Here is a 48,304-nt window from a genome sequence, read left to right on the forward strand (position 1 = left end):
CTATAATAGACAGAGAATTCATTCTTTTCTTGACTATAAAAGTCCGGAAGAATATGAGTCATCTGATTCAATAATTAAATATGTTGCTTAACTATGTGTCCGTAATTGCGGGGCAAGCACAGTGCGTTAGTCCCGCAAGTCAAGCAGGAGGAGCTTGAGTATACTGGGCTGTCAGGATCTATATCGACTGAGGAACTTCCCTCATCATCATCATCTTCATCAATCTGTTCGCCACTCCCATCATCATCCTGGACAACTTCAGGATTGGTAAACATACCCAAGATATTCTTCCCTCCATCGTCACTGCATCTGCAGTTAGCAAGGAGGAATAGAGACGCTATGAGAAGCATAAATATTAACTTATTACTCGTTAGAGCCAATACTATTAGATATAAATTTATTGCAATACTACATATTTTAATCATTTCCCTTCCCACCTTTATTTCATTATTGTTACTCAGGATGTGTCAAGATGATTGTTTTAACGACTTATTCCTTGATTCTAATGCTTGAACAGATTTGTGCTAAGGTATTTTTCTCCTCTATCGGGAAATATGACCACGATTATTCCTGATTCGATCTTTTTCGCTACCTCTATTGCAGCCAGCAGCGCCGCTCCGCTGCTCATCCCGACAAATATCCCTTCGTTCCTCACTATTTGCCTGGACATCTCAAAGGCGTCTTCTGTTTCAACCATGATAGTTTCATCGATTTGAGAAGGATCATAAATCGAAGGGACAATCGCCTCGGCCATGTTTTTCAATCCTTGAATGTAGTGACCCTTTACCGGCTGAGCGCAGACAATCTTAATGTTGGGATTGTTCTCCCTGAGCGCTTGCCCCACACCCATGAGCGTCCCTGAGGTGCCTATTGAAGAGACAAAGTAGTCCATTCTCCCATTTGTCTGCTTCCATATTTCTTCTGAGGTGGTTTTGTAATGGGCCATTTTATTGTATTCATTTGAAAACTGATCAGGCATAAAATATTTCTCCGGATAGTCCCTCACCAGACTCCTTGCCTTTACAATCGCGCCATCTGTTCCAAGATCAGCCTCTGTAAGAGTTACTGTTGCGCTAAAGGCCTGAATCATATCCCTTCTCTCCTGAGACACTGCCTCGCTCATAACTATCTCAACGTCATAACCCTTTACCACTCCAATCATGGCTAAAGATATTCCAGTATTTCCGGACGTCGGCTCGATGATGGTCTTCCCCTTGGTCAACGTGCCTTCAAATTCAGCCTGCTCGATCATCTTCAATGCTATTCTATCTTTTATACTCCCGGTTGGATTATTCCCCTCGATCTTTGCATATATAGAAACCTTTATGTTGGGATTTAATCTATTGATCTTGATCAGTGGAGTATTGCCAATATCCTGTAATATATTCTCGTATATCATCGTTATTCCTTCAAAAAAGCTATTAGATCAGCAAAATAATATAATTGATCGAAAATAGGTTAAATTGAATTATCTAAAGGTCAATACAAAAATATCAAATAATATGAAATTTACTTATCCTTTTAAAGGACGGCTTATCAATGCAACTGTCGAGGATTAAGGAGCTTAACCCAGACAATATTTATGAATTTGCAACCTAACTGGGGGAACCTGAAAATCAATATTAGGGTGAACAAAGGGAATGAATTATCAAATTATTCAACTTGACCCGAAATCAGTTTCTACATAATTACTATTATCATATATAATGCTATCCTCCATGGTTAGATGTTGACAATAAATCTGTGCTTGATAGATTGGTTCATTATTGAACTAAGATTCATTTTTGATAAATGAATCTTAAAAGGGATATAACATATTCATCATTATTTAATAACAAATAAGTAAAATTATGAGGATATTATCATGAAACGCCAAACATATATAATAACAAACATCATATTAGCAGTATTATTTATTAGCAATAACATATTATCCTACGATAAAATTGATTATATGCGCGCTGTCAAACGAGACAGGAATCTCAATGGTGCGAACCTCAAGGGGGTGGATTTGATTGGGGCAGATCTATATTATGCTGATCTGCGTAAGGCAGATTTACGCGAGGCAATCCTTTATAGCGCGAATCTAAGAGGTGCTGACCTCCGAGGAGCGGACCTCACAAGGGCTGACCTTTATAAAGCGGATCTCTATAAAACAAAATTTTCGGGCGCAAAACTCCTAGAAGCCAATCTTTGTAAAGCGATTCTCTATAATTCAAACCTTAAGGATGTAAATTTTGCTGGAGCCAACTTCAATGGCACAGATCTATATAACGCAGATCTTCGGGGAGCGAACCTTAGTAACACAGATTTTAGCGAGGCAATACTTATTGGCGCTGACCTAACAGGCGCAGACCTGACCAATGCTGACTTTTACAAAGCAAACCTAATTGGCGCAAAATTGAGTAATACTAAGCTAAATAAAGCCAATTTTAGTAATGCAAACCTGACTGTGGCCAAGCTTAGCGGTGTAGACCTAACTGGCGCTAAAATCTCTAATTCTGATTCCTCTAATGCTAACCTCTCAAATTCCGATTTAAGCAGGGCTGATTTAGTAAACTCACGCTTTAATAATGCTAAGCTCATTAAATCCGCCCTGATTGGCGCTGATCTTAATAATGCTATTCTCATTGGGGTGAATCTCAGCAATACAAATTTAACCAATGCAATACTTACAAATACGAATCTTCTTACGGCAAATCTATATAAATCAAACATGAGTGAGGCAAATCTTCAAGGGGCGAATCTGAAAAATGCAAATCTTAGGATGGTCGATTTTACAGGCGCAAATCTGAACAAGGTAGACCTTCAAGGCGCGGATCTTACGGGAGCAACGCTTATTGGCGCTAATCTCGATGACGCGGACCTTGCCGGAGCTGATCTCAGAAGGGCTAAAATAAGCGCAGAATTAAAAAATAAAATCAATCAACACCAGGTAATCAATTATGATAGCATTAGCTGGGAGGATGTATATATTGAAAAAGAAAAAAGCAAGTAACAACCAGCCTTTAATTTAAGGAATTATATTATATTTAATCAATTATAATTTATAATATTAAGAAAGTAATTCTAATTGTGAATACGTAACCCTGAAATCCCAGGGGTTGTTTCCCTCTCGTCCCACACTATTCCAACAACTTGATTATATTCTTCATCATTAGCAAACTTTATGTGATAAACAAAATAAAGTATAATGCTCGCACAGCAAGGCTAATTCGATCCCTATAGGATTTCGCATGACTATGCCATTTGAGCTACACCAATGAGCAGGGAAGAATAATTATCTATATTCACAAAACAATTTCCAATCCGGCATTAACCGCAAAGCATTCTAGGTTTGAGGTATTGGTTATCTTTCTGCATGTTTTTACCATGTCATCAACAGCAGCATCAGTTCTATCCTGATTAATATGAAACAAGCCAAAGCGTTTAACGTTGGCATCCAACGCTAATTGCAGGGCATCATTGAAAACGCTATGCCCCCATCCTTTAGTTGTTGTGTATTCATCCATAGTGTATTCGGCATCATGTATTAAAACATCTGCATTAAGAGAAAAATTCAGGTAATCCTGATAAGCAAGGCCCCCTGGATGTTTATAGGTCAACTCGTTATCTGTAAGAAAGACAAAACACTTGCCATCTTCTTCAAACTTATATCCCAAACCCTGATTTGGATGATTTAAAAAGATTGGTGTTACTAAGATACTATCTATAATGAAACTCCCATCACAAATACCATTAAATTCAATGTTAGATTTTGCTTCTTCGAATTTTACAGGAAAGTATGGTGGAGACATTGTCTTTGAGAGCATCTCACTAATCGACTTCTGGGCAAAAGGACAACCATATATTTTTATATCTGTTTTACTTATGTAGATGGGTTTGAAAAATGGAAATCCTAATAGATGATCCCAGTGTGCATGGGTGAATATCATGAAATAATTATAACGATCTTCATTGATTAGTTTATTCCCTAATTTTCTAATGCCGGTTCCTGCATCAATAATAATTATTTTATCATTTTTTGTTCTTATTTCAATACAGGTTGTATCCCCTCCATACCTTAAATACTCACTTCCTGTAACAGGTATTGAGCCCCTGGAACCCCAACATTTAATAATCATTGTTTCCTCGCATTCCTATTTTGATCTTTAGGATTTACTAAAATATTGAATATGTCAAGGATATTGTCTCTATATTTAGAGACACCAATGGAAGATGAACAATGGAGATACTGTCTATCACTTTTTAGGAATGTTAGGTTTTCTTTTTGTCATAACAAGATTCAGGATATCATTTTTTAATGAATCATCAGCGACTTGTATCCACAACCATTTGCCATCATGGTATTGCTTTGTATTATGAAAGATATCAATAATTGCTTTACTGTATGTATTAATATCCCGCATAAATTTATCTACTTCGTTTTTCCCAAAAACAATAAGTACAGTAAATGAATTCTTCTCTGGAAATAATGCGCTTAGCGTTTTACCGCTTTTGCGATATTTAATTTGCCATCCATACTTATTGCCTCCAAATCGGATTTCCGGAAGAAATGAATAATTTGTATCAATATAATTAGTAATCTCTTTCCATACCTTCCCAGCCCCTTCTCCAATATGATCCAGCATCTCCTCTTGTGATGGCTGATAATCCTTATTCAACATCCGTTCATGATCCATATTGCTTATCCTCCAATTGCTGTTTGTTTGGTAAGCAAATATAGTAATATTTTATTAAGTAGTGGCAAAATGAGAACTTTTCAAGAAAAAAATGTAATACATTTTAAATAATGCTGAGAAGGGAATGTTTTATACTTGCATAGTATAGCGATCATATAATTTTTATATTGTAATAGAGGTTGATTTTAATTCATGGAAGTTATTATTATCTCTTCATTAGCATATATTTATAAAGTATGATTTTGTTATTATCTGGAGGTTTATACTATGAAGATAAAAGGTAAAACAGCAGTTATTACAGGCGCTGCAAGCGGATTAGGCGCTGCTACAGCAAGGCGGCTTCACAGTTTAGGGGCAAATGTACTGATTGCGGATATGAATGAAGCGAAGGGAGGGGAGGTCTCTTCTGAATTGGGATCAAATGCTGTATTCTCCAAAATGAATGTGACTGACACAAAGGAAATTCAGGCTGGGATTGAACTTGCTATGAATAAGTTTAAATCAATAGACATTCTGGTCAATTGTGCAGGCACAGGGTTTGCCATGAGAACAGTAGGCAAGGAAGGCCCTCATGATCTGGAAATATTCAAAACAGTTATAAATGTTAATCTAATTGGTACATTCGATGCCATTCGCCAGGCAGCCTTTCAGATGCAGAATAATGAGCCTGATATAGAGGGAGGAGAAAGAGGGGTGATCGTTAATACTGCATCAGTAGCGGCATTTGATGGACAGATCGGGCAGGTCTCCTATACCGCATCAAAGGCTGGCATTGTTGGTATGACCCTTCCAATCGCTAGAGATCTCTCTATCATTGGAGTGAGGATATGCACCATCGCTCCTGGCATTTTTGACACACCACTAATGCAGGCTTTTACTGAGGAGGGCAAGGCTTCCCTCCTTCATCAAACACAATTCCCAAAGAGATTTGGAAAACCGGATGAATTTGCCATGCTGGCACAGCAAATTATTGAAAATCCTGTATTAAACGGAGAAACGATTCGCTTAGATGGAGGCATTAGGATGGGGCCAAAGTGAAAGACTTGCTTTACTCCAGGATCTCGTGAACATATGATTAGAAGAATTGAATTGTGCTATGTGTGAACGCCTTCGCCATTGCCTTTCATATGCTTCGGCTCCGTATTCTTTAATGATTACAACACAATCCTTAACAAGGCCTCACTCATTTAAACGAATACATGCGACTAAAATAAGTACATTCACTGCTGGATTGTAGGGACGGACGTTTACTAAGCGCAAAGGAGTTGCTATAACTATTCCATAATATTAATAGTATAAGTATCTGATATGGATTGAGCATCAGGCTGACAGCTATCATAGATGATAATTTCCATATTAAATGATCCACTTTCAGTAGGAGTGCCACTGAGCTCGCCTGTATAATAATCGAGGGTTAATCCATTAGGGAAGCCGTTTATCTCCTGAAAATGAATTGGCACTTCCCCACCGGATACTGTTATTGTATGTGAGTATGGTACGCCTACAGTTCCATCAGGCGGATCGCCGCTGGTGATAGACATTGGAGCGCAGCCAGACTCAGAACCTACATTAACTAATTGAACCATTCGATTTGCCACGCCATCGTCATCAAAAACTCGCAGGAGAACAGAGTATGATCCCACCTCATTGTAGGTATGGGACACGCTTTGCCCGGTTGCATCTATTATTCCATCATTCTCGAAATCCCATTTATATGTAGTAATATCCCCATCCCAGTCCTCTCCGGTTGCGGAAAAGGTAACTGGCTGATTAACCTGAGGAGATGATGATACAGTAAAAGAGGTTGTTGGAGGAATCCAGTCATAGGATTTTATTACACCTTCATCCGACCACACTGCCACGGCTATTCCAGGTCCGCCTGTTGGGCTCCCGCCCATTGCGATCCATGGTCTTAATTCCTGATGAATAGGATTAGCGCTGAGATATATCTGCCTTGCTCCTAACCATCCATCATTTACATCATAGCGATTGCATTGTATGGCCAAACCATTGGCCGACCATATAGCAATAAAATTTCCCTCTCTATCAGACGCAATACGAGGATAGGGTTCATTCCCGACATCTCCTCCCAGCCATTGTGTCCCCTCCCAACCGCTAACAGCGTCATAACGTTTGGCATAAATATTTCCATCCTCCTCTGCCCATAGCAACATGCCATTCCCGTTTGCATCCATTGCAACCTGAGTATTCGATATGGCTGGCTCTTCAGTTTCAACCTCTACCTGACCAATCCAATCGATTCTATCCTCACTGTCAATATATGCCTGATTGTAATAGATTTTATTGTTGGATTTAAACGTCACAATGGCACTGAACTCATCTTCATAGCAGACTGAAATCTCCGGCGCGGCCTCATCATCAACATCGTTTCCTATTCTCCTTACACTTGACCAATCTTGATAATCATAAAAAATCAAAAAACTCGAATAAATATTGCTTTCTTCTTTCCATACAATTACTGTGCTGTTATAGTGTCTTTTGGGATACATGGCTATTTGAGGATTCGATGCATTTGAATAATTGCCGCTGTCTATATCAAAATTGTCAGCATAGGGTAGATACCATCCGTTATTCAAAGAATATCTGAAAGACCAAACTCCAATAAATGAAGCTCTCGTATCGGTCCAAACAATTACTGCTTTGCCATCGTCATCCATTTTAATCCCTGCTGATTCTGCTAAAATACCCCCGGATTCGCTATCCTCCATTATTCCACGCCAACCATTAGTATAATCGTATTGTGCCATTAAGTATTCATCATTACTCTTCCATATAAGCAATGCTTCTCTATAAGAGTTCATCGTTATATGAGGATCAGTGTTATTGATATAATTGGTTTCTATCTCCCCAGGCCCTGACCAGCTTGGATCAGGTCCAGGATAATAGAAATTCGTAACAATCTTTCCATCCTGCTCCCATACAGCAATAGCCTCGCCTGTTGCCTCTGCGCCGAATGGCATTGCGATCCTGGGATGACTGGCAAATTCCCCATCAGCAGGCCCGAAAAATAATGGATCGCTATCATCATCACTTTTGCAACCCAATGTTGATAAATATAATACAAATAACGTTATCATGATCATAGGTTTTAGCAATCCAATCAGCATTGAATTAATTATGATAATATTAATTCTAAAGATTTTTGTTGTATTTCGAAATTTAAAAATATCCATGTAATACTCCTATTTACAGTTTAATGATATTTTTGTTTTCTATAAGCTGCTATAATCACCAATACAGAATGTATTCAATTAAATGACTTAATTTCAGGAATGAGATTGCAGGTATATTCAAATGACTGAAATATTCTTCATTCTTCATTTCCAAATATAATACTGAGTTAGCATTATACTTGACTATTCTAAAGATAGAAAAAACTTTTCGTAAAGTCAAATTAGAGTGGGCAGTTTAATTTTTTAATAAATAATACTAAAAGGATTGGGCACTGTTTTTTAGCAGCCTGCATCTCTTCATCAGATGCTCATTAGATGTAGATTAAAAACATTTACACACTTGCCAAAAAAACATGGGGCTATAGCGATGAAGTCAGATAAGACTATAGGGAACTAATAATTAAAGTTTTCAGAAACCAGGGTCAGGAATATTCATAATATTGGATTTACATTATTATATTTAAGATGTTACTTGCGGGAACGAAGCGACATTAAAATACAAGAATAATATTCTCTATTACAACTACAACCTAAATCATAAAAATTGCGATTTATTTTTTGAAGACCTTCCACATTTATATATCAGTCCTCCCATGATAGCAGTAAATGGAGCAACTGTTACAGGCCCAAAGCTCCCAACCTGTGTATTGAGAAGCTCTGCTGAAACAAAATTGATATTAAAGATATTCATCAAGGATCGACCTTGGCTCTGAAAGAGCATTAGCATTGTCATATAACTGCTGGAATAGGCCAGTAAAAGGGTTGTTGTCATGGTTCCTTTAACAGCCCTTCCCACAGTGATTCCAGATAAGATATGATCACGTAATGAGATTCTCGGATTTTTTTTGAAAATCTCATCCATAGAAGCAGATATATTCATTGCTAAGTCCATTACTACTCCAGAGGATGCAATAAATATCCGTGTAGGCTAAGGTTAAAAAAAACCAGAATAGAGGAGCATCTCAGCAACCGGTCTGCCAGCACCATGTATTTGAAAGCCCTTATGGAAAAACTGCGCGGGGAAACAGGTGATAAGCAGTCCAAGAAAAGCCCCAGAAAACGCGACTAAACCCTTTTTGTTTAATCCTCCTACTAAAAAGCATATTGAACCTGTGATTAATGTCATTATCATTAATGCAATAATGATTGGATCTTCTCCCTTAAGGAAACGTGGAAACATTACCTTCCAAAGCATAAGTGCTGTAAAAAGAAACGATAAAAGGGCTTTAAATCCTGTCCATCCTCCAATAAGATTAAGAAGTAAAGAGACCGAAATAGCTAAAGTAACCTCTATCCTTATACGATATCTTCCACGGGCAAAAGCTGAGTGAATTATATCATTCTGTGCGGTGAATTCCAGCAGGATAATATCGCCTTTAGTATAAAATTCATCAAACTCTACTTTCCCTTGGAGTCTGTTTGTTGCTTTTGTCTTTTGTCCCTTGTTATGACCGCCTAAAATCTTTACTGATAACTCTTGGTTCCCTGTTCTTATTATGAGATGTTGATGCACATCTGAATTATCAACTGATATTACCTTAGCTCGCTCTCGATGATATTTTATTATCAAAACCTGTTGGTGTAAAAAAAAGGATTATACATAATATTGCGAATATAATAGAAAAGATTAAGTCTTTATTTATCAGATCAATTTTTAGATTCATATTTTTACTCCCTTAGCATGAAAAAAGTGGAAGATATCATTATCTTCCACATAAATTCATTAAAATAAGTTGTGAATTGTGATACTATTATTTTGAATACAGTTTGTTATAAATCATTAGCATATTTTAATTTTCAATAAATTCCCATTGATTTTGCAATCTTTTTCGTAACATCAGTATTGTCGTAAAATCCTTTAAACATCCATGCCCCCTTACCTTTTGCCATAACTGGAACAGGAACACCAGTATGATAGTATGAAGTAAATGCTATTCCTGCTTTTCTGTTAAGCACATGTGTGCATGTAACAGTAAGTGGTTTGTAGTTGCCATATAACAGGAATTCTTCCGGATAATCAGAATAATTTATGGAAATTCTATCACGTTGAAAATCATTGGCATCTTCTAAGAGGTCCTTTCATAATCTGTTAGATCATCGAATTCCATTCCAAAGCTATCAAGAATCATATTTTCAAGCGCTCCCCCATCAATATCAGGGGATGGGGAATCAGCCAAATAATCATATAGTGTTTTATTAAATTGTTTCTTCGAAATAGAAAAGAATTATTGATGGTTTTAGAAAAACAGGAGATACCTCTGAATATTAACATAAGTGAAAATGATATACGAGTATTCGAAGAAAAACGTAAGAGAAACATTACACGAAATAAATTAGGCAGACAATGTAGAGATACATTTATGTCTTGAAAGAAAACCTGTAGAAAATTGGATATATCTTGTTAGATAGATTTTCTGGTTTCGATAAAATATTTTCATTATCAATAATTATTCACGAACAAATTCCTGGTAGCACATAATATCGATGATTATAGTTGCATACTGAAGGGCAAAAAGGGGAACGGTAATTAATTTTATTTTACCTACCACTTCTTGAGAAGTTATAATGATAGCTGAAAAAATACAAAATACTGCTTGACAAACGTTTTTAAATAGTAATTATTCTTACATAAGAATAGGCTGCAATTGCTTCCTGATGAAAAAGAAAATAGCTGACATCCTTGATAAAATCGAGACCTTTAAGAAAATCTCTAAATATCTGGGTCTAAAAATTACTCATCAGCGTTTAGAGATATTCAAGATATTGGTTTCAATGGAATATCATCCCTCAGCAGAAGAGGTCTATGAGGCTATAAGAGAGAAGATACCGAGTATATCCTTTGACACAGTATACCGTACACTTGCTCTTTTTGAAAGTCATGGAGTGATTGCAAAGGTTCAATATCTGGATGATAGAACTCGCTATGACTCTAATATGGAACCACATTATCATCTGGTATGTAAGAAATGCAGAAATATCCAGGATTTTTACTGGCCTGATCTAGACCAGTTGAAACCACCTGAAAAAACAAAAGGGTGGGGAGAAATTGATAATAAATATTTAGAATTACGAGGTATATGCCGGAAATGCCTGGCAAGCAGGAATAATAAATAAAAACAGACAAACTATCAAAATTTTTCAATGCATATTTATCAGAAAATATTAGGTACATTGCAGTGTATTCAAATAAATATCAATAGGATGGTAAATATGCAAAATATTAAAGATCAAAGATTCAGTACTTTCTATTGAATGTTTTAGCTATACAAGAACAAAACGAAGACTAAAGGAGGACAGAGATGAAAGGAAATGATAAATGCCCGGTAACGGGTAGGACGAGCAAATCCATTGCCGGTAGTGGTACGTCGAATACGGATTGGTGGCCGAACCAGTTGAACCTTAGGATCCTTCACCAGCACTCTCGTATGAGCAATCCGATGGGTGAGGAGTTCAACTATGCTGAGGAATTCAAGAAACTCGACCTGAATGCTGTAAAAGAAGACCTTTATGCGTTGATGACAGACTCGCAGGACTGGTGGCCAGCGGATTACGGTCATTATGGGGGGCTCTTCATCCGGATGGCATGGCACAGCGCAGGCACATACCGTATAGGTGATGGCCGCGGTGGCGCGGGATCCGGATCCCAACGCTTGGCACCCCTTAACAGTTGGCCGGATAATGCCAACCTTGACAAGGCGCGGAGGCTGCTTTGGCCTATCAAACAGAAATACAGCAGCAGAATATCCTGGGCAGACCTCATGATACTTGCCGGCAACTGTGCGCTTGAGTCGATGGGTTTCAAAACCTTTGGCTTTGGTGGCGGGCGCGAAGACATATGGGAGCCGGAAGAGGACATCTACTGGGGAAGCGAAGACACCTGGCTCGGTGATAAGCGTTACTCCGGTGATCGGTACTTGGAGAACCCGCTTGCGGCTGTGCAGATGGGCCTCATCTACGTGAACCCTGAAGGGCCGAATGGGAATCCAGATCCGGTTGCTTCTGGCAGCGATGTTCGCGAGACCTTTGCGCGTATGGCTATGAACGCTGAGGAAACGGTTGCGCTCATTGCCGGCGGACATACCTTCGGCAAGTGCCATGGTGCGGGCGATGCGGCGCATGTGGGTTCTGAACCTGAGGGAGCCGGCATAGAAGAGCAGGGGCTCGGTTGGAAGAGTAGTTTTGGTAGCGGAAAGGGAGGCGATACGATCACAAGCGGCATAGAGGGCGCCTGGAAACCGAATCCGACTAAATGGGATATGGGCTATCTGAACGTGCTGTTCAATTACGAGTGGGAGTTGGTCAAAAGCCCGGCCGGCGCGCATCAATGGCTGGCCAAGGACGTGGCTGATGAGGACATGGTGGTTGACGCCCACAACCCATCAAAAAAGCATCGACCAATGATGACCACGGCTGACCTCTCTCTACGTTTTGATCCGATTCTCGAGCCGATCGCCCGGCGCTACCAGCAGAATCCCGAAGAATTCGCTGACGCTTTTGCCAGGGCATGGTTCAAGCTGACACACCGCGATATGGGTCCCCGCTCACGCTATCTCGGCTCGGAGGTTCCAGCAGAGGAGCTAATCTGGCAAGATCCAGTCCCCACAGTCGATCATGAACTGATCAATGCACAGGATATAGCAATCCTCAAGGGCAAGATACTTACTTCAGGATTGTCTGTATCACAGCTAGTCTCTACGGCTTGGGCATCTGCATCAACCTTCCGTGGCTCCGACAAGCGTGGCGGGGCGAACGGGGCGCGCATTCGTCTTGCACCGCAAAAGGATTGGGAAGTCAACCAGCCGGATCAACTTAAGACAGTGCTTGATGCCCTTGAAGGGATACAAGAGGAGTTCAACAACGTACAATCTGGCGGGAAGAAGGTATCACTTGCCGACCTGATCATCCTTGGTGGATGCTCAGGTGTAGAGCAAGCTGCGAAGAATGCAGGTCACAATGTGACCGTTCCCTTCACACCTGGACGCACAGATGCATCGCCGGAGCAAACCGACGAGGAATCATTCGCCGTACTCGAACCAGTTGCAGACGGATTCCGAAACTACATCAAAACCAAATACACCGTAACAGCAGAGGAACTCTTGCTTGATCGGGCGCAATTGCTGACGCTGACTGCTCCTGAGATGACGGTTCTCATTGGTGGTATGCGAGTCCTAAATGCCAACTTCGCACAGTCCCAGCATGGCGTCTTTACCAAGCGGCCCGAGACACTCACCAATGACTTCTTTGTTAATCTGCTCGACATGGGAACAGTATGGAAGGCAACCTCAGAAGACGATGACGTGTTCGAGGGTCGGGATCGCAAAAGCGGCGAACTCATATGGACAGGCACACGTATCGACCTTATCTTCGGTTCTAACTCCCAGCTCCGGGCATTGGCGGAAGTTTATGGATGTGAGGACTCTCAAGAGAAGTTCCTACACGACTTTGTAGCGGTGTGGTACAAAGTAATGGATCTCGACCGTTTCGACCTCGCCTAATATTAACAAAAAGCTCTTTTGAGGGTTTCTAAAAGGTCTGAGAAAAAGGTTAGCTATCAACCGGTTTCGGCGGACAGCATGCCTGTACTGCTGGAGCGATGGGTTGAGCCTATCGAGAAAGTTCAATATTTAACTATTAATAATTGATACGTTATTGTTTTATTGTAGACTTCGTTTATTAGCTTAAGGAGGAGTGTAGATCTAAGAAACGCCTAGACCAGAAACATTACACAGACAGATAAATCTTTTCTATATCGGGTTATTTGACAGGCTCGTTATCGTATCTGAAATTTATTTGGTTAAATGTTAATTTAAAGGAGGGATAAAGATGAGTAACCTTTCCCCTACACTGGCAGTGAGAGACATGAAAGAAACGATTGAATTTTATAAAGACACCTTAGGATTCAAGATAGGAATGACATTCCCCAATTCAGACAACCCGGAATATGCTGATCTTTCCAAGGACGGTATGATTCTGATGTTCATACCAGCTCAAAATGTTGGCATTAGCAGTGATGAAAAATTGGGCATCGGGATTAACCTTTACCTGCAGATCGAAGGTGATATAGATCAATATTACACCGAATTAAAGGATAAAGGTGTTCAAATCTCCGTTGAGATAAAGGATGAATCCTTTGGCATAAGGGACTTTACAATCAATGACCCTAACGGCTATCAGTTAACTTTTAATCAACCAACTAACACCACTTAACGGCTAAAGCGATATTACTCCGCTCTCCTGTTTTATTTAACGACCGTATCCTGCATCATGCAACGGTGTACAGTAGGTGATCCTGATAAGGCTCTTTCTGTATAATAATCATAGCTCATCTGAAGATATCCTTAATCCATTGAATCTCTTCACCTGTAATAGAGATTAAATCAAACCTGAAAATGTTCTCTTCTGTGTAGAGTGATGGATGGGTGGCTAAGTATTGCATGGCTGTCTTTCGAAGGGTTTCCATCTTTTTTTCTCCTATTGAATAGAGACCACCGCCATACAGGGGTATATTTCTGTATTTTACTTCAATGAATGCAATTAGATTCTGCTTTTTAACAATTATGTCAATCTCACCAATCCTTTGATATCTATAATTTCTCTGAAGGATTTGGAAGCCATGATTTTCCAAAAAGTGACAGGCCATCTCTTCACCCTGATCACCCGTTTCTTTTTTCTTCTTATTGTGGTTTCTCCACATTTCACAATATCAAAGAACATCAAGGATGTTTACAGCGCTCTCGGTTTCATCCAATGCCTTGACTATATATAGAGATGTCTCTTCCAGAAGATCAATTATTAAATTCTCAGTAATCCTCTTTTGCTTCCTATCAAAGATTAGTTTGATCAAAGGGCGAAGCGGTTTCTGTGATACTGAACCTATAACTAGACCGATGCTTCCGTCGTTCAGCTTAACAATTGAGCCAATCGGATATACGGACATGCTGGAGAGAAATATTCTAAGTATAACGGGATCAAACTGATTGATTCCGCTTGATAGCATATGCTTCATCGCATGGTAGAATAAACGCTTCTTTCGATAACTTCTGTTTACTATCTGTGCCTCATAACTATCAGCAATTCTCGAAATTCTGGCATACTCATCAATCATGTTTCCCTTAAATCCCCTTGGATAACCTTTCCCATCATATTGTTCATGATGCTGCAGGGATACAATCGCGACCTTTTCCCTTACACCCCCAAGCTGTCTAAGAGCCCTGAATCCAAGAAGGGGATGAGTCTTAACCAAATTAAATTCTTGTTCTGTGAGATTAGACTGCTTATGAGTTATATACACAGGCATCTTAGCCATACCAGCGTCTATCAGAAGTGTCCCAAGACCAAGCTCTCTTAATTTGTGAGGAGAGTATTTCATTGTTATCCCGATCAATAACGCATAAAAGGTAACATTAACCGAATGATACATAAGATAGTTCTTCCCCTCATCAAGACCATAAAGAAATAGAAATATATTGTTATTCTCCCTAATTAAATTAATAATATGCCCAAGACAAACCTCTAGCTCATCAGTAGTAAACTCTTCATCATTCTTAATAGCCTTATATATATCTCCCACAGCCTTACATGCCTCTTTGTGAACCTCAATTAGAGTTTTTCTCTTCTTCAGTAAATTATTGTAATTACTTAGGATCTTCTTAGTATCATTTGTAGCGGATACCGCGCTTCTCAGAGTAGCATGTTTTATCTCAGCTTCTGTTGATATTATCTTGCCCGCGGTCTCTATCTCTACTATTCCCCATTTCATTAGTTTCTTAATATCGCCTTCACTTATTGTGACGTTAGCTCCAACGAACATACTATTACTATCAATATAAACAGGTTTATCAAACCGCATCCCTGGCTTCAACTCTTCAACCATAAATTTCCTCATATACTTGTCCTCAATCCATGCTAATATTTATCTTATCCCTGAATTCTTCATTTATTTTGTAACAATATGCTAGTACCTCAGCAACTGCACGATAAAGATTTTCAGAGATATCGCTCCCTACATTCAATAAGGCCAGAGCATCTGCCAGATCAGGGTCTTTGTATATTGTAATATTATATTCTTCTGCTAGACTCAATAATCTATCGACCAATCGCCCCTGTGCTACAGCAAGGACCTTTGGCACTTCCCTTCCCGAATAACCAATGGCTATACCCTTTTGTTTGCCTTTCATCTCTATACCTAGCCCCCTTAGGGAGTATCCCTATACAACTGAGAGCGCTGGTTAAATCTGACAGAGACTAACTTTTTTTCTCTTTTTATCAGGCTAGAACCTAAATCCAATATTTTCCCCATATCAATAGAGATGGTTACTCTGCCTGCTACTCATTACCTGAGTCAATGGGGAATAGCAAAAAGCAAAACCATCAAATACAATATCTACGTAAGGCCTTGCCATAAAGTAGCTTTTTCAGCCCCTCCCTCCTGCATTAACATCATGTCCCAATCAGTAATTGTATAGTATACACAATAAATATAATACAATAAAATGGCAGTTACACTAAGGAAGAAATATTCCAGTTTATATTCTTATATCCATAAGACTATTTGAGATTCCAAGAGAATTAATTTCAATTATTTTTTCTACTGCTTTCTGGCTGTTATGTAAATAGATATGTACATCTCTATTTAATGAATTCTTCACTGTAGAATGAAAAGAATCAATCCTTTTTCTAAATTCATCAATAGTGCTATCTTTTTCACAGAATATAGCTATGCTCAAATCAGATTTATTCTCTTTTATCAAAATATCCATAACTCCAAGATAGGAGAAGTCAATAGAGAAGATAATAGCATTGTTATTAAAGATATACAGAATTGAAGTAAATTTGCTTCCATCATAATAGGGGATATCTCCGGAATGCACATCCTCTATTTTATTGCTGTTACTAAAGAGGATATCAATTAAAGCCTTAATCAATTCTCTTTTATCTTCCCTATTTGAAAATTCAGATATCCTCTCAATTATGTCGTCTATCCTTTCCCTTATTATATTTTCATCCTTCAATATTTTTTTTAACTCAGATAAATGATTATTCCCAAATCCTAAAATCTGTAATAATGAAAAGAGTTGGTCAACCTTAATGCCCCTTCCACTACAAAGCAGTAGAGATAGAAGTATGAGGTTCTCCTCCTTGATTTTTAATTTTAGTAGCGTATTGAAGAGAATGGCACTCCCCATTGACTGATGAGTTGTATCTCCAATAATCTTCATAAGAAGATTATTCAAGTCAAATACCTTTGATAGTCCTTCTTTTATTGATCTCGCAAGTTCAAAGACCCCCATCTTATGTATATCTTTTTTATCAAAAATGGAATACTCTAATATTTTCTCAATATTTGAATTATTTGCACTATCAATAAGCTTAAAAAAAAATACATCACTACTCTTTTTTTCAAGAATGAGATTTATTCTGCTGCTTTCAGGAATTCCTTTTAAAAATTCTGCTTTAATCCTCCTTCCAGCGATCTCTAATACTGCCAGTTGGTTATTTATCTTCTCAACGACACGGGCAGTTACCTTACTTCCCATTCTAAGGTCCTTGATAACATTAGATGAGGATATTCTACTTGTAACTTTAATAATGTTACTCTTCTCTATCATCGATCGCCCTATAATAATGGAATCTCACTCACTGGCTTATAACTCCTTCTATGGATTGGGGAAGGGCCAATGCTTTGTATTGCTCGTCTATGCTCTTTGGTACCATAGCCCTTATTCTTTTTGAAACCATAACCAGGGTAAATTGGATCAAATTCAACCATTAAATTATCTCTCCTAACCTTTGCGACTACTGAGGCTGAAGCAATTGAAATGGATTTAGTGTCGCCCTTGATTATAGCAATAACCGGTATTTTCAAATCAAAGGAAAAATTTCCATCAAGTAGAATTATATCAGGCGGGTATGGCATACTATGAAGCAATCTTTGTATTCCATATTCTGTTGCCCTATTGATATTTATGTTATCAATAATTTGGTGGGATACTATTTCAACGCAAGCGAACTCAGAGTATTCTTCAATAATTGACAATACCCGATTCCTTTCACAAGGGGTTAATCTCTTGGAATCGTTGACTCTATTTATAATTTGAGTATCAGGATTCATGATAAATGAATCCCTATATATAACAAGACCGACAACCAAAGGTCCAGCCAATGCCCCTCTTCCCGCTTCATCTATACCAGCGATTGTTTTATATCCCTTATCTAACAGGGCTCTCTCAATATTAAAAGAAGGGTTATCTTCGCTAATCCTTTGTTGTAGCAAATCCCCTATACGCTTGAATCCTTCGTCATACTCTCTTCTACTGGTGTTGAGTTAACCTCTCTTGGGACACTTTGAGTAGATGATTTTGTAATTCTTGCCTCTTTAAGTTTTGCTGATTTCCCTCTCCTGCCCCTGAGATAATATAGTTTAGCTCTCCTAACAACACCCTTCCTTGTTACTTCAATCTTTTCGATCCTTGGAGAATAGAATGGAAATATTCTCTCAACCCCGACATCATAGGATATCCTTCTAACTGTAAAAGTCTTCCTAATGCCTTTATTATCAATGGCAATCACTACACCCTCGTAGGCTTGTATTCTTTCTCTATTGCCTTCAACAATTTTATAATGAACCTTAACTGTATCTCCTATATTGAAGTTTAACTCTCTCTTTACAGGTATGATCTCTTTTTCAATCTGTTCTATTAAATTCATTTTTATTCACCCATTCTTAAATATCTATCATACAAGTCAGGCCTAACCCTTCTGGTTTTTTCAATACTCTTTTCAAGACGCCATTTGCGTATCCTTTCATGATCTCCACTTACAAGGATTTCGGGCACTCTCTGCCCTTCAAATTCTCTAGGTCTTGTATATTGAGGATATTCTAGCAAAGATCTTTGAAAGCTCTCTTCCTTAAGTGAATCAGGGTTTGACATAAAACCAGGAATAAGCCGTGAAATGGCATCCAATATTACCAGTGCAGCATATTCTCCGCCTGATAGTATATAATCTCCAATCGAAAGCTCATAATCTACAAACTTGTCAATAATCCTTTGATCAACTCCCTCATAGTGTCCACAAATAATACAGAGATTATCCTTTTCTGTTAGTTCCTTGATTAGGTTTTGATCAAGTGACACTCCCGATGGGGTTGTTAATATTACCTCAGTCTTCTCTATAGTATTTGATTTAATTGCCCTGAATAAGGGGCCTGGCATTAACACCATCCCACTCCCACCGCCATAAGGATAATCATCACAACGATGGAATCTATTCTCAGCGTAAGCCCTTAAATCTATTACTTCAACCTCAATAATCTTCGACTCAATAGCCTTTCCCAATAGACTTGAGCTTAAGGGACTTCTAAAAAAATCAGGAAAAAGTGTAATAATCTTAATTGACTTCAATGAAATCTCATATATCTCAAATCTCAAACAATCCATCGATTGGATTGATATCTATTCTTCCCTCAAAAATTCTTTCAGTATCAATCATGGACTCAACAAAGGGTATTAACAACTCTTTATTATCATTATTCTTTATCACAAGGACATCACCCTCTCCTGCCCTAATAATATCCACTACTTCAGCATAATGATTCCCTTTCCAGAAGACAGTGCATCCAATAATATCATAATAGTAATATAGCTCAGGGGCTAAATTCCCTCTTGTTCCTTCAGCCTCTTTCTTATCTATATATATTTCACAACCCTTAAGATTAAGGGCAGCGTCTCTATCAATAATTCCATCTAATTCCAATAGGGAGCTTTTTGTTTGAATTCCAACTAATCCAAGACTTTTATATGCCCTATATTCTCCATGAATATCTAAATAAATAATACTCTTCTCTTCAAATCGTTCCCGCAGATCAGAGATCACTATAATCCTAAGACGACCATGAAGTCCATGAGCGCCAATGATTTTACCTACTCTTAAGTACTCTTTACCTTTACTCAATCAATTATTTCTAATACCACCCTTTTACCTGATTTTGTGGCAGAAGCATTAAGAATTGTTCTAATGGCCTTAGCTATGCGACCATGCTTACCGATGACTTTTCCTATATCATCCTTCGCAACCTTTAGTTCTAGTATTGTAGATTTTTCTCCTTCAACCTCTTTTACCATTACCTCTTCGGGATGATCCACAAGAGATTTCACTAAGTATTCCACCAGTTCTTTAAAATCCATTTTCGCCTCCACAGAAATTATTTTACATGTTTAAACTTTTCCCAAATTCCTGACCTTTTCAAAAGTCTTTCCGTTGTCTCTGTTGGCACAGCCCCCTTTTGGAGCCAATTTATAACGTTCTCTTCCTTAACATCAAACTGATCTCCCTTTGAGATAGGATGATATTTACCAAGATATTCTATTACTTCTCCTCCTCTCTTCTTTCTACTATCAACAGCCACTATACGATAAAATGGCTTTTTCTTAGTACCAACTCTTTGTAACCGTATTTTAACCGACAATTACTATACCTCCTTATAGAATAGAAGATGATTATTAATAATTCATATTTTTGTCAATACAAAATATGATTTGAGATTAAAATTATGCACTCCTACAGGCAACTCAATTTATGAGACTAATGATTCAACTTATCCACTAACGATAGATAAAAATACTGATCAATGGATTAAAGTAAGGATAATGTCTATAACTGGTAGGGAAATATAGCCTTTTTAGAAAAGCTTTGTGTTAAATAATACTCTAAATTGTCTGATAAGTCAATAAGCAAATTGTAGTTCAGTACTGAATGTGGATTCACACAAATGTTATTGAATATCTCATCCTTCAATAATTATTGAAAGCATCTCTATTCAAAATTTTGCACCCTTATTCCAATAACCTCTATAATTTTTTTGTCGGATACTATGCTTATCCTAGCATTACCCCTCCGTTTAAACACAAAACTCATCGTTTCCCCACCATCCATTTGTCTGTAAAATCTAACCCTCTTTGAGCTGTCATCCTCAATATAGGCTTCATATATAGCCCTTTCCCTATTTGTAGGTACAGTGTAATCGATTTTTTCATAGGATATATAAGGATGCTCTTTGAGGGGATAATAATATATCTTCAGCTTAGCCTTATCGCCTTTAGATATTGGCGTGCCCTTCTTTGGCTCTTGGGATATTATAAGCCCGCTCATTTTTTTCGAACTAGTTATCTTTATCTCTTCATAAATTGAAAGCCCCTTTGAAAGCAATAGGTTAAAACATAAATCAATTGATTGTCCAATTAAATTAGGCATCTTCATGTCAATATCCGACTTCCCGGCTGATACAAGAAGATTGATCTTTCTATCAGGTGTGACCTCTTCACCGGCTATTGGATTTTGATCAATTACAATATTATTAGCACTCTTATCCGATTGAATATATGATATGACACCTATTCCAAGCGAGATGGATCTATTATAAACGTGAAGATTTTTCATCTTATTCATAGCAAATGGGAGCTGTAATCCGATTAGATTGGGGACGTCAACAAGGAGATTGCTTCTACTGACAATAAGTTTAAGTTTAGTACCCTCTGAAACAATACTTCCGCATTCAGGATGTTGATTAAGGATTACACCATTATCTATATCAAATACATCATAGAAACTTATCTCAGGCGATAGCCCGCTTCTCTCAAGACTGTTATAAACATCAATAAAGCGTTTGCCAACCACATATGGTATTTTTACCTCCTTTTCTGACTCTGTAAGGAATATTAAGATGATCGTTGAAATAAATAGATATAGAGAAATCCCAATAAGCAATAACAAGGCTGTTGGACCTACAACCTTTGATAAGATATTTTTCAGAGCTTCGCTATTCCAATATCCCTCTTTTCCTTTCAATTTACTCGTCCCCTCTTTATAAAATTTCACATCAATTATAATTAAGTTGTCGCCCCTTTTATACTTGCCTACACTTCTATCCAAGAGTAAATAATGGTAGAAGAATCTCCATCTATCCCACTAGCTATTCTATTATAGAAAGTATTATTCATGAAGATATGTTGAAGATATTCATAGACTATAAGGCTGGAATTACTGTTATAGCGGTACTAGTAATAATGGCATTACCCTTTAATTCGCTTTAACTCAATCTTAACTAGGTTCATTTTATCCATACACTCCATGTTAATTATGTCAGGATCACCCCATTCAGGTGGGAATCCACCTCCAAACTGGAGCATAATTATATATGGAAAAATATCATGATATAAAAATCCACACAAACCTCCGCTGCTATGACCGCTTAGCTCAATTTGATCACCTACCTTATGACCAGCGCTACAGTGCCCCTTCACTTCCATTATTGTACCAATGATCCGATATCCTAACCTCTCTTCACCCATTTTATCCTCCTCTTAAATAAAGAATAGGCAATGGACATAAATGACCTTTTTCTCAAGGCTACAAGCTTATTTGATATACATCAAATATGATAAATTATATCAGTCAAGTACTATTATCAATTATATCATCTATACGAAATCCTTTTTCATGCTTTCCTGCTCCAGTTATGAATAATTTACGATGCAGAGGAGTTAATGTCATTAACTCACATAATTATCGAGTAAAATCAATCCCTTTCATATCTTTGTAGGCCCAGGGATATACATTTATTTATTTATATTGACTCCTGCCATCCCTTATTCCTATCATCTTATTATACGAATAATAGGATGACTGATTATAATTCTTGTGCAAAGAAAAACACATTAGAAGAACAAATATTTTATCTTAAAGTTTTGCTTTAATCCCCTTAATTGCTGACCAAAGACTATGAACAAACCCTTTTCACAATCTTGCGAAAACAATAAGACACCCATTCTGAATGTACTCTCCAGATATCTCACTCAACCCGCAACTCTTCTGGAAGTGGGTAGCGGAACAGGTCAGCATGGCGTTCATATGGCCAACCACTTACCTCACATCACCTGGCAAACCAGCGACATCGATGAAAACCTTGCAGGCATCGATCTTTGGCGCAGGGAATTCCAGCTTGACAACTTACTTAAGCCGATATACTTCAATGTGTTGGAGCCAGAATCTGCACCCAGCATGCACGATCACCTCTTTTCAGCAAATACTCTACATATCATGAGTTGGCAAGCTGTGGAATCCTTCTTTAAAATTATCCCATCTCTGATGAGAAAGGGCGGATTGGCATTTTTCTATGGACCTTTCAAGTATCATGGAGAATACACTAGCCCTAACAATGCTGACTTTGACCTGTGGTTGAAGGAATGTGCAACCCATCAAGGCATTCGCGACTTCGAAGCGATCGAGGCGTTGGCTTATAATGCAGGTTTAATATTATTGGAGGATGTCAGCATGCCTGTCAACAACCAGACCCTGGTCTGGAAGCGGGGTTAACTCAAGTAATGTAGTGAATTATATAAACTTAAGTTTATGCTTTATTTTCGCTGAATACAGAGAGGTATTATTATACAAGCTATGATCCTTTATATAATAATTCTCACAATGGGGATCTTCTTTCCCTTGCCCTTTACATAAATTGGTGGAATCTCTTGAAACCTATATTTCTTCTTTGCATGCAAAAATAATTCTTTGGAAACAAGAATCTCGCTGGGTTTAGCCAAAGAACACAACCTCGCTGAAAGGTTTACTGCATCCCCAACGCAAGCATAGTCCATCCTGAAACTTGATCCTATGTTCCCAACAACCACATCACCACCATGTACGCCTATTCCTACTTCAAAAATTGGCAGATTCTTCTTTGTCCTTTCCATATTTGCCCTTTTTATTGATCTCATAATCTCAATTGCGGTTTCTATTGCAGTATCTGCCCTCTTCTCTCCACCAAAGTGGGCCATTACCTCGTCTCCAGTATAATCATCAATATCTCCCTTCTTGGATGTTATGATCTTTGCCTGTAATTCAAGATAAAAATTTAGCACCTCAATCACTGTCTCAGGATCATTTTTTTCAGAAAAAGATGTAAATCCTCGAACATCTGAAAAAATAAAGGCTAAATTCATTCTTTTAGTTGTACCAATAGCCACATCCCCCTTCTTCCTTCCGATCATACTTCTGGTGGATCTTGAGACAAATTTCTCAAGGTGATATTTCATCTTGAGTTCATCAAGCATATTATTGAATATATCACCAAGCCTACCAATCTCGTCATTGCTATCAATCTCAATCTTTGTCCCCAAATTCCCAGCGCTTACGATTAATGCCCATTTTTCTAACTTTTTCAAATTCTGTATCATATAATTTAACACAATGAGAAATGCTATACCACAGAGTATGATCATTACCAGGGCAATATTCATTACCTGGCTAATATTCTGACCTAACTCCTTCTTAATCATATCCACATTAAATATTATTGCCAGTGCGCCAAGACGCCTTACATTCTCAACTTGAGAGGATAGATAATTCAAACGTTTGATTATTAAATCATTGATCTCCTTTGCCCTCGCTGGCATATCATTTAAATAGGCATCAATCTTTTTCTTCTTTTGAAGGAATAGCCATTTGTCGCGCCATAACCACTTCTCTCCTTTCTTAATACGCTTATCCCTGTATGTCATAATATTGCTGAATAGCTTTAAGAATAGAAAGTCTATATCCGATGCCTTAACGATAATAGAGGGAAACCCATCCTGTTTTTTGAGCTTTTGATTATTAAACTCATCTCCAAGGGTTTTCCTATATTTCCTCCATAACGAACGATAAATCTGATTTCTTGCCTTTTTGTCCGAGTTGTGATATTTATTATAATATTTTTTGAAATCCTTCAGCAGGTTAACCACATTGCCCCTGTGTAGAAAAATTGGATAGGTGATAGCACGATATCTTTTGTTGATCACTTCCTTTGTCTTTTTATTCTTCTTTTTCTCAGTATAATCATAAAAATACAATTTCTCCTCTTTCTGCTTCAAACACCTCTTTATATAGGATTGAGTAGATTTCTGTTTGCGCATTGACTTTTGGGTACTGAATTGAATTATTCCCCTTTCATCAGTCAGAATAATGCTTACAATATCATCGTTATAGGTCTTGAAATTCGATGATTCCCTTACAATGGTCTCATACTTGATACGCAATTCCTCCTTTGTTGTCATAATGTTCTTATCAAGATAAAACTCAGCAGGGCCGCTTAATATTCGAGTAAGCGTTGACGCCTTCCTATACTTTTCATCCTCCAATAGCCTTCTCTGGTTCATATACATTATCAGGGTAAAAATACTAATTATAACAATCATCACAAGAGATAATAAGCCTAAAAATCTTATTCTTATTCCAAAATATACTTTTCTTATATTTGCCTGGTTTTTATAATCTCTATCAAGCGGTAAAAGCCCTTTAAGAAAAAGGGCAATCCTAGGATACAGCGTATATAAATATTTTCTAATCAAGATGATTACCTTTTTTGTTATTAAATCCTAAAAAAATAAATTCACATAACTCAGTAAAGAGGAATTCATCCCTGACCAATCTGAAGGGTAGGGATAATGAAATAGGCTAATCTACCATCATTCTATCTAATTTGAATCTAATGGATCACTAATGAGAGCGCAGATAAAACTATATTGGAATCTCAGACGCTTTAGGCTTGAAATTCCCAATACTATATTTATCGAATTGTATTCACTAAATAATATGATTATACATTTCGATAGATTAATTATAGCATGTAAAGCAAAATATCTATAATTTAATTTCCAAAGACAACATATTTGTGATTAAAATACTATTGACATCAGACATACACCTTGGACATAGAAATGATGATTTCTATGTATCAGAAGACGCTAGAATGAAAACCTTTAAAAGGATAACATCCCTTGCAAAGGAGCATGACCTATTATTAATTGGGGGAGATCTCTTTGATTATCCAAATATTGGTAAAGAACTTATTGATTTTGTTGCTGAAGAATTTCAAAATATCAGGGATAATGACGTAGAAATCGTATACACCCTTGGAGAAAATGAACTCTATGAAGATGGCTCTATTCCGAATTTTCTATTAAATCTGAATACAAATCATCTATTTTCAAGGATTGAGCACTCTCCCTATTGTTTCTCAAAGAAAAATCAACAGGTATTCATTTATGGATCACCATCTAGAAAAATTGATTTCTCTCAAATAAGAAGGAAGGCAGAAGGTGGATTTCATATAGGATTATTCCATGTAAATTTCGTCCTCAATGATGAATGTATAGATTCAAATATTTCCACACTACATAGGAGGGATATAAAATCTCTAGACCTCGATTTTTATGCCCTTGGGCACTATCATCACTTCAAGGTGTTCAAATCCATGGGCAGAATCATTGCAGCATATCCAGGTAGTCCGGAAGCTACCTCCTTCGGTGAGAAGGGGGATCGATCTGTTCTCTCAATTATTGTTGATGATAATGAAATATCCCAGATAAAGATGTTTACTGTAAATTCTACGATAGTTAATGAGACATTCATCGATTGCTGCAAGCCAGATGCTCACAACACCTTATGTGAGGTCTTAGAGAATAATAAATCTTTTCAGACAATTATAAAAATTATCCTGTTTGGGAAGAGAGATTTCAATATAGATTCTCAGATAATTGAGGGATATGAGAGGGAATACCTCAAAATCCTTGTTGAGGATAATTCATATCCTTCAATTGACCTTTTAATAAAAGAATTCGAAAATGAAAATTCATTAAGGGGAGAATTCTTTTCAATTTTAAAAGAGAGAATAGCCCAAAAAGAGATGCCTCCTGATATAGACCTAATGAATCTGTCTGAAATATTACATCATACTCTAAGGGAGGAGACCCTTGTTTAGGAGGAAGTGCTGTGCAAATAATCGAGTGCATAGCCTCAAAACCCGGACTTTTTGATAATACTATAATCGAATTGGACAATAGGGTTAATATTATCTATGGGGGAAATGACTCAGGGAAGAGCCTTTTAGCCAGAGCCATTATTGATACATTGTGGGGAATCTTCCCCAACTTATCATTATTGAATGGTGACGCTTGGGATAACCTATATTTAGATATCCTATTTTCCAATACTGATAGCCAATACAGGTTTATTAGAGATAGTAATAGAACATTTGAGATATTAGCAAAAGAGGGCTCTGTAGAAAAAAAAATTTATGAAAATACAAACAACAATAAGGAAATAGTCTCAGATGGGGACATCTATAAAAAGCTTCATTCCTTCAATAATGGTGTGAAAATAATAGATTTTTTCAATAGTATTGATATAACAACATTCTTGAATATCGCCTTCTTGCCATCTCCTCTTGAATCACATCGACATGAGACATCCTATTACACTAACCTTAAAAAAATATTAATTGAGGACAGCACTGATTCAAATTTATTTTATAGAAATATAAAAAATGCCTTCGGACAGGAGGAGACATTCAACTTTAATAATCCTATTCTAAATGAAATCCTAAAAACTGAAGGTATTATTAAAGATTGTGATAAGAAGATACAGATAATTGACATTCAGAATTCAAAGATAGATAAGCTATACAGGGAAAAAACACAAATTGAGGAAAAGATTGGTGGTTTAGAGAAGAAACTTGCAGAACTCAGAAATAGAAAGAGCACCCTTCTTGTTATACTGGAGAATGTTATTAGACTTCAGAGTATTGAGAAAAATATTACAGAAATAGCAGAAGAAATCCTATATGAGCATGATAAGACCAAAAGCGTCTTGCGAATGGTTGAGGAGATTGAGATCATGTTTCCTCAGTTTAAAGATTTTAATGAAATTAGCAGGAATAATATACAAAAAATTGAGGAAGCATACAACGATATACGAAGCGTTAATGAGGTTATAGATGATTTTATTTTCCAAAAAAAAGAAAAGAGGAATTGGATGACCAATAGACTCATAATAATTAACCTCTTTTCTATTATTGTAGCATTTGTCACTCTCAACATTGATGCCGTAATTATACCCAGTGGTGACAAAATAACCATACTAGTCCTATTATTGATTCTCTCCCTAAGCCTATCATTCTTATCCGTTTTACCTTATGTATTTTCATACAGATCCAAAGAACTTAAACAATTGATTACTAAAAAAAATTGTATGGGGAAAAGATTAAAATGCCTGCTAAATCAGAACAATATAGATTTAAATGATAATAGATTAGAATCGATATATGAACTTCTTGTCCAGTACTTTGAAGAATATGGCGAATATTCAATCAAACATTTTGAACTTAGTAATGCCAAGGAATCCCTGAAGGATAAAGAATACCTCAACAGAATTGAATGCAGATTAAATCGTCTTATTAAAGAAGAGGAAGCGTTAATAGAAGAGATAAATAAGGATATAATCTCGATGAAGGATGTTGGAAACCTAGAATTAAATCCAGACATAATTCAGGGTATGATATCCAATATAAATTTAAATATAAAAACAATAAAAGATAACATCAAATTAAATGAAACAATTATTATTAATATAAATAAGGATATTAAAGACAATAAAAACTTGTTTCAAAAAAGAGAACAACTGATTGAAGAGAAAGAGGAAGCAGAGAAAAGACTAAAGGATTTGAATACTGAAAAGAATTCTATTTTCTATATCATGGAACTCTTAACAGAGGCAGTTAATCAAAGGGAAAAGAAGCAACTTGATAAATTGGTTCTATCCTCACTAGATAAATTCCAAATACTCACAGATAATCACTACGATCATCTTATAGATTACAACCATATCAGTAATCTAATTACGAGGAATGAACATATTGAAAACACGAGTCCTGCAATTATTCATATATTATTACTCTCAATTATGCTCTCAATAACAGATTTTTTGGTTGATTATAAACTTGACCTCCCATTAATTATTGATGAGCCATTCCTATTCATGGATGATATACGGATTAACAGGTTGAAACAATTGCTTGATGATATTTCACATAAGAGACAGATAATAATTTTTACCTATAATCCAAATCTAAAGGCTTTAGGAAGTTGTGTTGAATTATAGCTATGGAACAAAATGGACAACTCAATTTTTCAGATGATCCCTTACTTGCTGGAAGTAATGAATCTTTCCAGTTCTTAGAAGAGGGGAAATTCTTAGAAGCAGTGACCAAGCTTGATGAACTTATGAGCATAAATCCAAATTATCCAGGATTAGGGGAGGGATACCGAACAGCAAGATTTTGGAACAACAGGGAAAAAGAGATCAACAACCTGGATCAGGGCAAACAAACAGCGGACTTCCTAATGATTCAGTGGATGGAATTTGAGAATTATGCGGAAGAGAATCATATGAAGTATTCTATGGCATACCATTCAGCAATGAAGTATATCTTTTTTACCGCCTCTGAGCATTACAAGATAGCCTTTAGGAGCCAGGATAGTTCTACAGATAATTTCGATCTCTTGCTCAATTTAGGCATCTGTTTTTTAATATTAGAAGAATATAATTCTGCAATAGAAACCCTTGAGTACGCCCGCAGTATTCATAAAAATAGCGCAAGATTACTGAGCATGCTTGGCGAAGCCTATTATCATACTGGAGAGATGTCTAAAGGGCTTCTATATCTGAAAGAGGCATTTTTGATAAATCCCTCTGAAATTGACATTAGCGCCCTGAAATCCAAACCTATTCTCGAACTAATAAAGATCGTGCACAGTAGCAAACCGGATTGTAATGATCCCAGGGAATGGATGCCGATATTTGGTTTTGTAAAAGAATTATTCAATGCTAGACGCCAGTTAAACAGAGACCAAGTTGAAGTGCTAAAGCGCGATATACGCAGCCTGGAAAAAAGCTTTCAAACCCTGAGTAAAGAGAGAATATACAACTCCAACATTATCCCCAGACTCGCAAATAAATATCTTTGGATGCTTGAATATTTCAGATATCAAGAGTATGATTCAACCAATATCAAAGAAATAAAGGAAAGGCTTATTCAGATTGATGGAGAAATATTTGAAATATATTTCATGGATACGCAGTAGTTGAATAAATAATCGGAATCCCCTCAATTTGTTACTAAAATGATTGAATGGCAATCATACCCTTAGGAATGAGTTGTTAAAGCAATAATTCCTAACTACAAGCGCACTCATGCTATTGGGAGATTGGCAACATTATGCTAAACTCCGCTCCACCGGTTTCTTTATTCCTTATCGTAATACGCCCATTATGATCACGTATTATTTTATTTACTATTGCAAGACCAAGCCCAATGCCCGTAACCTTTGTAGTGAAAAAGGGTTCGAAAATATTATCAATATTTTCACTGCCTATACCATGACCCGTATCTCCAATAGTTATCGTAACATGACCATCATCAACATCTGTGATAATCTCAATCTTGTCCTTAGGGCCAGTTGCCTCAATTGAATTCTGTAGCAGATTCAAGATCACTTGCTTAATCTGATTAAAATCTACACGAAGGAGTGGAATTTGTTTGTTTAACCTCAATGAAACCTCTATCCCCTTCTCCTTTAATTGATTCCATAATAGTTCCATCGTTTCATTTATCGCATCATTTACATTATTGTATTCTATTACAAAGGACGAGATCTTGGTAAAGTCCATAATATTAGAAAGGATATCCTCAAGCCTCTTTGACTCCTTTATTATTATATCAGCCGCCCTAAGCACCTCTACATCATTCTCAGCAAGCTTTTCTATTCGCCTAGCATATCCTCCCATCGTAACCAATGGATTTCTGATCTCATGAGCTAAATGAGTAGCAACACGTCCAACCGCTGCCAATCTCTCTGATTCAACCATGGATTTCTGTCTCCTTCTCATTGCCTCCATTTGCATTTCTAAGGAAAAGATAATGCGGTTGTTTTCGATATATAGCGCCACCTGAAGACTAAATGTAGAGAGTAGCTGAATATGATCATCTATAATGGGAATAGGAGTATCTAAATTATCAGCAATGATTAAACCTATTGCCCTATTATCAACAATAAGCGGTACCACAACAAATTCATCCACATTCATAAATTCTCTAACCTCATTGTCAACCCTATCATCACCATTGGAATCTTGAATGTGAATTATCTCTTGATTCTTTAATGATCTCACGAAGATATTATTACTATCCATATCAAATATAATGGATTCTGTCATATCTGGCATTCTCATACTTTTCACTATTGAAATAGTATGACCGTTATCAGGATTAGTGAAAGCAGCATAACCTCCGGAGCCAGATAAAATATTTTGTATCTTAAGGGTTGAATCTGAACCTACAATCATTTCCCATCTTAGTGATTTTTCCCTCTCATCCAGGAGAAAGAGCATCGCTCTTGCAAATCCAAGTCCATTTTTGGAGGTTATGCTTGAAAGTATAGTATATAGATTAGTATTATTCTTTTCATCTCTATAAGTCAGATCTGATAAACCTTCCAATACATTAATCTGATAATCCTTTTTGCATCTTGTTGTTATATCATCTATTATAAGAGAAATATGCTCCCATCCATGGGTTGCTATCTTTGATAATTTCATATCAGCTATAATGGATATTTTCTTTTTGGAGAAGAGATGTATTTTCTCTAATAGAATTGAATTATTGAATGACTTCACTTGAGTGATCGCTTCATTAATCTTATTTGTAACAAAAATGAATATTTCGTTTATGTTTCTACCAATTATTTCCTCCAAATCTACTTGAAACTTTTTACAGAAGCTATCATTGGCAAAGATGATTTCTCTCTTTTCATTAAGAATAACTAGATATGAATCAACTAAAAGGATTATGTCATTGTAAAACTCATAAAATTTTTCAATCTCAAACTTCTGGATTGTCAACACTTCATTAACATGCCTTCCAATAATTATAAGCTCATTAAATATTTTTGCCAATTCATCATTTTCATTTACATGTTCCTGTGAGACAATATACTTTCCCCTTTTCAGCTCATCTATTACTCCGATTATATTTTTTATTCTTCTAACAAATAAATATTTATAACCTATCTTTAATGTAATTGATTGTAGTAAGAGAAAGGATCCAATCCCCATAAGAGAATAACGTAAAATCTCAGATGAAAGATATTCCTTATAAATGTAAGCAAATATCATACCTAATAAAATGAAAACATCTGGCAGATACAGGATGAAGATTCTTACAAAAGAGTATTTACTCAAATATCCTCCTTGCTCCATTTGATTTTTATTGAGGAAGAAAGAGCAGTTATTCTTATCATTAATATAGATGATTCAAAGTAGTGTTTAATATAATAAGGGACTTTCATTTTTTGAGAAACAGTTGTAATTCCAAGATAAAAAGATAAGGATTTCTATAAATAATGGCAAAATACTGAGAATTAGGAATTACAGCTATAACACATTAAAATGTTTTATTACAAAAGATGCAACAACAAATTTCACCCCATGTTTTTGAAACATCATACAACATGAAATGAAAGATCATATATAAAGAAAATATACCCTACGAAACTAATTCAGCTATTTGTCATATTGTATATTGAACCATGTTAAATCGTTAAGAGATGGAATTGATATGTTTAACTATCAAGAGGGGTGATGAGGTTCAAAAAGAATATTCTTCAAAGGATTATTATGTCAAGGAAATTGGATAATGATAATATTTTCTTGTAAAGAAAATAATTCAATACATAGGAGAATATTCAGAAAAGTATTGCGAGTATGTTCGCACTTTAACGATATATGATTCATGTTCATGTGAAAATTTTAATGTAATAACCAAAAATTTTAAATTTACAGTGAAGGAGATGGAAGATATTTAGTAAACTGAAGGTATCCCTGCCGGATTGTCAATAAAAACTCTTTGAGGATAAATATATCGTATAAATCTAACATTAATGCATATGAGGAAAATAAAAAGAAATTCTTGACAGAATATTTATGTGTATGTGTATTTGACTATATTAAATTTTGCAGATTTTTGAATTTTATAAATAGGGTTTATTAGTTTCTATGTATATATATTGGGAAATAATAACCTCATTTCAACTTGAAAATCCCTGAATATCTGAATTGATTTAAGAATTCAGGAATTTTTCAAACAATAATGCCCAAAGAGTGACAAGCACTTATATTAAACGGGAGGGACATGAATTATACTGATCTAACGAAATGTACTATCCCCAAGTACATGTCACCTTAAAATGCGAGTAAATATATTATCAAGAAGGAACCATATATTTCGCAGGTTTTGATAAAAAAGTGGAACTAATCGTTGAAATTAGCGGTTTTGCCAGTTATCTGCTTGTAGTTGAATAATTTGAGGGAGAATAGGTTAGGTGTGACGTGCAGAATGCGGCAATCATGTTCTTCAAATCGTTTAGGGGCTTTCCGATAGTGAGTGGATCAATTAACTTGATTTATAAGCTATAAGGAGATATAAAAATAGTAAATATAGGAATTATTGGTAATTTGATTGTGTATAGCAACAAATATACAATCGTCTTAAGGGGTAGGTCAATTCAGATATGATTGCTATGCCGAAATGGAGGTCTAGGCGTCAATGTGAGCCAAGAAAGCTAATGATGGAGGAGCTTCAAACATGAAAGCTGAAAGTAATTTAGAAAAAATATTTAAGAAAGGTGAATTTGCTCTTACTGGAGAGCTTGGACCTCCGAAGGGAAATAATCTTGAGGTTGTCAAAAAGAAGGCAGAGATGCTAAAAGGCAATGTTGATGCTGTGAATATAACCGACAATCAGACTGCAGTTGTTAGAATGTCCAGCATCGCTACAGGGGCTCAGGTACTTCAGATGGGACTTGAACCTGTGATACAAATGGTCTGTAGAGATAGAAATCGTATTGCCATGCAGAGCGATATATTCGGCGCGACCTCTTTTGGCATTAAGAATATGCTCTGCCTCAGTGGCGATCATCAGAGCTTTGGTAATCAGATGTATTCAAAAAATGTCTTTGATATTGATTCAATACAAATGATAAGCATGGTTAAAAGGATGCGTGATGATAAAAAATTGCTCGATATTGATGATGAGGAGATTGACGGTGATGTGAAGGTGTTCATCGGCGCTGCCGCAAATCCCTTTGCAGAGCCCTTCGAGTTTAGACCCTATCGTTTGAAGAAAAAGGTCGAGGCAGGGGTTGATTTTATCCAGACCCAGTGTTTATATGATATGAAGATATTTAAGGAGTGGCTGAAGGTTGTTATGGATATGGGGCTTCATGAGAAGTGTTATATATTAGCTGGAGTAACTCCTCTAAAATCCGGAGGTATGACCAGGTATATGGCGAATAACGTTCCAGGCATCATTATACCTGATGAATATATTGAAAGGATGGTAAACGCCTCAAAGGATAAGAAAGGCGCAGAAGAAGGCATTAAAATATGTTGTGAACAGATACAGGAATTACGAGAAATGGAAGGGGTTCATGGCATACACCTTATGGCTATTGAGTGGGAGCATAGAGTAGCTGAAATTGTAGAGCGTGCAAATTTGCTACCACGTCCGGTAGTATAAAGCCGATGTAATAATCTTTGCCTGTATGATAATGCTGCATACTACCGCCATTTGGGCGGTAGTAAAATATAATAAAGCCGTCGCATTATTGTTGATTACCTGTCAGTGTATCTTTCCCACCATAATCCATACCCCCTAAGTATAATCTATTTGTTAGATGATTTTTTATGAACCTACAATTATATCCACTTCATGAAACATAAATTCTTGATGATTCCATGGTATACAGCGATAGATGAAATTGCGGTATTTCCCTCCTAATTATCGATACCCCATAGCTGGAGATAATAATCTTGAAAAATGCTTGATTCATTTCTACTATACAGTAAAAAATTGATCTATTGTCATTGATATATTCTAAAATAAAAGCATTTATATCTCTTGAGAGTGTAAGATAGGTTTTTATAATTCCTCTTGTTCACTCTTTTAGGATTGCGCGTTTTGTTTGAGCTTTTACTTTTTGGACCTTGAGAAGGGGAGTTCAATATAGATGGCGCTAGTAGTGTTAGGATATCGAGGTTGATGAAGGTTCAAGAGTTAAGAGTTGAGGAATACAGGATTAAGGAGAGGCCTTATTACCTGCCTATAAGGGACGAGGTAGAGGTGTTTTTGGCTGCCTTTCGTTCAAAGACGCCTGTGCTGCTTAAGGGCCCAACCGGTACTGGAAAGACCAGGTTTATAGAGTATATGGCGTACACGCTGAGTGGTAAGCATGGATTTTCAGATCAAGGGGATGAAGGGGTGCTCTCACTTATTACTGTAGCCTGCCATGAAGATTTGACTGCATCAGATCTTGTCGGGAAGTATTTATTAAAGGGTGATGAAACAGTGTGGCTTGACGGCCCGCTCACGAGGGCAGTTAGGAACGGCGCTATATGTTATCTTGATGAAATAGTAGAGGCAAGAAAGGATACTACAGTCATCATACATCCCCTTGCGGATCATAGGAGAATTCTTCCGATTGACAAGAAGGGTATGGTTCTCGAGGCTCATGAAAATTTTTTTCTGGTGATCTCCTATAATCCTGGCTATCAGAGTGTGATCAAAGACCTGAAGCAGAGCACCAGACAGCGCTTTGTATCCATTGATTTTGACTATCCTTCCCGTGAGCAGGAGGCAAAGATCATCCAGCATGAGAGTTCCGTAAGCGAAGAGATATCCTATGAACTCGCTAAGGTAGGGGAAAAGACGAGAAATCTGAAGGGTCATGCCTTGAGCGAGGGAGCCAGTACACGCCTTCTGGTTTATGCTGGCAGATTGATCAGGGAGGGGATAAACACAAAGAGGGCATGTGAGATTGCCATTACCGCTTCACTCTCTGATGAAGTTGAGGTTCAGAGGTCTATCTCAGAGATTATTTCCACGATCTTCCCCTAGAAATGAATCTTTTAGAAATAATAACGTGAGCTGATAAAACCCAATAGGGTATTTAAATAATAACCAGATAATGATTGATAGCGCACATATGATTGACTTTCTTACTGAAGAGAAACCACTTGCTGAAATTGAGTGGCCTAAGGGCATGTCCCGAGATTTGGTTATAGGTCTTGCTGAGCGCCTTTGGGAGGTCTCTCCTGAAAGCTCTATCGCCTTTCTCAATGATTTTCCATTAATTCTTCCACATTTAATAAGGGAAGAATTTACAGAATGGGATTTTCTTGGTAGAATGCCTTTCTCTGGCCCTTTTAATATTTCCGTTTCAGATACCGATTTGAATTCATCCTCCTCAGTGTCCTTATCGCGTATATCCTTTCATTACCTATATGATTGGGTCGAGTTGGGATTAGAAATGGCAAAGCGCTTTCCAAATGCATCTGCTCAATATTTTCAATCCCTATCAGCTTTTCTTGAAAATGGCGAACCCTTTTATGTGCGCAAATGGATTAAGATGGCCATGAAGATCCTTGTGATTGACAAAGCATATGAGGTGGCGGTAATCTCCCTTCTCAAATCGAGTCCGGTTATGCTGCAACTCATACCCTTTAAGGAACATACTGATTGGATTGCTGTTGGTCAGAAATTATTAAAGCGCTCGGTTAGACTTGCATCAAATTATTTCTTATTAACACCAAATCAATTGGGCTTCTTGTATAGAACAGAGCGAAAAAAATTTTTCAAGCTTATCTCTCTTTTGGTGGATGAATCTCCTGAAAATGCCGTGGAGTTTTACCAGAAATTCCCGGATGTTCTTCTCAACATTAGCCCGACAGTTCGGGGTATATTCATTGATATGATCAGAGATATTTCATCCGGACATCCTGAAATAATTATTGATACATGTGATGAAATTGTATCCCGAATCAGCGCGCTCTCCAATCCGAGTCAGGATAGTGTTATGAGGCATGTGGTGGCAATAGCTAGTATATCACTGGATGCTGCTAGAGGGTTTTTCCAAAATGTGAGTTATCTAGTTATGATGCCTGAGACCTTTCTCCTTAAATGGGTTGAGAAGGGGCTTTCTCTTCTTCATCATGATGAGAAAAGCGGTATTGATTATTTTTCTCTTGCCTCAGATGAGGCCAATGATGAGATTTTAAGATGGAATAATGCTGTGCTTCTAGATGATTATAGAAATGTGTTATCCCTATATGCTCAGGCTCTTGTCGGAAAGAGACTTAAACTTCAAAGCACAGAAGACCTTAATAATCATGAAAACTCTCCGGCAAGGTTCTATCCAACAAGCGACGGCAATTCTATCTATTTGCCGCCATTTGCTGTGGGCGAGCATAGCCAAGATGCGAATTTTCGACAATACAAGGTAGCAGTGGCTCATCAAGCTGGGTACATAGAATTTGGAACCTTTGAATCTGGCCTTTCTGTTATTATGGCCATATTTGAATCACTTCCTCAGAAGGACCTCGCCTTAGATATCTTTATAATTATTGAAGACGGTCGTATCGATTGGAGGCTAAAGGAGGAATACGCTGGGTTAAGGAAAGAATTGAATATAGTCATTCCGGATGCCATAGATAAAAGGACTTGTCTGAAGGAACTTCCCCTTCAAGAGGCGCTTGTGGAGGTATTGTTGAGGCTTAGTGTTGGACATTTTAATGAACAAGCGTTGTCAGCCGTGATTTCTGGACATGTGGATTTTTTAATCAATGCCTTTGACGGTTTTTATGAGAGGGCTCAAGGTGTTTGGGATAGCCTTCAGAAGGCTATGGAAATATATCATTATTTGAGTGCATTGTCAAATACGAAAATCTATCGGATGATGGAGATTGAGGATGACATAGCTTGCAAATTTAGCAATCCATACTCACCATCCATTCCCATCCCTTTTCGTGGAAGACTGTATCCCGACATTATTCCTGATCCTATCCAATTGGACATTCAATCAATTGAGTGTATTGATGACAACTGGGGATCTCCTATGCCCCTGGATGAACTCAAAGGGCTTTGTGATAATATTAGGGATCTCTTGCTTCAGAAGAATATGAATGGTGAGGATAAAAGCTCACAGGGCCTTTTCATCACAGACATTGACGGATTAAATGGGATGGATGGGGCAGAGGGACAGAATAATGAAGAATATGAAGAGGAGTATTGCTCTTTTGTCACTAAGGTATCCCGATCGACTGAACAGGAGGGCCCCTTCTATTATGATGAGTGGGATTATCTTCAAAGAGATTATAGAAAAAAGTGGTGTTGTATTAGGGAGGGTGTGGTCGACTCATCTGAATCCGGAATAATAGAATCAATTTATAATAACTACAGCGAGCTTATCAAGAGGGTCAGAAGGCAGTTCCAGCGGATCCGTCCAGAGGCCATAGAGACTGTAAGGAGGGTGGAATGGGGAGATGAAATAGACCTTCCTGCAATGATTCAGTGGATTATGGATCGTAAGGCCAATGTAAGCCCCTCGGATAAGATCTTTTGCCGCAGAGAGAGAAAGGCAAGAAGGATAGCAACGCTTCTCCTTGTTGATATGAGCGCCTCCACTGACGAGTTGGTTCCAACTAATCAGGTATCGAATTCCATGTCACAAGATTCCATGTTGAGTCAATGTTCCGGGGGCGCACATGATGCGCAAAAGGGGAAGAGGATTATTGATATCGAGATTGAGAGCCTGGTTGTTATGATGGAGGCTTTGGATGCTCTGGATGATGAGTATGCAATCTTTGGATTTTCAGGATATGGCAGGCAAAAGGTAGATTTTTACCGCATCAAGGATTTTTCTGAATCCTATTCCGATTCAGTTCGGCGACGCGTAAGCGGCATCAAACCCAGACAGAGCACGCGTATGGGGGCAGCTATCAGGCATGCAATCGAGAAAATGAGGTTAATTGAGTCGGACCAGCGACTCCTGATCCTCTTGAGTGATGGTTTCCCTCAAGACCATGATTATGGTGAGGATAGGCGTTCTAGAGAATATGCCCTAAATGATACCATGATGGCTCTGCTTGAGGCAAAGAAAGATGGCATTTTGCCCTTTTGCATTACAGTGGATCAGAGCGGTAATGATTATCTTAGAAAGATGTGCAATCCCAACAACTACCTCGTTATCAAGGATATATATACATTGCCTGAGGTGATGCCTAAGGTAGTAGAATCGCTGATTGCCTAATTTTTATCGGTCTTAAATTTGAAAATACTATGACCATGAAGATTACTTCACACATATGCCAGGTCGGGGGTTCAGAGGAATCCCATGTCTCTGATGCGTCTGTATTTTTGATTGTTGACGGCAGTGAAGCTGTGCTTGTGGATGCCGGAACCGGAAGGGGGCACAATGAGATTATTGGTAATATTGATAGGGTGGGCGTTAAATTAGGGGATATTAAGTATCTTTTTTTGACGCATTGTCATTATGATCACACAGGTGGTGCTAATGCCCTTCGGATAGCAACGGATTGTAAGGTGATAGCTCATGAGTTGGATTCTGCATTCATTGAGAATGGAAATTCTGAGGTAACCGCCGCTTCTTGGTATGGCGCCACGATGGAACCCACACCCGTAGATATTAAGGTTCAGCATTCTCCTGCGGATTTTCGGGTTGGCAGCATTGAGCTAAAATTCTATCATACGCCTGGGCACTCCCCTGGATCTGCTGTATTGACCGCCTTTTCTGATGGCAGGTTAGTTCTCTTCGGGCAGGATGTGCATGGCCCTTTGAATGATGTGATACTCTCAAATAGGGGGGATTATCTGCAATCCCTGGAATTCATGCTATCACTTGAAGCTGACATCATTTGTGAAGGGCATTTTGGAGTCTATTTTGGGAAGGAGAATGTTAGACGATACATAGAATCTTTTCTATAATCTTATAGTATAGTTGTATGCAATGCCATGCTCGAAAATATCCTCACTTTTCGTGATTTTGGGAAAAAGCGACAATATATATAAATATTTGTTAAGATATTTGCAGAGAGCTTATAATGGAGCAATTTGAGATAATGGAGTTTGTGCCTGAAACCAATGAAGTGGATATGAAAAAATTATTGTCAGCATTTCTAACAATTTGGAATGATCCTCAGAATCTAAAATATCTAAGTTTTACCCTTAACCATTTGAGGAGGAGACGGTACTGTCTTGGTTTTTGCCATCACGAATGGAATACTCAAAACGAGCGGATGGAATAGATTTAGTTTTTCTAAGAAAAGAATTTATCTAGTCTTGATGAAGATGTCCTGGGAGAGATTCAAGAGCATTATGAAAATGAGATATTCCTTTCATCCTTCAGCTAAGAAATAACTGAGCAATGCTGTAAAGTGTTATGAAGGATGTTTTTGGGATATAGACTAAGAATTCGAGGATATTCATGGGTAGTAAATATGCAAAATTAATATTAGGACCAATGAGAATACCATTTCTCATATTAAATCCTGTTTGTGTTATTCTGGGCGCTGCTACAGCCTCATGGTCGGGATACGAGTTAAATTATTATTACCTTGCCTTAGCCCTTGTTGGAGCCATCTCAATACACATCAGTGTTAATGCGCTTAATGAATACTATGATTTTACCAGTGGTTTAGATTTAAACACAAAGCCTACACCCTTCAGCGGAGGTAGCGGCACCCTTCCACAAAATCCTGACAAGCCACATTTCGCTTTAATAACGGGCCTCATTTCCCTGGGCGTTACAATTCTTATAGGTATATATTTCCTCTTAGTATGGGGATTGTGGCTTCTGCCCTTAGGCTTATTCGGTATAATAATCGTAATTGCTTATACGAATTGGGTTACTAAGAATCCAGTGCTATGCTTGATCGCTCCTGGAATGGGTTTCGGCATACTGATGGTAATGGGAACTGACTTTGTGCTCACCGGTACATACTCCTGGACATCATTCTTGGCTTCATTAGTGCCGTTTTTCCTGGTGAGTGATCTTTTGCTTCTAAATCAATTTCCGGATGTTGAGGCTGATCAAGCAGTAGGTAGAAGGCATTTCCCCATTGTAATCGGGAGACATGCCAGTGTATGGATCTATGGGATATTCCTTGCCGGCGCATTCTCTTCAGTCATAGTAGGGTATTTATGTGGGTTCTTCCCTGCTGAGGCCTTTATTGCTCTTGCTGCTGTTTTTATAGCTGTTCCAACTGTGATGGGTGTTGCCAGAAATGCTGATGACATACCTAAGCTTATCCCATATATGGGAAGAAATGTTATCATAAATATTTTAACCCCCTTATTGCTGGCGGTTGGTCTATTTATTGGACAATGAAGTATAGTGATAATGAAGTGTGGCTAGGGAGTAATTTAATTTTAGAGCATTCTAATAATGTTGCCTATTCTCAACTGGAACAGCCTTGCGTAAAAGGATAGCTTTGTCCCAACACCTGTTACAAAGGTGAGGATAATTGTGACCAGAGAGATGGGGATGGTTATCCAGACATTGTGGTCGGATACCCTCTTGGATATGCCTTCCATATAGGCAACTAATGGCGGATTTTGAATAGGAAGAGAAACCGAAAACTTTTTTATAATAGGTTTCGTCCAATACAATACCCTTTTGCCATTTTTTTTCCGATAATACCTGCATCTAGCGCCTATGATGTATTCTCCGCTCTTTAAATCCTCGATGTTAATTGTTTTATCCCTACTATTTACCCTGTCTAAAGGCATTGGGCTTTTATTGGTAACAAAGGTGGAATATCCAATAATATTCTTTTGGCTGATATTATTAGTCTTTATGCGCGCCATAAAGGCAGAGCTGGTGTGGGGTTTCCCAATATCAAAGGGAAATTCTATTTCAACTGATGGGGGCGGCTTCTTTTTCTTTGGGGAAACAGTAATCCTTGTCTGAGTTTCGATTTCATCAACAAAACCCTGGGCAATTTTTCCATAGAAGTCGTAGTCCAGCTCCTCGGCCTTCCCAGCAATGATCTCATATGTGGCGACTCTGCTTAGAAAATTAGTCTTGTCCACTGATCTAATATTGAAAAAATATCTTCCTTCCTCTAAATCGTTAAAATTCATCTCAAAATCTATTGTGAAGATATCCGGTTTCTTGATGGATCCCTTTGAGATGCTATAAAGGAAGCCCTTCAAACGAGGTGTTTCATCCATAGTCCATCGAAGAATGGGAGATCTGGAATCTACAGCTTTCCCTTCAGGATGTGTAGGTGATTCCACAAGCGGCATGGGTAGGGGGTTTCTGCTAACCTGAATTTTGTAGTGTATCGTCCTGCTGTAATTGCCGGCTCCGTCAATAGCCCTAATGTGATAATAAGTTACGCCATTATCCAGATCGGGTATTTTTATGCTGTTGATATTGCCGTCAATATTTTGAATGTTAGGATTAAAATCCTCTTGATCGTTAACTAATGTGGCATAACCAACAATGCCCGATTCATCCATCGGGTGTTTCCATTCAATTTGAGCGCGTGATAATCTTGACCATGTATCTGTGGGATGAGTTCTGGAATAGACTACCGGTGGGTCCACATGAATATCGGAATACTTGGTCATTATCCTTTTGTCTCCCTCCCATGAAACGACAACTCTTCTACCCATTGCAATTGCGACTGGTTTTCTTGCAGAAATATTGTTCTTTGAGAGCATGGCTATGGGTGAGAGCTTGTTCTCTGAAATTAGAAATTTTCTTGCGAAAATTCTAGGTTTTTTCTTTCCGGTATCATGCCATGCCGTTACTATTTCATTGTTATTTGAATTCACAATTACCGGTGAATAGCAGTCAGCGTTTGTTTTTGAGATGGTAATCGCTGTTTTTTCCCATAAATTGCCCCTATCAAACCCCCTTAAGAGCTTTATTGACCAGTTTTTGTTTTCATTATTCTGGTATGCAACATATAGAATATCATCAGACAGTACCATTGAAGGAGAGGCGTCATTGGCCTTATTCTCGGTAATTCTCTTGCTGGAACTGAAGCTTTTGCCATAGTCCTTTGAACTGATGAAGAATATGTCATCAGATAGTATTCCCAGCTTTTCCTCCTTCCCCTGCCAGGCAATAAATATATATTTCCCTGAGAGAAGAATAGCCGGGAAGAATGCCCCCCTCAATCTTTCAGAGATGCTGATTAGTGGTTGAGGAGGTTTAAAGCTCATCTCATCAGCGCTGGTAATATGAAATAGATTGAAGGCTTTATCCTTGAGACCATTATAAAAGATATGCAATACACCCCTGTCATCATAAAAAGCCAATGGGAGTAACTCCACCTCTGATGGCAAAAAAAGGCGTTTCGGGGGCTGCCATGAGGCTCCCATATTGGTTGACACTGTGTAAAATATCCTGCTGTTTGGATCATTGCTGACTAAACTCTGCCACACCACAGCAATATGTCCATTGCTAGAGATGGCAACATGAGGCCTCTGCTCAATGATAGAGGTTATGTTAGCGATTTTGATCGGTTGAAGAAATTTTTTGCCGCCATTAAATGATATTGAGGCGTATATCCCCGCCATTCCCTTCTCTTTGCCCTCATACACTGCCGCAATCATGTTGCCCTTATAGGCAATCTGTACATTTTTTGCCTTGATCCTCATGGGTGTGAGGGCAAAATTCTTCTCCCAACCAATAGGAGAAGTGGATACTTCATTGTTTTGAAGGATAAGGATCAATGCAAGGGCTGACATACCAAAGCCAATGAAAGGCCACATCAACCTTCTGAAGGGAGGAAATTTGGAATATAAATTGAAAATATGTGTCATAATTTTCATTATACATTAAAATAATATTTTTAATTCAATATAGCAACAAAAAAATGCATCTGTCCTCTATAAAAGAAAAGAATGCTCATAGGTGGGGTGTAAAGACAGTTGCATTCAATGTCACTCCTGCGAATGCAGGAGTCTCTATAGAATGGAATCATGATGAGATTCCTTCATCCGTATAGCCTGCACCCATGCATACAGGTGATTGATAGTGGAGGTGCTGTTGATCACAACATGTGTGGAAAAGCCCTTACAATTACTGATTGAGTGGTTTCTAAAATCATAGAAATTGCGCCTTTGTCCCCCCTTTAACCTAAAACCTGCAATAATCCACTTTGTCCATATTTTGCATATAAAAGAATTTCGAATGGGCGCAGAGCTATTTTTTTAATGACTTCGGAGCGTTTTCAGATCTGCAATGGTACAATCCCACTTTATCTATTTACTCCAATAACAGCTTGACTTGTTCTTCCATATGATAATACTTTTATGTCTATATGAGCTATAACGGGTAGTGTATGAATATATCGAATAATTAAATTATAACATATGTCATTCCGGCCGGAGTGCCGGAATCTTCTGGTTTTTCAGAAGGTTATAGATTCCTGCATTCGCAGAGCCTGCACCTGTGCATACAGGGGGATGACATCAGAAATGATATTTCGATAAATTAAGACACCACCCTTATCGTCTCTCAACAAGTCTAATATGCCATTTCCGGAAAGCAGTGCGAATTTCTCCCCTGCCTGCCAATGAGTAAATATAGTAAGGATTAGATGCTATGGGAAAAACTCAAATATTTCAGATTTTGCATATCTCTGACCTGCATGTAAATACTAAAGAGAATTTCGACAGGTCTGTTGTGCTTGATCCTTTGATTGAGCGTGTGAAAGAAGATAGAGAAAACGGCTTTAAACCGGAGATTGTCGTTGTTACTGGTGATATCGCTTATCATGGAATCAAAGATGAATATGACCATGCAAAAGCATTTTTCTATGATCTACGTGAAAACCTCAAGCTTCCCAAAGAAAGTGTCTTCATTGTGCCGGGCAATCATGATGTGAATAGAGAGAAATACTTAAAGAGTAGCGGTGTCCCCACATACAACGATATGAGAGATTTGAATGAGGAGCTTGAAAAGGAATATAAAAGGAATAAACTTTTCGAAGGTTTAAATGAATATTTTACTTTTATCGAAAAGAATTACCCGCATCTGAAAAGCAAGCATGGAAGGCTTATCCCCTTTGTTTATTCTTACAAAGCCCTCTGTAGAAAGAAGATAGGGCTTGTGGGATTAAACTCCGCATGGATGTGCAGAAAATCGCCTGATGAATCATCTATTAAAGAGAAAATAGCAATTGGGGAATACCAGACAAAGAAGGCTATAGAGGAGCTTAAGGAACAAGGTAATGTAAATCTTCAAATAAATCTTTTTCATCACCCGCTGGAATGGCTATGGCTTGAAGATAGAAGTAAATGCAAAACCTATCTTAATAACTCTATTATACTCACTGGTCATCTTCACGATGCTGGGGGCGGGTATTTTCAAGAATATGGTAGTAGCCTTTGTCAGTTTCAGGTTGGCGGAGCATATCTTGGCAGCGATTCAAAGAAACCTGCAAGGTTTCAGTATATATCATTTGACTGGTCGGAAAATGAAATAAGGCTGGATTTTAGAAAATACCACGAAGGCAAATGGGTATTGGATGGTGAAACTGGAGATGATGGCCATAAGGAATTTTCACTAAACATTGCCTCTGACAGTAAAACCAGAAAGAAGAAAGAGGAACAGATAAAGCAGGCTAATGAACAGGACAGCATATTCGGGAAGTATGTCAAATATGCTTCAAACGAACATAGACATCTGCCCATGCAGGGATTTGAAACCAATCTCAGAGTGCCCATTGAGATTGAGCGCGTGTATGTAAACATGCGCGCGCATATACATGCTTACGATCTCGAAAACAGATCGCGTAAGGAAGTGGCAGCAGGAAAGGAACAACTGCCCTCGCTTGACATCAAGAAAGCTTTTGAGATTGCTGAAACACGAAAAATAAAGGACATGGTAATACTGGGCGACCCTGGTTCTGGCAAGACCACGCTCTTAAAATATATCCTCATAATGCTAATTGACGGCAAGGGTATGGAAAGAATAGGCCTGGATTCGAACATCATCCCGTTTTTCGCCCCTCTTAGGGAATTAAAAGATCCTGATAATGAAGACTTATTGGATTTTATTAAAAGGATATGCTGTTTCTACAATTGCGAAATTTCAGGTGAAGATTTTAAAAAGCTTCTTAATAACAATAGGGGCATCATACTTTTAGATGGTCTTGACGAAGTTGCTGATGAGGATGCGCGCATCAAAACCTGCAGATGGATTGATGATGCCAGAAAAAAGTATGTGCATACGCGATTTGTAATCACTTCAAGACTTGCTGGATATATGGGAAAAAGCAGGCTGGAAGGCCAGCCTGTGCTCGAGCTTTCTATTCAGAATTTTACTCCGGATGAAATAAAGTCATTCCTGATTAGATGGTTCGAGTCTGTTGAAGCTGCCATGCTTCCAGATGCTGAAGATGCGTGGATGAAGAAGGGTCGCGAGCAGGCATTACAGCTTGTTGAAGAAATAGAAAAATCTGAATCAATAAAGAAGCTTGCTGTAAATCCACTGCTCCTTCAGATTATTGCCCTTGTGCGAAGGGACAGGGGAACTGTGCTTCCACAGCGGAGGGTGGAGTTGTACCAGGAATGCGTAAATGTGCTTCTTGAGAAATGGGACATGGCCAAGGGTCTTGATATTCTGCTCTCAGCTAGCCAGGCAAGGCGGATATTACAGCCTGTGGCTTTGTGGCTTCACGAAAAAGAAAAAGAGCGGCATGCGCCGCTTAAAGAAATAATTGATTTGATTAAAGAGCCTCTTGAAATAATAGGCAAATCGGGAATCGATCCCCAAAAGCTTCTTTACAATATCCGTGACAGGGCCGGCATTTTTACTGGCTACAGCGAATCCGAATACGGCTTCAGCCACCTAAGTTTTCAGGAATTCATTGCCGCTGAGCATATACGAAATACCCGCCAGCTTAACATTCTAACAGACAATTACAACAATAGGTGGTGGAGGGAGGTTACACTTCTCTGCCTGGGGCTTGATAATCCATCGATTATTGAAGATTTCATGAAAATTATCATACAAACAGAAGCTTTTAAGTCAGATATTACACTTATTACTGACGCTATTGATGATTCAATAATTAAACCAGCTAAGCCCTTTATTGAAGCTGTAAATAATCATGACCTGTCTGATGATGTTAAAAGGAATGCTATTCGAATATTGAAGCACGTCAGCAGCACAGGCGCTCGGGTTGATATACCTACATATGAAGATGCTGAAATTGAACAAAGGCAAATGTTTATCATAAATGATATTGATAACTCGAAGATGGCGCTCATCCCCGAAGGCGACTTCCTTTACGGAAGTCGTGAAGATGACAAGGTAGCAGGAAGCAGTGAAAAACCACAGCGAGTTATCAATCTGCCATCTTTCTATATGGATGTTTTTCCGGTCACGAATAAGCAGTTTTGCTCATTCCTGAATAGTACAAATCCAGGAGAGAAGAACTTGAATAAATGGATTAATTTAGAAGGGAGCTTTAGGAAAGAAAAATGCAGGATAAGAAAAGAAAGAAATAAATATATTGTTGAGAAGGGGTATGAGGAACATCCTGTTATTTATGTAAGCTGGTATGGAGCAAATGCTTATGCAAAATGGGCAGGGAAGAGGCTGCCTACTGAACAGGAGTGGGAAAAGGCGTCCCGTGGAACAGATGGTAGAATTTATCCTTGGGGGGGGGAATTTAATCGAAAATTATGCAACACAGATGAAAGTGGAAGAGGAGGCACATCACCAGTGGATGAATACCCGGATGGCAAAAGCCCTTATGGGTGTTACGACATGGCAGGTAATGTTTGGGAGTGGACAGCTAGCTTGTATGACGAGTATAGGGATGCATATGTCTTGCGCGGCGGCTCGTGGGGCATTGATCGGGACTACTGTCGCTGTGCAGCTCGCTTCAACAGCGTCCCGCTCGATAGGTACGACGATGTTGGATTTCGTTGCGCCAGGGCTCAATTGTAACACTTTGTACTTTTACTCTTTTACCCTTTACCGCCGAAGGCGGTTCGAAAAATTTTTGAAAATCACAATTTCGCGTAAAATATGGCAAAAGAGATTAAAGAAATCAACGCGCTTACAAAAGTTTACGATCTATTACTATGGATAATCCCTGTTCTTGAGAGTTTTCCCAGAAACCAGCGTTTTCTACTCGGTAACAGAATTGAGGAGTCGCTGCTCGATATTATGGATTTGATTATTCAGGCAGTTTACACCAAGGAGAAAATGTCATATCTGAAGGAAGCTAACTTAATGATTGAAAAATTAAGATATCTCATACGACTTTCTAAAGATTTTAAATACCTGAGCATTAAAAAATATGAGTATATATTTCTCGAAGTATAAATTGAGAAGAATGCAGCCAAAAACTATGAGAAAAGTCAATAATCAGATGCTGAGTGGGTAAGACAGTGGCTTTCTCCACCACCTCCCCGTTGTCGCAATAGGGTCAATTCCCTATATTTACCAGCGTGCATTTTTCTCGCACTGGGCGACCCCTAAGGCAATTTGTCATTATGCCCGTTTAGCATTGCCCCTGAATAGCAAGGGGAAACCCTTTGATATTCATTTTTTGATACAAATGAGTAAAGTGAGACAAGTCCTTTTTTTTGAAAGAATCTGTTAGGGATTCTCAAGTTGTCTTTGACCGAAATACGCTTTTTCTTCATGCACCGAAGTCTCCGACGAATCA

The 48,304-nt window shown here is 37.9% G+C and carries 37 protein-coding genes and 3 pseudogenes; 17 read left to right on the forward strand and 23 right to left on the reverse strand.

Annotated elements, in window-relative coordinates; translation table 11 throughout:
- Nucleotides 1-74: 74 nt before the first annotated feature.
- Nucleotides 75-425, reverse strand: coding sequence for a hypothetical protein (locus SVZ03_02585; protein MDY6933095.1), 351 nt, complete (start codon nt 423-425; stop codon nt 75-77).
- Between the two features lie 77 nt (nt 426-502).
- Nucleotides 503-1,396, reverse strand: coding sequence for a cysteine synthase family protein (locus SVZ03_02590; GenBank protein ID MDY6933096.1), 894 nt, complete (start codon nt 1,394-1,396; stop codon nt 503-505).
- A gap of 468 nt (nt 1,397-1,864) precedes the next feature.
- On the opposite strand from SVZ03_02590, the gene SVZ03_02595 reads away from it, so the two are divergent.
- The gene (locus tag SVZ03_02595) at nt 1,865-2,998 is read left to right on the forward strand and encodes a pentapeptide repeat-containing protein (protein ID MDY6933097.1); all 1,134 of its coding nucleotides are present in this window, start codon (nt 1,865-1,867) and stop codon (nt 2,996-2,998) included.
- A 292-nt stretch (nt 2,999-3,290) separates the two neighbouring features.
- On the opposite strand, the gene SVZ03_02600 is transcribed toward SVZ03_02595, so the two are convergent.
- Nucleotides 3,291-4,124 (reverse strand): MBL fold metallo-hydrolase, encoded by an 834-nt coding sequence (locus SVZ03_02600; protein ID MDY6933098.1) that lies wholly within the window; start codon nt 4,122-4,124, stop codon nt 3,291-3,293.
- Nucleotides 4,125-4,241: 117 nt separating this feature from the next.
- Nucleotides 4,242-4,682, reverse strand: a complete 441-nt coding sequence (locus SVZ03_02605) for a DUF3788 domain-containing protein (protein MDY6933099.1) — start codon at nt 4,680-4,682, stop codon at nt 4,242-4,244.
- Nucleotides 4,683-4,949: 267 nt separating this feature from the next.
- Here SVZ03_02605 and SVZ03_02610 point away from each other — a divergent pair, with 267 nt between their 5' ends.
- Nucleotides 4,950-5,720 carry an SDR family NAD(P)-dependent oxidoreductase gene (locus SVZ03_02610; protein ID MDY6933100.1) on the forward strand — a complete coding sequence of 257 codons (771 nt, stop codon included), beginning with the start codon at nt 4,950-4,952 and terminating at the stop codon, nt 5,718-5,720.
- A gap of 236 nt (nt 5,721-5,956) precedes the next feature.
- On the opposite strand, the gene SVZ03_02615 is transcribed toward SVZ03_02610, so the two are convergent.
- From SVZ03_02615 to SVZ03_02625, 3 genes and pseudogenes are all read right to left on the reverse strand, one after another.
- Complete coding sequence (locus tag SVZ03_02615; protein ID MDY6933101.1) at nt 5,957-7,876, reverse strand: PKD domain-containing protein; 1,920 nt, start codon at nt 7,874-7,876, stop codon at nt 5,957-5,959.
- A 535-nt stretch (nt 7,877-8,411) separates the two neighbouring features.
- Nucleotides 8,412-9,389 (reverse strand): annotated as a pseudogene (locus tag SVZ03_02620) (YibE/F family protein).
- Nucleotides 9,390-9,673: 284 nt separating this feature from the next.
- Entirely contained in the window at nt 9,674-9,832 is a 159-nt protein-coding gene (locus tag SVZ03_02625; GenBank protein MDY6933102.1) for an alkaline phosphatase, read from the reverse strand.
- 699 nt (nt 9,833-10,531) lie between these two features.
- On the opposite strand from SVZ03_02625, the gene SVZ03_02630 reads away from it, so the two are divergent.
- The 3 genes from SVZ03_02630 (at nt 10,532) to SVZ03_02640 (ending at nt 14,083) form a co-directional block, all read left to right on the forward strand.
- Entirely contained in the window at nt 10,532-10,990 is a 459-nt protein-coding gene (locus SVZ03_02630) for a transcriptional repressor (protein MDY6933103.1), read from the forward strand.
- Nucleotides 10,991-11,175: 185 nt separating this feature from the next.
- On the forward strand, nt 11,176-13,371 hold the full coding sequence (gene katG, locus SVZ03_02635) for a catalase/peroxidase HPI (GenBank protein MDY6933104.1): 2,196 nt from the start codon (nt 11,176-11,178) through the stop codon (nt 13,369-13,371).
- Nucleotides 13,372-13,699: 328 nt separating this feature from the next.
- On the forward strand, nt 13,700-14,083 hold the full coding sequence (locus SVZ03_02640; protein MDY6933105.1) for a VOC family protein: 384 nt from the start codon (nt 13,700-13,702) through the stop codon (nt 14,081-14,083).
- A 115-nt stretch (nt 14,084-14,198) separates the two neighbouring features.
- On the opposite strand, the gene SVZ03_02645 is transcribed toward SVZ03_02640, so the two are convergent.
- From SVZ03_02645 to SVZ03_02700, 12 genes and pseudogenes are all read right to left on the reverse strand, one after another.
- Nucleotides 14,199-14,570, reverse strand: coding sequence for a YraN family protein (locus tag SVZ03_02645; protein ID MDY6933106.1), 372 nt, complete (start codon nt 14,568-14,570; stop codon nt 14,199-14,201).
- 9 nt (nt 14,571-14,579) lie between these two features.
- Nucleotides 14,580-15,761, reverse strand: a complete 1,182-nt coding sequence (locus tag SVZ03_02650; GenBank protein MDY6933107.1) for an HD-GYP domain-containing protein — start codon at nt 15,759-15,761, stop codon at nt 14,580-14,582.
- A 10-nt stretch (nt 15,762-15,771) separates the two neighbouring features.
- Nucleotides 15,772-16,053, reverse strand: a complete 282-nt coding sequence (locus SVZ03_02655) for an EscU/YscU/HrcU family type III secretion system export apparatus switch protein (protein ID MDY6933108.1) — start codon at nt 16,051-16,053, stop codon at nt 15,772-15,774.
- Between the two features lie 348 nt (nt 16,054-16,401).
- Complete coding sequence (locus SVZ03_02660; GenBank protein ID MDY6933109.1) at nt 16,402-17,484, reverse strand: hypothetical protein; 1,083 nt, start codon at nt 17,482-17,484, stop codon at nt 16,402-16,404.
- 8 nt (nt 17,485-17,492) lie between these two features.
- Nucleotides 17,493-18,149: a ribonuclease HII gene (locus tag SVZ03_02665; protein ID MDY6933110.1), complete on the reverse strand. Its 657-nt coding sequence runs from the start codon at nt 18,147-18,149 to the stop codon at nt 17,493-17,495.
- Between the two features lie 80 nt (nt 18,150-18,229).
- Nucleotides 18,230-18,574 (reverse strand): annotated as a pseudogene (gene rplS, locus SVZ03_02670) (50S ribosomal protein L19).
- A pseudogene (gene trmD, locus SVZ03_02675) lies at nt 18,551-19,278 on the reverse strand (tRNA (guanosine(37)-N1)-methyltransferase TrmD). Before trmD ends, rplS begins: the two co-directional pseudogenes overlap by 24 nt.
- A gap of 16 nt (nt 19,279-19,294) precedes the next feature.
- Nucleotides 19,295-19,828, reverse strand: coding sequence for a ribosome maturation factor RimM (rimM, locus tag SVZ03_02680; protein ID MDY6933111.1), 534 nt, complete (start codon nt 19,826-19,828; stop codon nt 19,295-19,297).
- Entirely contained in the window at nt 19,825-20,061 is a 237-nt protein-coding gene (locus SVZ03_02685) for a KH domain-containing protein (protein ID MDY6933112.1), read from the reverse strand. The genes rimM and SVZ03_02685 overlap by 4 nt, the downstream gene beginning before the upstream one ends.
- Nucleotides 20,062-20,078: 17 nt before the next feature.
- Nucleotides 20,079-20,342 carry a 30S ribosomal protein S16 gene (gene rpsP / locus SVZ03_02690; GenBank protein MDY6933113.1) on the reverse strand — a complete coding sequence of 88 codons (264 nt, stop codon included), beginning with the start codon at nt 20,340-20,342 and terminating at the stop codon, nt 20,079-20,081.
- Between the two features lie 347 nt (nt 20,343-20,689).
- Entirely contained in the window at nt 20,690-21,721 is a 1,032-nt protein-coding gene (locus tag SVZ03_02695) for a PASTA domain-containing protein (protein MDY6933114.1), read from the reverse strand.
- Nucleotides 21,722-21,945: 224 nt separating this feature from the next.
- Nucleotides 21,946-22,224, reverse strand: a complete 279-nt coding sequence (locus SVZ03_02700) for a TIGR04076 family protein (protein ID MDY6933115.1) — start codon at nt 22,222-22,224, stop codon at nt 21,946-21,948.
- A gap of 430 nt (nt 22,225-22,654) precedes the next feature.
- Between SVZ03_02700 and SVZ03_02705 the strand changes: the two genes are divergently transcribed.
- Nucleotides 22,655-23,248 carry a DUF938 domain-containing protein gene (locus SVZ03_02705; protein MDY6933116.1) on the forward strand — a complete coding sequence of 198 codons (594 nt, stop codon included), beginning with the start codon at nt 22,655-22,657 and terminating at the stop codon, nt 23,246-23,248.
- An 89-nt stretch (nt 23,249-23,337) separates the two neighbouring features.
- Here the strand turns inward: SVZ03_02705 and SVZ03_02710 are convergent, their stop codons facing one another.
- The gene (locus tag SVZ03_02710; GenBank protein MDY6933117.1) at nt 23,338-25,068 is read right to left on the reverse strand and encodes an adenylate/guanylate cyclase domain-containing protein; all 1,731 of its coding nucleotides are present in this window, start codon (nt 25,066-25,068) and stop codon (nt 23,338-23,340) included.
- A gap of 515 nt (nt 25,069-25,583) precedes the next feature.
- Here SVZ03_02710 and SVZ03_02715 point away from each other — a divergent pair.
- The 3 genes from SVZ03_02715 to SVZ03_02725 are packed head-to-tail and all read left to right on the forward strand — an operon-like array spanning nt 25,584 to nt 29,832.
- The gene (locus tag SVZ03_02715) at nt 25,584-26,672 is read left to right on the forward strand and encodes a DNA repair exonuclease (protein ID MDY6933118.1); all 1,089 of its coding nucleotides are present in this window, start codon (nt 25,584-25,586) and stop codon (nt 26,670-26,672) included.
- Nucleotides 26,673-26,683: 11 nt separating this feature from the next.
- Nucleotides 26,684-28,849 carry an AAA family ATPase gene (locus tag SVZ03_02720; protein ID MDY6933119.1) on the forward strand — a complete coding sequence of 722 codons (2,166 nt, stop codon included), beginning with the start codon at nt 26,684-26,686 and terminating at the stop codon, nt 28,847-28,849.
- 2 nt (nt 28,850-28,851) lie between these two features.
- Nucleotides 28,852-29,832, forward strand: a complete 981-nt coding sequence (locus SVZ03_02725) for a tetratricopeptide repeat protein (protein ID MDY6933120.1) — start codon at nt 28,852-28,854, stop codon at nt 29,830-29,832.
- A gap of 112 nt (nt 29,833-29,944) precedes the next feature.
- On the opposite strand, the gene SVZ03_02730 is transcribed toward SVZ03_02725, so the two are convergent.
- Complete coding sequence (locus tag SVZ03_02730) at nt 29,945-31,987, reverse strand: ATP-binding protein (GenBank protein ID MDY6933121.1); 2,043 nt, start codon at nt 31,985-31,987, stop codon at nt 29,945-29,947.
- A 1,402-nt stretch (nt 31,988-33,389) separates the two neighbouring features.
- Here SVZ03_02730 and SVZ03_02735 point away from each other — a divergent pair.
- The 6 genes from SVZ03_02735 (at nt 33,390) to SVZ03_02760 (ending at nt 40,986) form a co-directional block, all read left to right on the forward strand.
- Nucleotides 33,390-34,322, forward strand: a complete 933-nt coding sequence (locus tag SVZ03_02735) for a methylenetetrahydrofolate reductase (protein MDY6933122.1) — start codon at nt 33,390-33,392, stop codon at nt 34,320-34,322.
- A 522-nt stretch (nt 34,323-34,844) separates the two neighbouring features.
- The gene (locus tag SVZ03_02740; protein ID MDY6933123.1) at nt 34,845-35,699 is read left to right on the forward strand and encodes a CbbQ/NirQ/NorQ/GpvN family protein; all 855 of its coding nucleotides are present in this window, start codon (nt 34,845-34,847) and stop codon (nt 35,697-35,699) included.
- 88 nt (nt 35,700-35,787) lie between these two features.
- Nucleotides 35,788-38,889, forward strand: a complete 3,102-nt coding sequence (locus SVZ03_02745; protein ID MDY6933124.1) for a VWA domain-containing protein — start codon at nt 35,788-35,790, stop codon at nt 38,887-38,889.
- A 29-nt stretch (nt 38,890-38,918) separates the two neighbouring features.
- On the forward strand, nt 38,919-39,584 hold the full coding sequence (locus tag SVZ03_02750) for an MBL fold metallo-hydrolase (protein MDY6933125.1): 666 nt from the start codon (nt 38,919-38,921) through the stop codon (nt 39,582-39,584).
- A gap of 116 nt (nt 39,585-39,700) precedes the next feature.
- Nucleotides 39,701-39,904: a hypothetical protein gene (locus tag SVZ03_02755; protein MDY6933126.1), complete on the forward strand. Its 204-nt coding sequence runs from the start codon at nt 39,701-39,703 to the stop codon at nt 39,902-39,904.
- Nucleotides 39,905-40,083: 179 nt separating this feature from the next.
- Nucleotides 40,084-40,986 carry a prenyltransferase gene (locus SVZ03_02760; protein ID MDY6933127.1) on the forward strand — a complete coding sequence of 301 codons (903 nt, stop codon included), beginning with the start codon at nt 40,084-40,086 and terminating at the stop codon, nt 40,984-40,986.
- A gap of 41 nt (nt 40,987-41,027) precedes the next feature.
- Here SVZ03_02760 and SVZ03_02765 read toward each other — a convergent pair whose 3' ends face one another.
- Complete coding sequence (locus SVZ03_02765; protein ID MDY6933128.1) at nt 41,028-43,385, reverse strand: sialidase family protein; 2,358 nt, start codon at nt 43,383-43,385, stop codon at nt 41,028-41,030.
- Nucleotides 43,386-44,220: 835 nt separating this feature from the next.
- Here SVZ03_02765 and SVZ03_02770 point away from each other — a divergent pair.
- Both SVZ03_02770 and avd read left to right on the forward strand, forming a co-directional pair.
- Nucleotides 44,221-47,577: an SUMF1/EgtB/PvdO family nonheme iron enzyme gene (locus SVZ03_02770; GenBank protein ID MDY6933129.1), complete on the forward strand. Its 3,357-nt coding sequence runs from the start codon at nt 44,221-44,223 to the stop codon at nt 47,575-47,577.
- Nucleotides 47,578-47,658: 81 nt separating this feature from the next.
- Nucleotides 47,659-47,958, forward strand: coding sequence for a diversity-generating retroelement protein Avd (gene avd, locus SVZ03_02775; GenBank protein MDY6933130.1), 300 nt, complete (start codon nt 47,659-47,661; stop codon nt 47,956-47,958).
- A gap of 152 nt (nt 47,959-48,110) precedes the next feature.
- Here avd and SVZ03_02780 read toward each other — a convergent pair.
- A partial coding sequence (locus SVZ03_02780) for a hypothetical protein (GenBank protein MDY6933131.1) occupies nt 48,111-48,304 on the reverse strand: 194 nt, incomplete at its 5' end.

It is taken from the genome of Spirochaetota bacterium (assembly GCA_034190085.1).
In the GTDB taxonomy this organism is placed as follows: Bacteria; Spirochaetota; UBA4802; order UBA4802; family JAFGDQ01; genus JAXHTS01.

Excerpts from the sequence above, each read along its gene's own strand:
- SVZ03_02770 (MDY6933129.1), top strand. The coding sequence starts at position 44,221 with ATGGGAAAAACTCAAATATTTCAGATTTTGCATATCTCTGACCTGCAT.
- SVZ03_02745 (MDY6933124.1), top strand. The coding sequence starts at position 35,788 with ATGATTGACTTTCTTACTGAAGAGAAACCACTTGCTGAAATTGAGTGG.
- SVZ03_02630 (MDY6933103.1), top strand. The coding sequence starts at position 10,532 with ATGAAAAAGAAAATAGCTGACATCCTTGATAAAATCGAGACCTTTAAG.
- SVZ03_02615 (MDY6933101.1), bottom strand. The coding sequence starts at position 7,876 with ATGGATATTTTTAAATTTCGAAATACAACAAAAATCTTTAGAATTAAT.
- avd (MDY6933130.1), top strand. The coding sequence starts at position 47,659 with ATGGCAAAAGAGATTAAAGAAATCAACGCGCTTACAAAAGTTTACGAT.
- SVZ03_02585 (MDY6933095.1), bottom strand. The coding sequence starts at position 425 with ATGATTAAAATATGTAGTATTGCAATAAATTTATATCTAATAGTATTG.
- SVZ03_02740 (MDY6933123.1), top strand. The coding sequence starts at position 34,845 with ATGAAGGTTCAAGAGTTAAGAGTTGAGGAATACAGGATTAAGGAGAGG.
- SVZ03_02705 (MDY6933116.1), top strand. The coding sequence starts at position 22,655 with ATGAACAAACCCTTTTCACAATCTTGCGAAAACAATAAGACACCCATT.
- SVZ03_02765 (MDY6933128.1), bottom strand. The coding sequence starts at position 43,385 with ATGTGGCCTTTCATTGGCTTTGGTATGTCAGCCCTTGCATTGATCCTT.
- SVZ03_02725 (MDY6933120.1), top strand. The coding sequence starts at position 28,852 with ATGGAACAAAATGGACAACTCAATTTTTCAGATGATCCCTTACTTGCT.
- SVZ03_02710 (MDY6933117.1), bottom strand. The coding sequence starts at position 25,068 with ATGAACCAGAGAAGGCTATTGGAGGATGAAAAGTATAGGAAGGCGTCA.
- SVZ03_02700 (MDY6933115.1), bottom strand. The coding sequence starts at position 22,224 with ATGGGTGAAGAGAGGTTAGGATATCGGATCATTGGTACAATAATGGAA.
- SVZ03_02650 (MDY6933107.1), bottom strand. The coding sequence starts at position 15,761 with ATGAGGAAATTTATGGTTGAAGAGTTGAAGCCAGGGATGCGGTTTGAT.
- SVZ03_02645 (MDY6933106.1), bottom strand. The coding sequence starts at position 14,570 with ATGTGGAGAAACCACAATAAGAAGAAAAAAGAAACGGGTGATCAGGGT.
- katG (MDY6933104.1), top strand. The coding sequence starts at position 11,176 with ATGAAAGGAAATGATAAATGCCCGGTAACGGGTAGGACGAGCAAATCC.
- SVZ03_02640 (MDY6933105.1), top strand. The coding sequence starts at position 13,700 with ATGAGTAACCTTTCCCCTACACTGGCAGTGAGAGACATGAAAGAAACG.
- SVZ03_02755 (MDY6933126.1), top strand. The coding sequence starts at position 39,701 with ATGGAGCAATTTGAGATAATGGAGTTTGTGCCTGAAACCAATGAAGTG.
- SVZ03_02735 (MDY6933122.1), top strand. The coding sequence starts at position 33,390 with ATGAAAGCTGAAAGTAATTTAGAAAAAATATTTAAGAAAGGTGAATTT.
- SVZ03_02605 (MDY6933099.1), bottom strand. The coding sequence starts at position 4,682 with ATGGATCATGAACGGATGTTGAATAAGGATTATCAGCCATCACAAGAG.
- SVZ03_02655 (MDY6933108.1), bottom strand. The coding sequence starts at position 16,053 with ATGAAAGGCAAACAAAAGGGTATAGCCATTGGTTATTCGGGAAGGGAA.
- SVZ03_02610 (MDY6933100.1), top strand. The coding sequence starts at position 4,950 with ATGAAGATAAAAGGTAAAACAGCAGTTATTACAGGCGCTGCAAGCGGA.
- SVZ03_02750 (MDY6933125.1), top strand. The coding sequence starts at position 38,919 with ATGACCATGAAGATTACTTCACACATATGCCAGGTCGGGGGTTCAGAG.
- SVZ03_02760 (MDY6933127.1), top strand. The coding sequence starts at position 40,084 with ATGGGTAGTAAATATGCAAAATTAATATTAGGACCAATGAGAATACCA.
- SVZ03_02685 (MDY6933112.1), bottom strand. The coding sequence starts at position 20,061 with ATGGATTTTAAAGAACTGGTGGAATACTTAGTGAAATCTCTTGTGGAT.
- SVZ03_02595 (MDY6933097.1), top strand. The coding sequence starts at position 1,865 with ATGAAACGCCAAACATATATAATAACAAACATCATATTAGCAGTATTA.
- SVZ03_02600 (MDY6933098.1), bottom strand. The coding sequence starts at position 4,124 with ATGATTATTAAATGTTGGGGTTCCAGGGGCTCAATACCTGTTACAGGA.
- SVZ03_02660 (MDY6933109.1), bottom strand. The coding sequence starts at position 17,484 with ATGATAGAGAAGAGTAACATTATTAAAGTTACAAGTAGAATATCCTCA.